Raw genomic sequence first — 54684 nt, 5'->3', positions numbered from 1 at the left:
CGGAGACAGTCAGATGCGGGTATGCCTCTTTCAACTGCTCAATCAACCCCGGCAGCACATCAAACATGGCCGTTGAAATCGCACCGATGGTCAGCATCCCCGACTGCCCTCCCAGCGCTTCCTCCACAGCCAGCTCCAGGCGCTCTAGTTGCTCGGCGAACTTGCGCACCGCAGGCAGGATCGCCGCGCCCACCGGGGTCAGCTTGGCGCCGCGGCGTGAGCGCTCGAACAACTTGACCTTGAGCGCCTGTTCCAGCACCTGGATCTGCTCGCTCAGTGGCGGTTGGGACATGCCGAGGCGCTTGGCGGCACGGCCGAAATTCTGCTCTTCGGCCACGGCCAGAAACAGCCACAGATGCCGGATCAGGCGAAAATTGATCATGCTTCATCCATAGGTTAAACATATGCAAGTCTTACGTTAACAGGAATATACCTATCAAACAGCCTCGCTGACACTGGCTGCCTTAATGACCGGAGGGCAGCGCAATGACTCAACCCAGCAACACCTTGCTCGAACGCCTGGCGGCACTGGATACCAACACGGTATCCGATGCCCTGGATTTCCTCGGCCTGGCAGGTGCCACCGTGGGGCTGCGGCCCCTGTGGAACTGTCCGAAAATTGTCGGCCGCGCCAGCACCGTGTTGCTGGCAGCCCAGTGCGAAAAGGCCTCCAGCGCGCACCTGATCACCCCCGTGGTCGCACAGATCAACAGTGCTGACCGGGTGCTGGTGATCGCAGGCGGTCTCGAAGGCATCTCCTGCTGGGGCGATATCCTCGCCAACGCCGCCACGGCAAAACAACTGCGGGGCACCGTGATCGACGGTTGCAGCCGGGATATCGACGGCAGTGCCGCCATCGGTTACCCGGTGTATGGCCGTGGCGTGACCATGATCAGCGCACGCAACCGCGTGCGGCAGATCGGTGCCGGGGTCACTATCACCGTGGCAGGCGTGGCCGTCAGTGAAGACGACTATGTGATCGCCGACAACTGCGGCACGGTATTTGTGCCTCAGGGCCATATCGAGCAAGTCATCGAGCTTGGCGAGCGTATCGCCCACCGCCAGGAAGGCATGCTGCAGGCTGTGCGCAGCGGTTGCTCGGTGGCTGAGGTCATGCACGACGCACAGTTCGACGCCATTGCCCCGGAGCACGCCTGATGAACCTTGATGACAAAGCACTGGTGGCCCTGTTTGACGGCCTCGACACCCCTGCTGTTTCCGATGCCCTGGACAAGCTCGGCCTGCCCGGCCAATGCCTGGGCATCGCGCCGCTGGGCAACTACAGCCAGGTGGTCGTCGGCCCGGCATTTACCGTGCAGTACGTTGCCGCCAGTGTGCCTGCCGGCACCGTAGGCGACTTTATCGACGCCGTGCTACCAGGTGATGTGGTGGTGATCGACAATGCCGGACGTACCGACTGCACCGTGTGGGGCGACATCATGACCCAGTACGCCGGCAACCGGCATATCGCCGCCACGGTGATCGACGGTGTATGCCGTGACGTCAACAAGGCGCTGGGCGACGGTTATCCGATCTTCAGCCGGGGCCGCTTTATGCGCACCGGCAAAGACCGTGTGCAGGTGCAGTCGCTCAACCAGCCCGTGTCCATTGGCACGGCGCGGGTTTGCGCCCGCGATATCGTGGTTGCCGATGCCAATGGCGTGGTCATCGTGCCCCGTGCCCGGGCCGCTGAAGTGGCAGCCTGTGCGCGCCAGATCGAGCGGGTCGAAGCCGATATCCGTGGCCTTATCGGCCAAGGCCAGACCCTTGAAAGCGCCCGGGCCGCCCTGGGGTATCACAACCTGCAGAGGAAAGCCTGATGAACCCTTACTACCAACGGGCTAAAGCGCTGGGCAGCTCGACGCTCTATGAGGCTTCGCATCTGCCTTGCGCCGTGGACAGTGATATCCGCCCGATCTGGGAAGGCGCCTTTATCGCCGCCCCGGCTTACCCGCTGCAGTGTTCACCGGGTGACAACCTGGCCTTGCATCTGGCCCTGGAGCGCGCCCCGCGTGGCAGCGTGCTGGTGGTGGGCACCGGTCACTTTATGGCCGGCTACTGGGGCGAGGTACTTACCGTTGCGGCACAAGCCGCCGGGGTGGCGGGCCTGGTCATCGATGGCGGGGTTCGTGATATCGCGGCCCTGAAAAAGCATCAATTCCCGGTCTTTGCCCGGGGCATTTCGGTCAGGGGCACGCTCAAGACCAGCGCCCCGTCCGTGGGACAGGCTTTCCATTTCGCCGGTGTCCCTGTTGCGCCGGGGGATTGGGTGGTGGCCGACGACGATGGCGTCATCATCATTCCCCATGCACAAATGGCGCGCACCCTGGCCGAAGGCGAAGCGCGTGCCGACAAGGAAGCCCACATGATGCAGGCATTGAGTGAAGGCCGTACCACCCTTGAACTGATGAACCTGACCGAATGGAGAAGCCGCGTATGACCGACGATATCCAACGGCTCAACCGGCGCCTGGCCAGCGCACAGCCTTCGGCGACCTACCGGATCATCGACCGCGTGGCTGAGCGTCGGGCACAAGGTGCGCAGATCATCTCCCTGTGCGCGGGCGAACCGGACTTCGACACCCCGGAACATGTGCGTGCCGCTGCGTTCCAGGCCATTGAACAGGGGCACACCCGCTACACCCAGGTCGCCGGTGTGCGCTCACTGAGAGAAGCGGTGGCGGCCAAGTTTCGTCGCGAAAATGCCCTGGATGTCAGCTGGCAGGACACCCTGGTCTGCAACGGAGGCAAGCAGGTGATCTATAACGCCCTGGCCGCGACCCTCAATGAGGGTGACCAGGTCATAGTCCCGGCGCCGTATTGGGTCAGCTACCCTGAAATCGTGCAGTTGTGCGGCGGCGAACCGCACATCGTGACCTGTGACGCGGCCAGCGGTTTCAAGCTCACCGCCCAATTGCTCGCCGCTGCAATTACCCCGCAGACCCGCTGGCTGATCCTGAATTCGCCCTCCAACCCCACCGGCGCCGTGTATAGCCGCGACGAACTGCGCGAGCTGGCTGACGTGCTGCTGGCCCACCCCCATGTGCTGATCCTGGCCGACGATATCTATGAACACCTGATCTTCGATGATCAATGGTTCTACACCCTGGCCCAGGTAGAGCCCCGGCTGGCGGCGCGTACCCTGACCATGAACGGTGTGTCCAAGGCCTACGCCATGACCGGCTGGCGCATCGGTTTTGCCACCGGCCCGCGCTGGCTGCTGCAGGCGATGGAAACGCTGCAGGGCCAGCAGACTTCGGGGGCCTGCGCGGTCTCGCAACAGGCCGCGCTGGCGGCACTGGAGGGGCCAAAGGACTTTATCCATGCCAGTCGCGCGGCGTTCCAGCGCCGTCGTGACCTGATGGTCGAACGGCTCAACGCCATCGGCCTGGAGTGCTTTAGCCCGGCCGGCGCTTTCTACGCATTCGCCTCATGTGCCAGCTTGATCGGCCGCACCTCGCCAGCAGGCCGGGTGCTGCACACCGACGAAGATGTTGCCCTGGCCCTGCTCGACGAAGCCAATGTGGCCGTGGTGCAGGGCAGCGCCTTTGGCCTGGGGCCGTATCTGCGCATTGCCTATGCGCTGGATGAAAGGTCCTTGCACAAGGCTTGCGAGGCGATCAGCGGGTTTTGCCAAGCCGTGCGTTAACTCGCCGCCTGTTGTGGGAGTCGGGCCTTTACGCGATGGCGGCTCCCACAGGTTTGGCGGTCACCGTGTGAGGCGCATCGTTAATGGCTCGACACTCGCCAAAGCTGATCCACCCGTGTCGTATAACTCTGGCTCATCATTTCCCGGCGCATACCCCAGTCCGGCTTGCCCGGCACGCTGGCTGCCCGCAGTGTGCCCCTGCCCCAGCGGCCATTGATGGCGTCCAGCACCGCCATCACCCGTGAAGCCTCTGCCGGTTGATTGACGGCAAACAGATCATCGGAAAACTCCCCCGGCTGACGCAGGTCCAGCAGCATGACCTCGGCCTTGCTGTATCTGAAGCCTGGCTGGAACACATGCGCCACAGCATCCACTGCCGCCCGGGTAAGCAGCCGCACATCATCGGTGGGGTATGGCAGGGTCACCACCACGCCCTTGGCATACTTCGCTTCGTCCGGGTTGAACATGCCGGTGCGAATGCTGACGCGCACCTTTTTGCAGTACGATTTCTGTGCCCTGAGCTTTTCCGAGGCGCGCATCATGTAGGTGGCCACGGCTTCCTTGATCGGCGCCAGCTCGGTCAAGCGCTTGCCGAACATGCGGCTGCAGCAGATTTCCTGTTTGGGCGGATCGGGCTCGTCCAGTTCCAGGCAGGCCGTGCCCGATAGCTCACGCGCGGTTTTCTCAATCACCACGCTGAACTTTTTTCGCAATGACCACGGATCAGCTTTGGCCAGGTCCATCGCCGTCTTGATGCCCATGCCTTCCAGGTGCGCGGTCATGCGCCGCCCTACCCCCCAGACTTCCGAGACTGCGGTGTTGCGCAACACCCAGTCGCGTTCATGGTCGCCACACAGGTTGACCACGCCACCGGTGTGCGCCTGCAAGCGCTTGGCCGTGTGGTTGGCCAGTTTGGCCAGGGTCTTGGTATGGGCAATGCCGACCCCCACCGGAATGCCCGTGCATTGCAGAATGCGGCTGCGCAACTGGCGCCCCATCGCGGTGGCGTCAACGATGCCGCTGAGATCGGCAAAGGACTCATCGATGCTGTACACCTCCACGGCAGGCAGCATCGACTCGATCAGGCTCATGACCCGTTCGCTCATGTCGCCATACAGCGCATAGTTGGACGAGAACGCCACGATCCCCAACTGCTCGAGGCGATCCTTGATCTGGAAATACGGCTCGCCCATCTTCACATGGGGCTTGGCGTCATAACTGCGGGCGATCACGCAGCCGTCGTTGTTGCTCAGCACCACAATGGGCACTTTGGCCAGGTCCGGGCGGAACACCCGCTCGCAGCTGGCGTAAAAGCTGTTGCAGTCGATCAGCGCGAAAACCGGCGCAGACTTAGTGGCCATGACTGCGCACGGTGTAGGTAATCACGCCCCAGACTGTCAGCTCATCGCCTTCCAGTACATAACGGTCGGGGTACTTGGGGTTTTCGGATTGCAGCACCACACTCTTGCCGCGCAGGCACAAACGCTTGCAGATCGGATCGTTATTGAGCAGCGCCACCACCACATGACCGTGGCCGGGCTCGATGGCGCGGTCCACCACCGCCAGGTCGCCGGAATAAATCCCCACACCCTGCATGCTGTCGCCATCGATGCGCACCAGGTACACATGGGGCGCACGGATACCGAGCAGCTCATCAAGGGAAATCTCCTTCTCGATATGATCCGCCGCCGGCGACGGAAAACCGGCGGGGACTTTGAAGGAGCAAAGTGGCAGGCGAACGCCATCTGCAGCAATGGGACCGAGGGAAGTGAAGCTCATGACGCACGCCTTACGATAACTGTATGAACGTACAGTTAACTGCGTAGGACTATTCTGGTCAATTTATCTGACAGATATTTCGACGAGAGGCGTTTATGGGCTGGCTCAGGCTGGTTTTTGCAGCGCGGCAGCAAGTGGAACCTGGCCCGCCCCCGCCTCTGTCCCTACAGCACAATTCAGTCGCCCACGTCCCAACGCATCGTCTGCACCCTGATATGGGGGTGGCTGGCCAAGGGCTCCCATTCGTCCATAAAGACAAAACCCTGATTCAGATAGAAGCCGCAAGCTCTGTCATTGTCCGGGGATACGTCCAGATACACACTGTCATGACCACTCTGCCGCGCCCGGGCTTTCACTGCGCTCACCAGTCGGGCAGCTGCACCGGCGCCGCGCCATTGAGGCGCAACCCACATGCCGATCAGGTTATAGCGGGCCGCCTGGCTGATCATCGCGCCTATCATGCCGACCGGCCTGGCGCCCTCGAAGGCCAGCCAGAACTGCGTACCAATCTGCGACGAGGCGCGCTCCTGCCATTGTTCATCGGTGTCGCTGGCCGCCGTCTGATAGCTCACGCCAAATGCCGTCGGCGCATCCTGCAGTGCGGCAAGACGTACACTTTTCAAGAGCATCCAGTCCCTGGTTTGCGTTAAGCGAATCTGCATCTTGCTCCTTTGCGACCCTATATCAGGTTCTTTTCAAAACGCACATCGCCTTCGGGCAAGTGCGCCACCAACTGCCAGCCAAGGCTTCGATAGAAGCCGCTGGCACGGCTGTTTTCTGCGGTTTCCAGCCATATCGTGCGATGCTGTTCAAACAGGAACGCCTCGGCCCTGGCCATCAGGCTACGGCCCAGCCCTTGCCCCTCGTACTCAGGCCGTACAAAAGCGGCAAATACGCAACCATCGTCTGCATCAGCCATGGCAAAACCTGCCGGCACACCCTGGATTTCAGCCACCTAAATGCATGGCGCAGCCAGGAGTGCCTGGCTGATGGCTTGGGGCGTGATGCCCATTTCAGTGAGCTGTTCAAGGGAGAGATGGTTCTCCCTGACGCTGGTGCGGATGGCAAAAATCGCCGGGATATCCGCCTGGTCGGCAAGTCTTGTGGTTATGTTCATAAATTCAGGGCTCCATCCCTTGCAGCTTGCGCTGCAGGCGCTTGAGATAGCTGTTGACGATAAGTTTGTGTGCTGGCCCCACCGGCAGCATATAGAGGCGGCCAAAGGTGTTATGGGTGACCACAGAGGAGGTGATTGTCAGTACGCGATCAGCCAGCGAAACACAGGTCATGACATCCAGATGCCGGTCACGCTCGGTCAGCACCAGTACCTCGGGGGCGCTGTACTCCACCAGGAAGAAATCCAGATAATCGCCTGCCTGGACGGCCTCACGCCGGGTACCGGAGAAACCACCGATGCGCTTGACGCCAAATAACGCAGAAATTGCGTCCCGGGTTCGAAACGCCAGGCGCATCAGCGGCCCCTGCTCGGCCGTCATCAGGTTCCAGGCTTGCAGAGCCGTGATCTGCACAGGCAGCAGGACTGATCTGCTGTCGTGGTAATCCAGCTCGGGCAGCGGGCGCAGGGTATGAATGGATGCACGGGTCACTAACGGTTATCTCCCTGATAAAAGTTAAAGAATGCCACTGAAGCCTTAGCGCCCCGGCTGCCATTGCGGGTATACCGCAAGGTCTTCATGTTCAAGCCATGGGGCATCCTGCTCAGCCCAGATATGGTATTGCGGGCGATCGCCCGGGTCCTCGTCCAGGGTCGCAACACGAACAATCACAGCCGCGGCGCCATCACGTTCAGCCACAAGGTGGCAACCGCACAGCGAGCAAAAGCGCCGCAGCTTGCCGGGGGAGGACTCGAAGTTGCTGAGCTTTTCCTGCCCCCTCGTCCAATGGAAGTGCTCACGCAATACACCGGCCGTGGTGACAAATGCAGCAGCATGGGTTTTGCGGCATGACTGGCAATGACAATGGCTGACAGGCAGGTCGATACGGTCAATTTCATAGCCAACGGCACCGCAGGCGCAACTTCCCTTCATCACCGGCTCCTTGGTTCAGTACGGTATTTATCGTCGCCTTGCGGCTTGCTGGCAATGATATCGAAGCGGTGCCAGGCCATGTCCCCCTGCAAACTGGCACCCGGCTGTTCGAATTCGCGTAACAGATGCAGCTCAAGATTACCGCACAGCAAGCGCGCCTGCGCTTCGGTGTGAAAGGTCATATGGGCAAGTGCCGCCCAGCCGTGCCGCTCGCCAAACAGATGGCCGACAAATACACCACCCGGTTCAAGCGCCGCAGTAAGAAGCCGCCAAAGGGTCTCAAAATATTCTGGCCGACAGAACGGCAAGGCGAGACCAGCATGGATCAATCTGGATGCCGGTAACTGCGTCAGCTGTTCAAAATCGCAGGCCAGGGTCGCCAGCCGGCCACCGCTGACACCCTGTGACAATGCAGATGTTCGCGCAATGGCGCCGGCTTCGCGGTCAATGGCCAGTACGTCCCAGCCTGCGGCCAGCAATTGCCGGGTTTCCATTCCGGCCCCACACCCCAGGTCCACGGCCTGACGTGAACCCTCATTCGCGCTGATCAGGCTCAAGGCCCTGCTCAGCAAGGGCGATTGCCCGCGCTGTTCACTTGCCTGGTAATAGGCTTCCCAGTCACTCAACTCAAGTTCCTTCTTGATCATCACGTCTGTCACAGGCCATCTCAAAAACAGATGACTCCATCTGAAATCAGCACTACGAGTGTGCACCAAAGGCTGCCTAAGATAAGCCAAAACTCCCCATATATGCCGCCTGCCACAGGTGGCGCAGAAAAAACGGAGATTGCCTGATGAGCCTTCCTGCTGCCTGTGAACATCCGCCCCTGGCCGAATCCTTGCGCGAGGAGCTGGGCCAATTGCTCGGCACCCGCTTCTCCACCTCGGCCAGCGTGCGCGAGCACCACGGCAGCGATATTTCCGCGCTGGACCCCATGCCCCCGGATGCCGTGGCCTACGCCAACAGCCTTGAGGATATCGTCAATATCAGCAGCGCCTGTTATCGCCACGATACACCGATGATCGCCTATGGCAGCGGCACCTCGCTGGAAGGCTGGCTGCAGGCCTCCCACGGTGGCGTCAGCATGGATGTGTCGGGGATGAACCAGGTGCTTGCCATTCGCGTTGACGATATGGACGCCACCGTACAACCGGGGGTAACCCGCAAACAGTTGAATGCGGCGTTGCATGGCACCGGGCTGTTTTTCCCCATCGACCCCGGTGCCGATGCGTCCCTGGGCGGCATGGCGGCGACCCGTGCTTCCGGGACCAACGCCGTGCGCTACGGCACCATGCGCGAAAACGTACTGGCCATGACGGCGGTGCTGGCCGATGGCCGGGTGATCAACACCGGCGGGCGGGCGCGCAAGTCTTCCGCCGGCTATGACCTGACCCATTTACTGGTCGGCTCGGGCGGGACGCTGGCGACCATCGCCGAACTGACCGTCAAGCTGCACCCGATTCCTGAAGCCATTTCGGCGGCCGTGTGCCGCTTTCCCAGCGTGGACCTGGCCGTGCGCGCGGTGATCCAGATCATCCAGCTCGGTGTGCCGGTCGCCCGCATTGAACTGCTCGATGCCCTGACCATGCGCGCCCTCAACGCCTACAGCAGCACGCAGTTGCGCGAGGCGCCCTCCCTGCTCTTTGAGCTGCATGGTTCTGAAGCCGGCGTAAAAGAGCAGATCGAGACCGTGCGCATGGTCGCCGATGAACATCAGGGCATGGACTTCGAGTGGGCCGTGCATCCAGAGGATCGCAGCCGCCTGTGGCAGGCCCGGCATGACGGCTACTTCGCCGCCCTCGCCCTGCGCCCCGGTTGCCGCGCCCTGACCACCGATGCCGTGGTGCCGATTTCGCGGTTGGCCGAGTGCATTGAAGCCACGGCGGCGGATCTGGCGCAAAACGGCTTTCTCGCACCGATTTTCGGCCATGTCGGCGATGGTAACTTCCATGCCGTGATCCTGGTCGACCCGCACAACCCCGACGAGATCGAACGCGCCGAAGGCGTGGCCCATCGCCTGGCCGAGCGGGCCATTGCCCTGCAGGGCAGTTGCACCGGCGAACACGGCATCGGCTTGACCAAACAGCACTTTATGGCCGTTGAACACGGGCAAAACGCCGTGGACGTCATGCAGTCGATCAAGGCGGCGCTCGACCCGAAACAGCTGATGAACCCCGGCAAGATTTTCCCTCGCGCACGCTCCGCAGGCTGACCCGCGCTACCATCATCGGCCCGTATAGCCGAGTCCTGCAGGAAGCACCGCAATGGAAATCCGCCAGATCAAATACTTTGTCGCCGTGATCGATTGCGGCAGCCTGTCCAGCGCCGCCCGCCAGGTGCATGTGGCGCAATCAGCATTGAGCAAGCAGATGTCGGCGCTGGAGGACGACCTGGGGGTGCAGCTGTTCCATCGCAGCCACAACGGCGTAGTCGCCAGCGAGGCCGGCAAGGTGTTTTACGAATACGCCCAGGGCATGCTCAAGCATCTGGGTGATGCCCGGGCTGCGGTCAGCAGCAGCCCCGACTCTCTCAGCGGTTCGATTACCGTGGCGCTGCCGCAAAGCGTCGCCACCCTCCTGGCCATGCCGCTGATGCGTGCCGTGGCCGCCCGTTACCCGCAGGTGGCCTTCCATCTCAACGAGGAACTGACCGGCAATGTCATGGACCAGTTGCTGCACGGGCGCATTGATCTGGCCCTGTTCAGCGCCATCGACCTACCCCCGCAAGTGTTGTTCAGCGCATTGATCGAAGAGGATTTTTACCTGATCCACCGCGCCGATGCCGCCGATGCCCCCGCGGCCGGCGAGGTGTGCCTGGAGCAGGCGCTGGCCCGGCCGCTGGTGTTCCCCAGCCAGGCCCACGGCCACTGCACGCGCACGCTGGTTGAACACGCGGTCAAACAGCACGGCCTGGCCGTTGGCGAAATCGTCATGGAGGTCAACTCCGTGCATATCCTTAAAAGTGCGGTCGAGGCCGGTATCGGGCACACCATCATGCCGCTGAACCTGGCCGTGCGCGAAATTGAAGACGGCCGTCTGGTTGCCCACCGCATTGCCGCTGACGGCCTGTCCCGCACCCTGGGCATTTGCAGCTGTGCCTCGATGCCTGCCAGCCACCTGAAAACCCTGATCAGCGAATTGATCCGCGAAGTCGTGCGCGCCATGTGCGCGGGCGGTGACTGGCCGGGAGGCCGTGCGCTGTGATCTGCAAACCGCCCCTAAAACAACAACAATGAGGCTCAACATGAACACCCAAGCGCCGCTCCCCGCCGACATGCCGGACCACGCCCTGCACTCGGCCTACCGCAAGACCGCATGGCGGGTCATTCCGCTGCTGATGGTCTGTTACCTGGTGGCCTATCTGGACCGGGTCAATGTGGGCTTTGCCAAGTTGCAGATGCTCGATGACCTGAAGTTCAGCGAAGCGGTTTACGGGCTGGGGGCCGGGGTGTTTTTTGTCGGCTACCTGATGTTCGAGATCCCCAGCAATATCGCCTTGCACAAGTACGGCGCCAGGCGCTGGATCGCGCGGATCATGATGAGCTGGGGCCTGCTGTCGGCGGCCATGATGTTTGTCGAAACACCCATGAGTTTCTACCTGCTGCGCTTTTTGATCGGCATTGCCGAGGCGGGCTTCTTCCCGGGGATCATTTTCTATCTCACCACCTGGTTTCCGAGCCATCGCCGGGGTGTGATGATTTCCCTGTTTATCGCCGCCCTGCCGATCTCCAGCATGCTGGGTTCACTGATTTCCGGCTTGATCATGCAGACCCTCGATGGCGTGGCGGGTTACGCTGGCTGGCAATGGCTGTTCGTGATCGAAGGCTTGCCGGCCGTGGCCCTGGGCGCCGCTGTGTTCTTCCTGCTGCACGACCGGATTGCCGACGCCCGCTGGCTCAGCCCCGACGAAAAACGCGGCATGCAGGCCGCGCTGGATCGCGAAGCCAGGGCCAAGGCCCATCATTCGGTGCGCGACGGCCTGCTCAACCCGAAAATCTGGCTGTTGGGCGCGGTGTATTTTTGCCTGGTGCTGGGCCAGTACGTGATCAGTTTCTGGATGCCGACCATTATCCGCAACAGCGGTGTCGCAGAACCCTGGGCCATCGGCGTGCTGAGCGCGATTCCCTACTCGGTGGCTACCGTGTGCATGGTGCTGGTGGGGCGCAGCAGCGACCGGGTTCGCGAGTATCGCTGGCACCTGGCGATCTGCGCCTTTATCGGCGCTGGCGGGGTGATTTTCGGCACCCTGTTCGGCGCCAGCCTGTGGTTGTCGATGATCGGCCTGACCATCGGCACTGCGGCGATGATCAGCAGCTTGCCGGTGTTCTGGGGCATGCCCACCGCCGTGGTCGGCGGCGCCGCAGCAGCGGCCGGAATCGCGCTGATCAACTCCCTGGGCAATGTCGCCGGCTTTTTCAGCACCATTGTGGTCGGCTGGCTGACCCAACTGACCGGCAACACCCAGGCGGCCATGTACTTTATGGCCGGCGCGCTGGTGCTCGGCGGGCTGCTGGGCCTGAGCGTGTCACGTACACGCAGCACGCCGGTTGTGGAGATGAAAACGGTAAGCTGATCGTTGTCTTCACCATGCCAGCCCGGCCCCCTCCGGCATCTGATGTGACGGAAAATGCGGCAGTACGTCTTCAGCCAGTTCCTGGATGACGTCTGCCGCAGGCCGGGCCGAAAACTGCAGCCCCAGGGCCGCATGGTTGACACCTGCCGCTTGCCATTCACCCAGCAGGTCAATCAAGCCATTGCGTCCGGTGCGCAACACATAACCGCCCTGTAAAGGCGTGCGGGGATAATCGGGATCATCAACCAGGTCGAGCCATTCATTGGTCATATGCGGCCTGAACCCGCCGTCCGGGATCAACTGGCGCCAGGCCCGGATCTTCTCGGCCAGGCGCTGCGGCCCCTGGCGGTCGTGGGTCGATTCGGGAAAGGTCAGCCAGCCGTCGGCGTGTTCGCCGATCCATGCCAGTGATTGCCGGGACGAACCGGTGACCATCAGCGGGATGGCCCCCGCCACGGGCCGGGGCAGAAATTCGGCACCCGCCATGTGCCCCAGTGCAGAATCGATAACAGGCGCACGGGCCTGCATCAGTTGACGGAAATACGTCACGCTCTGGGCAAACCGCTCACCCCGCCGGGCGTGTTCAAGACCATAGGCGGGAAACTCAATGGCCCGATCTCCCGAGGCAATACCCATGACCAGCCGTCCATTCGACAACTGATCGATGGTGGCACTGGCCTTGGCCAGGTCAATGGGATGGCGTAACGAAAAGATCGCACTGCCGGTGGCCAGCGCAATGCGCTGGGTGTGCGCTGCCAGAAAAGCCAGGTAGGTAAAGGGGTCGAATACTTGCCCCGCATCACCGAACGCCGGATCGAACAGCGGCACGTCGCGCACCCAGACTGCGGCAAAACCATAGCGGTCGATGTCGCGAACCAACTCGGCCTGCCCGGCCAGCACCGCCATGTCACCTTTGTAAAAGCGCAATGGCAAAAAAATCCCTAGGGTCAGCTGATTGGCCGCGAACATGCGCCGATAACCGCGGTGGCTGGCGAATGCGGGCGACGACTGGCCTGTGGCCTGATCGGTAGTGTTCATGTTGACCCCCTGATTCAAGCGCCTGTGGCGCGCGTTGGCAGAGCAATGCCGCGCTGCACGGCGGGCCTGGCGGCAATGCGTTGGTACCAGGTGCTCAGGTGCTTATAGGCGCTGAAATCGAAGTCGATGACCTGGGCGATATGGCTCCAGCCAAACTGGGCAATATCGGCAATCGAATACTCGTCACCGGCCAGATAGGGATGCTCGGCCAAGCGGTTGTCCAGGGTGGCAAAGGCTTCATCCATCAAGGATCGGTAGCGTGCAATGGCCTGGGGATTTTTGTCTGCGGCAAACAGCTCGAAGTGAACGCGCTGGCCCATCACAGGCCCCACGCTGGCAGCATGAAACATCAGCCACTGGATGGCTTCCCAGCGTTTAGCCGGTTCGACGGGCAAGAGCCGGCCAGTGATATCGGCCAGATACAGCAGGATGGCTGCCGATTCAAACAGCGTGATGCCGTTGCTGGCGTCGACCAGCACCGGGATGCGCCCGTGGGGGTTGAGGCGCAAAAACGCCGGGCTGCGGTTCTCGCCCTGGTCAATTTTTATGTGCCGCAGGTGGTAGGTTAAACCGAGTTCCTCCAGGGCAATGGTGATCTTGAAACCATTGGGCGAGCTGTCGGTATACAACGTGATCATGGGGTTCATGCAGGGCGTCCGGCTAGATATAGTTTTACTGAACCTGCTCAGCTTCTCTAAACTCGGAACATCATCGCTTGCGCTGTGCGTCAGCGGAAACGATCCTTTCTGCACACCGGATTCAGGAAAACTAAAGCCCATGGCGACTTCACTGCCCCTTCTCGCCTTGCGAGCGTTTGTCGAAGTAGGCCAGCAAGGCAGCATCAAGGCGGCCGCACAAGCCCTGAATGTCACCTCAGGTGCAGTCAGCCAGCAGATCCGCCTGCTGGAAGACCGGGTCGGCAAGCCGCTGTTTACCCGCGAACGCAGCGGCCTGCGGCTCACAGAGGCCGGCGCCGCTGTGCACCCGGCCCTGTTCGAGGCCTTCGGGCAAATCGAACAGGCCATGCAGACGCTGCAACAAAGCACTGCGCGCCAGACCCTGACGATCAGCACGGTGGCCACTTTTGCCGCCTCATGGCTGGTGCCGCGCCTGGGGCGATTCAACCGCCTGCATCCGGAAATCGAGGTGCGTGTCGAGGCCACTTCCGCGCTGGTGGACATGCACCGCGGGCGTGTCGATATTGCCTTGCGCCACGGGCTTGGGGTGTATCCCGGCCTGCAGGTGACCCGCCTGATGGCGCCCGTGCTGGTGCCCGTTGCCAGCCCGGCTTTGCTGGCCGACTACCCGCCGCTCACGCAGCCGCAGGACTGTCTCGACCTCCCCCTGCTGCACGACGCTGATCGTGCCGACTGGCTTTTGTGGCTCAGCGCCCATGACGTAGGCAAAGACCCGCGCGCAGAACGCGGCACGGCTTTCGAGGACGATTTTTTATTGATCCGCGCAGCCGAAGCCGGCCAGGGGCTGGCCTTGGTGCCCCAGGAATACGCAACCGAAGAAATCGCTGCAGGCCGACTGGTGCAAGTCATGGACAAGCCGTGGCCGGCACGCTTTGCCTACTACGCCGTCACGCGCGCGGAGGCAATGCAACGGGATGAGGTCAGGGCATTTATGCACTGGATCATGCAAGAAGCCGGGGGTAAGTGACAATCACCAAGCCCTCGTCTGCGCCCGGGGCACGGAAGTAGCTGGTGATCAGGTCAAACTCGGCATCCGACGCGGCGAAGTCATGTTCGGCAAGCCGGTTGCGCACATGCAGCCGCGCACGACACTCCTCATCGTCTACATCGAGATAGTGCAGGCAGTGCGGCATTCGTGCCGTTTCTGCCAGGCCCAGCAGCCACTCGCGGCTGGCGATGGTATTGGCCGGAAAATCCAGCACCACACTCACACCGGACTCCAGCATGTCGACCACCAGAGGCCCCAGCACACTGCGAACCCTCAGGCTGTAGCCTGTGTAATCGGTTACCGAATTGATCGCCCCGGGATAAAGGGAGGCGAGCCATTTATCCTCGCTCAGCAAAATCGCGCGGTGTTGCACAGCAAGGGTTTTGGCCAGAGTTGATTTGCCTGATGCAATTTTGCCGCACATCAGATGCAGTGTCGCAGTGACCATGGGAAAGCTTCCTTGAGTGCGGACATAGATAATGCCCAGCGCTGGCAGAGGACGCAATTGCCAATAAAACAGGCCATAGGTGAACGAAAAACAGCCCGATCTGCACCTGAACAACAGGGGTACAGACCGAACCGTACAACACCGTCCGCGCGCGCCGTCAGTTTTTGTTGAGCAGGCCGCCAAGCAGGCCACCAAGACCACCGGAAGCGCTTGCCCCACCCGAGCCAGCGGTGCCGGTCTGGGTACCGGTAGTACCGCCCAGGCTGCCAAGCAAGCCAGTGCTGCCACCCAGTAAACCGCCTGAGCCGCCGGTGTTTGTCTGCGTACCGGTTGCGCCGGTGGCAGCGCCCAGCCCGCCCAGCAAACCGCCCAGCCCGCCGGTAGTGGTGCCGGTGCCGGCGGTTGTCGCCGGGTTCAGGTAACCGCCGGATTTATCCAGTGCCCCACCCACACCGCCCAGTACACCACCCACCACATTGGTGAGCGGGTTTTTGCCGGTATCGACCACCTTGTCACCCAACCCGCCGACCACGCCGCCAACCTTCGTCAACAGCCCGTCCACTGGCTGCCCCAGGCCGGTGGTGGTGCCCACCTTGCCTGTGACGTTTTCCACCAGCGAGATCACGGGGACGACGACCTTGTCATTCAAACCGCCGGTAGCCTTGCCCAACTGCCCGCTGGTCACATTTGTGGTCAGCGTGTTGCCGAGCATGGTCACGGTGGTGCCGACCTTGTTCACCAGCCCGCCTGCGGTGTCGGTGACCTTGCCCACGACACCGCCCACCAGCGGCACCTGGCTGATCGGTGTGTTGTCGACCAGACCGCTGACACCGGTACCGAGTGATGAAACCCCTTTGCCAATATCACTGACCCCGTTGGTAACACCGGCAACGGTGATCCCCAGCGAGTTTTTGTCCGTACCCAGCGAACCCAGGCCGTTGGTGACGCCATCGGTAATGGACGTCACCGCATTGCCGGTATTGACCACCAGCCCGCCCGCCGCGCCGACCACCGGAACGCTGGTCAGGGTGGTGCCCACGCCGCTGACCAGGGTACCAACACCGCCCAAGCCAGTGCCGACCTCACCGGCTACCTGCCCCGTGACCAGAGGCGGGGTAACTGAAGGGTTGGTCGGTGTGGTTGGATCGGTAGGGTCAGTCGGTGTAGTGGGATCCGTGGGTGTGGTCGGGTCGGTCGGGGTCGTTGGCGTGCTTGCGCTGTCACTGCTGTGATGGCCGCCACCGCCACTGTGGCAGCCCGCCAGGCTGGCGCTCATGACCAACAACAGGGCCGTGCTTGTTTTCAACCAGAGTGAGGTGTTCATAATTAGCTCCCTTGAATCTGTCATGCCTGAGTTCGAAAGCTCCCTGAACTCGCATCAGAGGGAGTTTCCATCCTTGAAACATGACAACGCCACTCGCGCGAACCCACAACTCACTCCTTGGTATTAACACTCTCTATAGGGCGACCGTGACTGCACTTAAGGACTAATACTGCAGTGATAAAAACCGCCGCTGACCCACCCGCCCCGGGCTTTTTCAAGCCATTGCGCCACCCCCTCCCTACTTAAGTGTTAAGCACAATTAATCCGACCGAACCCGGCCTCAACACTCCTTGATCCGCGCCCACAGCCGGGCGACCTGCTCGGCGCTGCCGGCCTTGATCCGGGCCAGATCCAGGGGGTAGTCCACCCCCGGGTTCTCGACAAACCGGGTTGCCGTGAACTGGCCATTGCTGGCCCGCAAAATATAGCCGCTGTCCTGGCACTGATCCGAGGCCAGAAAGATCACCCCCGGGGTCACCCACTGGGGCTTGAGATTGTCCGGTTCGCCGTTGACACCCCACATCCGGGTCTTGGCCACCGGCGAAATCGCGTTCACCAGAATGCCATCGACCGCGCCTTCCATGCTCAGGGCATTCATGATGCCCAGTTGTGCCATCTTGCCGGCGGCGTAGGCCGTCAGACCCGGCTGGGCATAGGGCTGGTACATGGCCCGGTCCGAAGACGTCAGCACCACCCGCGCCGCCGATGATTGGCGCAGGTACGGCCAGGCATGCTTGCACAGCCAGATCGGGCTATACACATTGACCCCCAGCGCCCGCTCGATAAACTCGGGTTGTGCCTCTTCAATGGCCTGGTAACCGACCCAGCCGGCGTTGTGGATCACAATATCCAGTTGCCCGAACGCTTCGACGGCTGTTTCGACCAACTGCCGGCACCCCGCCTCGCTGACCAGCTCACCGTGATGGCCGATCACGCTGTAGCCCCGGGCGGCAAGCGCCTGCGCGGCATCAAGGGCAACGCTGGCATCCGCCGCCGCACCCTGGCTGTCTGCACCAATATCACTGATCAGCACATGGGCGCCCAGCCGTGCCAGCTCGCTGGCATAACTCAAGCCCAGGCCCCGGCCAGCGCCCGTGACAATTGCGGTTTTGCCGGTAAAGTCCATAGGGCTGTCCTCTTGATTGAGACGTCACCGTAGCAATCAACAGACGCGTTGTTTAATACCGATCGACAGACCGATTGATACCCGGCGCATATCAGCGCCGCCCCCTGACAGGAGCGCCAGTGCGACGGTTCGGCTGGCGCGCGATAGTATTGACGCCGTTCAACCGAAGCAGCGCGGCGCCTGCATCGTGAGCAAGCCCGCTCCCACCGCGTAGATACCACGGTTCAAAGGAAGGAACACTGCACATGATCGAAACCCGACTGCTCCGCCAGTTTATCGCGGTGGCCGAGGAGCTGCATTTTCACAAGGCAGCCGAGCGCCTGCATATGGCCCAGCCCCCCTGAGCCAGGCGATCAGCCGTCTGGAAGACAAGCTGGGCTTGCGCCTGTTCACCCGCAGCAGGCGCGAGGTGGTGCTGACACCCGCAGGCCAGGCCTTTGTGCAGACGGCCTATCGCACACTCAAGGAGCTGGAACAGGGGGTCGCATACGCACGCCAGGTGGCGCAAGGGGTTGCCGGCGTACTCACGGTCACGGCGGTGTCTATTGCGTACTACGAACCGTTGCTCAACACGCTCAGGCAGTTTCGCCAGGCCTTCCCCTTGGTCCAGCTGGTGATCAAGGAGATGCCCTCCTCCTGCCAGGCCAAGGCGCTGCTGGCCGCCGAAGCCGATATCGCCTTTATGCGCAAACTGCCCTTCAGCGCAGCCGCCCTCGAATCGCGCCTGTTGCTCGACGAAGCCATTGTCATGGCCCTGCCCCTGGATCATCCCAAGGCCCAGTCAGGGCCTGTCGAGCTGCGCGATTTCGCCGACGAAGACTTTGTCTTCACCCCACAAGCCCTGGGCAGCGGCTATCACGGCCAACTGGTCGGCCTGTGCGAAGCCGCCGGGTTCTCCCCCCGGGTGGTCCAGGAGGCTGCACAGCTGCATACCCTGATCGGCCTGGTCAGTTGTGGTTTTGGCGTGGCCCTGGTGCCACAGTCGATTGCCGCCTCGACACTGCGCGACAAGGTTGCGTTCCGCCCGATCCGGCCGCTGACAGGGCCTGCCAACCCGACCATAGGCCTGTACATGAACTGGCATGCCAACAACCCGTCACCGCTGATCCAGCGCTTTATTGCCATGTTCGACAGCAACCTGGAGCCCTGACCAGGCTCAGCGCCCCACTGCCAGCAACACCCCAAACCCCACCAGCAACCCGCCGAATACACGGTCTACCCAGTGCCGCACGGCCAGCAGCAGCTGGCGTACCGTCCCCGTTGAAAAACACAGTGCAACCAGCGCGAACCAGGCCATATGTGCCACAGAAATAAAGCCGCCATAACCGATCTGCACGGCCAGCGGCGTTTCGGGTCGTACCACCTGGATAAACAGGCTGACAATAAACAGGGTGGTCTTGGGGTTCAGGACATTGGCGAAAAAACCTGTGCGCAGCGCCGCCAGATCCGACAGCGGTGCCAGCATGCCAGCCGCTGCCACCCCTCCTGCCCTGGCCCGCAACATCTTCACTCCGAGGTAGATCAGGTAGCAGGCACCCGCCAGCCTGAGGGTATTAAACAGCCACGGTGACTGCTCAATCAGCAGGCCTACACCCACCAGGGTATAGGCCACATGCACCAGCACGCCAAGGCCGATACCCAGGGCCGTGAACACCCCGGCGCGGCGCGACTGCAGCAAGCTGTTGCGCGTGACCATTGCAAAGTCCGGTCCCGGGCTGATGATGGCCAGCAAGGTTATTGTGATTACAGCTATCAGTTCTGTCATGGCGTATCCTGTCGACAATTCACATACACGCCATGTTATGGCCAACAGTCCCTGAGCAATAACGATGCTTTCTGACAACCATTGTGAGCCAGACTCACCATTAAACCAGACACGCCTGCCTTCGCTGCTGGCCCTGCGCTGCTTCGAAGCAGCCGCCCGCCTGGAAAACTTCAGCCACGCTGGCGTCGAGTTGCACCTCACCCCCGGGGCCGTCAGCCGTGCCGTGCGCCTGCTCGAAAATGAGCTGGGCGTGGCGCTGTTCGAACGCCGCAGCCGCCGCGTGTTTCTCACCGATGCCGGGCGCGTGTTGGCCAGGGCCACAGGCGACGGGTTCGGCCTGATATCCCGGGCCATCAATGAGCTGCGCGCCAACGCCGCCCGAAAGCGCAGCTGGGTGCTGTCGTGTGAGCCGACATTACTGATGCGCTGGCTGATCCCGCGCTGGCCGGACTTTCAGGCCCGGCACCCGCAGATCGACGTGCAGCTGGTCGCGGGCGGCGGACCATTCACGTTCAATGGCACCATCGACCTGGCCATCCGCCGGGACGATTTTCCCTGGCCTGACAGCTACCACGCCGAGCCCTTGTTTGCGGAAAAGATCGGCCTGGTGTGTCGCCCGGACAAAGTGGCGCAGTGGTTCGCCGGGCAGCCTGCCGGCGCCGTGCTGCGCCCCGACGCGCCACCCCTGCACTCGCGTACACGGCCCCAGGCCTGGCAGGAATGGGCCGGCGCGACGGGCATGGCGTTGCCCGAGGCGGCGGGGCAGTATTTCGAGCACTTTTATTTCAGCCTGCAGGCGGCCGTCGCCGGGCTAGGCGTGGCCATCGGCCCCTGGCATCTGGTGCGTGACGATCTGCACAGCGGCGTGCTGAGCGCACCCCTGGGTTTTGTCGAGGACGGTTCAGGTTACTGCCTGCTGTCACCCGTCGCGTTGCCCGCCGCCAGCCCTCAGGCACACTTGCTGGCATGGCTGCGCAGCATGAGTTGAAGGTCAGGCCAGCAGTTCGCTGATCCACCTGGCCTGCTGGGCAATTTCCTCCATCCGGGCCTCGGGCACGGCCTGGCGCGCTTGGGCCAGATTGCTCAACACTTTGCGCTTCTCAACCAGCATGCGTTGCCACTTGCCCAGAAACAACGGGCTGCGCGCCTGCATCTGCAAGGGGCCAAAGTAGAGTTGCTCAGCGCTGTAACTGACCGGCCCGATACGTTCGGCGACGATGATTTCGTAGTAGAAGCGGTTTTCCTGCAGCAACTCTTCGCAGAGGATGTGGTAGTGGTTTTCCATCAACCATTGGCGCAAGGGCTGCTCGCCGCCATTGGGTTGCAGGACCAGGCGCTCCCGTCCGCTGAGGTGGGCACTGCCGCTTGCAAGAATGTCACGGATGGTCTCGCCGCCCATGCCGCAGATGCTGATCACGTTAATCTCGTCCTGCGCAGCAATCGCCGCCAGACCATTGGCATGGCGCACGCTGATGTGTTGCTCAAGGCCATTTTCGCGCACGGTACGCCGGGCCGCGTGAAACGGGGTCAAGGCCACCTCGCCCGCCACTGCGGCGGCAATGGCACCACGGCGCAGCAACGCCACCGGCAAATAAGCATGATCCGAGCCGATATCGGCCAGCCGCGCACCGGCCGGCATATGTGCCGCCACGCGTTCCAGGCGCATGGACAATGTGTGTTCGTTCAACTGCTGTTCCTTTTCACCACGGATGCCCGCCAGTGTGGGGGCGGAACATGATGCGCGGTGAGCAGGCCCGGGTAAAGCACCGGCACACGCCGACCCTGTGGGAGCGGGCTTGCTCGCGATTCGGGCGATGCGGTCAGCCAGGCACACCGCGGCGCGGCGATCGCGGGCAAGCCCGGCTCCCACAAGCATTGCGCCGACCTCGTGGGAGCGGGCTTGCTCGCGATTCGGGCGATATGGTCAGTCAGGCACACCGCGGCGTAGCCATCGCGGGCAAGCCCGGCTCCCACAAGCATTGCGCCGACCTTGTGGGAGCGGGCTTGCTCGCGATTCGGGCGATATGGTCAGTCAGGCACACCGCGGCGTAGCCATCGCGGGCAAGCCCGGCTCCTACCTTTATCGAGCACGCCTTACGGGAGATCAGGATTGCCATTACATATGGATATCCGTATATTCGTATTTCCATATATATATACAGCGAGTCACCATGCTCAGTCCCGCCGCCCTTTTCAAATGCCTGTCCGATGAAACCCGTGCCAGGGCCACCTTGCTGATCGCCCGCGAGGGTGAGCTCTGTGTATGTGAACTGGTCTGCGCCCTTGACGACAGCCAGCCAAAAGTTTCGCGCCATCTGGCCCAGCTTCGTGGCTGCGGGCTGCTGCTCGACCGCCGCCAGGGGCAGTGGGTGTACTACCGGCTTAACCCGCAACTGCCGGACTGGGTACGCACTGTCATCGACACAACCCTGAGCGCCAATACCGACTGGCTGGCCCATGACAGCGCACGACTTGCTGCCATGGGCGACCGCCCGCTCAGTACGCCGGCCTGCTGCTGACCCTGTAACCAGCCGAGATTTATCATGCTCAGCGCTTTCGCTATTTTTTTAGTCACTCTGGTTCTGGTCATCTGGCAACCCAAAGGCCTGGGCGTAGGCTGGAGCGCATCTCTGGGTGCGGGTCTGGCATTGCTGGCAGGTGTGGTCTCGCTCAGCGATGTTGCCCTGGTGTGGGCCATTGTCTGGAATGCCACTGCCACCTTCATCGCCGTGATCATCATCAGCCTGCTGCTCGACGAGGCCGGTTTCTTCCAGTGGGCAGCCTTGCATGTTGCACGCTGGGCCAAGGGTGACGGCCGGCGCCTGTTTGTATTTAGCGTGCTGTTGGGGGCCGGGGTATCAGCACTGTTTGCCAATGACGGCGCTGCGCTGATCCTCACCCCGATTGTTATCTCGATACTGCTCGCCCTGCGATTCAGCGCCGCATCGACCCTGGCATTCGTCATGGCTGCGGGGTTTATTGCCGATACGGCCAGCCTGCCGCTGGTGGTTTCCAACCTCGTCAATATCGTATCGGCAGACTACTTCCATCTGGGCTTTAGCGAATATGCCGCCGTCATGGTGCCGGTCAATCTGGTTGCCATCGCCAGCACCCTGCTGGTGCTGTACGTTTTTTTCCGTCGGGACATTCCGCGCCACTACTCGCTGGAGCAACTGCCCGAGCCACGCAGCGCCATACGCGATCCACTGACCTTCAAGGTGGGCTGGGCAGTGTTGGTCTTGCTGCTTGCGGGGCTGTTTGCGCTGGAGCCGCTGGGTATCCCCGTGAGTGCGATTGCCGCCGTGTGCGCCGCCCTGCTGTTCGCTGTGGCTGCCCGCGGCCATGTCATTTCAACACGGCGGGTGTTGCGCGAAGCACCCTGGCAGGTGGTGACATTCTCGCTGGGCATGTACCTGGTGGTGTACGGGTTGAAAAATGCCGGGCTGACCCATCACTTAACACTGGCCCTCAACCAGCTGGGCGAATCCGGCCTCTGGGCCGCCACCCTGGGCACCGGCGTGCTCGCCGCACTGTTGTCTTCGGTGATGAACAACATGCCCGGGGTCTTGCTCGGCGCCCTGTCGATCCAGGCCAGTGAGGCCAGCGGGGTGATCCGCGAAGCCATGATCTACGCCAATGTCATCGGCTCCGACCTGGGCCCGAAAATCACCCCCATCGGCAGCCTCGCCACGTTGCTGTGGTTGCATGTGCTGGCACGCAAGGGAATTCGTATCACCTGGGGTTACTACTTCAAGGTAGGGCTGATCCTGACCCTGCCGATTCTGCTGGTCACCCTGTCTGCCCTGGCTTTGCGCCTGAGCCTTTAACTACCCCCGCAAAGAGCAAATACCATGCGCGTTCTGTTTATGTGTACCGCCAATAGCTGTCGCAGCATCCTGTCCGAAGCCATGTTCAACCACCTGGCGCCGCAAGGGTTCCAGGCCATCAGTGCTGGCAGCTTTCCCAGGGGCCAGGTGTTGCCCCGCAGCCTGATGACCCTGCAAGAAGCCGGCATCGGCATTGACGGCCTGAGCAGCAAGGGCAATGACGCCTTTGAAGACAACCCGCCGGATATTGTCATTACCGTCTGCGACAAGGCCGCCGCCGAGGCGTGCCCGGTGTATTTCGGCCCGGCCATCAAAGCCCACTGGGGGCTGGCAGACCCCTCAGAGGTCAAGGGTGACGAGGCCAGCGTAACCGCCGCGTTCCACGCCACCCTGGCACATATCGAAACGCGCTGCCGGGCCTTTCTTGCCCTGCCCTTTGCCCGGCTTGAGCCCGCGGCACTCAAACGCGAACTCGACCGCATCAGTACCCTGTAACCGGAGCCACCATGAACGACACACTGCCCAATCTCGACAGCACATTGATTCCTGCCAAAACCGCTCAACCCGACAACCCGCACAAGCCACGCATCCTGTTGTTGTATGGCTCGACCCGCGAACGCTCGTTCAGCCGCCTGCTGGTCGAGGAAGCGGCCAGATTGCTCGAACACTTCGGCGCCCAGACACGGATCTTCAACCCCTCTGGCCTGCCGCTGCCCGATGATGCGCCGAATGATCACCCCAAAGTCCAGGAGCTGCTGGAACTGATGCAATGGTCTGAAGGCCAGGTATGGTGTTCACCGGAGCGTCACGGTGCCATGTCGGCGGTGTTCAAGGCGCAAATCGACTGGGTGCCACTGGCCCTGGGTGCCGTGCGCCCGACGCAGGGCAAAACTCTTGCCGTGATGCAGGTGTGCGGCGGCTCCCAGTCCTTTAACGTGGTCAATCAATTGCGTGTGCTGGGGCGCTGGATGCGCATGTTCACCATCCCCAACCAGTCTTCGGTACCCAAGGCCTATCTGGAGTTTGACTCGCAAAACCGCATGAAACCGTCTGCGCTGTATGACCGCGTGGTCGATGTCATGGAAGAACTGGTGAAGTTCACCCTGTTGCTGCGCGATCGTCCGGATCTGGTAGACCGCTATTCCGAGCGCAAGGAGTCGGCCCAGGAGCTGAGCCAGCGAGTCAATCAGCCGTCAATTTGAACAGTGCTGTTGTTGAATAGGTTCGACTTCAGCAACCACAGCCCTTTACAGATGCCTGAACAGCGCAGCCGCGATCACCCCGGCGGCAATCGCCGGCAGCGGTTTCTTGAGCAGCAGCATCACTGCCGCCGTGGTCAGCAACGCCAGTCGTGCGCCGTTATCGCCGTTGAGGGCCAGGGGCGCGAGCAAGGCAACCAGCACCGAGCCCGACATGGCACTGATAAATTGCTGCACCCGGTAGTTGATGGGCACAAAGGACATCACGAAAACCCCGCCCAAACGGGTGATCAGCGTGACCACAGCCATGATCAAAACAATGATGAAGGTGCCGTAACCGGCGGTATCGATGCTCATTTTTTCTTCTCCATCCACACCGCGCCCAACACACCGCCCGCCAATGCGCCGACCACCACATGGCTGTTTTCAGGCAAAAAGCGGTACGCCAGCAGCGACGAAGCAGCTGCCACGCACCAGATAATCAGCATGCGCAGGTTTTTTTGCCCGCCAATCACCATCGCCAGCAAAAAGCAGCCCATGACCATGTCCAGCCCCAGGCTGACCGGGTCCTGGATTTCACTGCCAAAATACACCCCCAGCCAACTGCCCAGCACCCAGGCTGCCCACAGAGCAATGCCACCGCCCAGGATCAGGCCGATACCCGACTTGCCACTGTTGAACGCCTGCATCGACATCGCCCAGTTGGCGTCCGAGATCACCATCATCACGCCATAGCGCTTGGCCGCAGGCAGCTCGCGCAGCCAGGGATACAAGGTCGCGCCCATCAACAGATGGCGGGCATTGATGGCAAACACCGTGACGATCAGGGGCACGACCGGCACCTGTGCGCCCCACAAATCAAGGGCGCCAAACTGCGAAGCGCCGGCAAATACCAACGCGCTCATCAACAAACTGGCGCTGTTGTCCAGACCGGTCTGCGCGGCAGCCAGGCCGAAGGCCACACCGAAGATCACGACAAACATGGAAATGGGCAACAGTTGCTTGAAACCATCCCCTACCTCGGCCCAGTTCAGCTCGACCACGCTGTTATCACTGTTCGACAACCCATCACCCCTTCTGCGCTACGCCATACTGTTTTTGTGCCAGCATTATGCGGGGGTGAATCCAATCCACACCAGTGTGCAAATGTCCGAGATGTCGCAATAACAAGGTTTGCGGGGCGTTTTCAGCGATACCCGGCAGATGGTGCCGGGGTGCGGGCAAACCCCTCGACCACGATATACAGCAGCGGGCCGATGGAAACGAACACCGCCGTCAGCAGCAGGTATGGCAGCACACTGGCCAGCGAGCGGCCTTTGCCGCGTGCATCGCGGTACATCCACACGCATGCCAGCGCCGCCAGCAGGTACAGGTCGATCACCACCTGGGCGGTGTCCGGGCTGGCCATCAACTCCAGTGCGAAAGCCACCAGGGACTGTTGGGCCGTCAACATCGTGAAGGCCGTATAAGCAGAGAAACCGAGCAAGGCGGCAAGGGCGAGATAGGGCTTTTTCATTGGATTTACCGAATTGACGAAGTGGATAAGGGCCCAGTTAGTGATACTTTTGCCCCACCGGCAATGACCTCACGGGTCATGGACCCGGCCGTTTACCCCTGTCAGAGTTTATGGATGAACAACCCGACCTTTCCCCGCATCAACGCCCCGACAACTGCTGGCCCGCAACTGCGCTTGCTGCGCCGTCAGGCCCGCATGAGCCAGCTGGAGCTGGCCTTGATAACGGGAATTTCCCAACGCCATCTGAGCTGTATCGAGACCGGGCGCGCCAAACCCGGGCCCGGCACCTTGCATAACCTGCTGATGGCCCTTGAGGTTCCGCTGGAGCAATGCAACAGCCTGTTTCTGGCCTCGGGTTATGCGCCACGTTACGAAACCACTCCGCTGTCTTCACCGGCAATGGACGCCGTGCGTGAAGCCATCAGCCATGTGTTGCACGCCAACAATCCGGCTCCGGCGATCGTGCTGGGCAGTCATTGGGAGGTGCTGGCAGCCAACGCCAGTACTGCAGCCCTGTTCAATCTGGTCGGGTTGCCCGCAGAGGCGGCCCAAGGTTTGAACCTGCTGACCACCCTGGTGCAACCCGGTGGCCTGGGCGATCACCTGATAAACCACGAAGAAATAAGAAACCTGGCCTGGCAACGGGCGAGCCGCGAGGCCCTGGCCAACCCCGAACTGGCAAGCCTTATGCAAACCCTCAAAGCCCCGGACACCCCCGCAGCCCCACCACGGGAAATGCCGCCACTGGTCTTGACCCGTATTGCCTGCCCTCATGGCGAGCTGAACTTCATGTCCACCTTCACCACCTTCGGCATGCCGCTGGACATCACCGTCACGTCACTGCGCATCGAGCACCTGATACCGGCCGATGCCGGCACCTGGCAGGTCATGACCCGCGCCTACGAACAGTCACTGTTGCTCCCGCAAGAGGCTTGACGGTTGCAGGGCAAGGTACTGGCGCAGCCAGCCCGTGGCGTCAGCCCATCAGCCCGACCACCCGGTGCCGCGACACATTGGCCTGGCACTGCACCAGTTGTGCCACCTGCAGGTAGTCACGGCCCTGCCCCGTGTCATGCGCAAAGGCCCGCGTGGCGAAATCATGGGCCCAGCGTTTTTCATCCCGGCTTTCGTGGCGGCCGATCTGCTCCCGGGCGTGCCCCTGGCGCTGGTTGAGCTGCTCGATCACCCCGTTGACCCTGACCAGCCCTTTGTCCACCGTGTCCAGCAACTGGCGCAGTTCGGCGCGGCTGGTGCCTTGGGGAGCAACCAGCGGCGCGCCCAGCAGGTTCTCTTCCCGGCTTTGCACCGGGCTGAAACTGGCCCGGGGGAAGAGTTTGTCTTCACCCTGGATCGACATCTGGTCCTTGAGCTTGCCCCACTGCGACTCCGCGGCCGAAAAGCGCAACTGCGACTGCGCGGTGACTTCGGCATGCAGGCCGGCCTGGGCCAGGCTGGTGTTGAAGCGACGCAGGATCTGGCTGTCGCTCAGGTCATCGTCCAGCACCACGGCAATCGGCCCCGGCATGTGGCGCCCGGCACTGAACAACAGGGTCTCGCTGCCCGAGGCCTGCACACCCTGCAGTGATTCCAGGCCCTTGATGGTAAAACGGCTGCGCAAGGGCTGATCCAGATTCAGGCCCAGCTGCGCATCGACGCTGGCGGCGGACAACCGGCTGCGGTTCTCCAGCAGGTGGTTGAGGCGCTTGACCGAGCGCCCCAGGGTTTCAACGTCCGGGCCAGCCTTGGTGGCGCCGCTGAGGCCACGGCCCAGATCGCGTTTGAAATTGCTCAGTTGCTCGGTCACCTGAGTCAGGTAACGGTGCGCGGCCTGGATAGAGGACGACTGCTGGTTCAATTGCAGGCTCAGCCCCGCCATTTTACCCGGCTGACGCGGCGCAGGGGCAGCCTCGGGCGACCTGGCATTGCCGACGCGCTGCTGGGGGGTGGTATCGCGCAACTGGGCCCGGGTACGCATGCCCAGGTCATAGGAGGCGATGGCCGAACGTTCGTTTACAACTTTCATGTCTGGTGTTCCGGCTCGGTTTACATCAGGTCAAACAGGGAGATAGCCGCCACGCGGGTATAGACCTTCTGGCTGGCCTGCATCGACAGCTCGTAGCCACTGACCTGCAAGAAGGCAGCGCCCACATCCAGCTGCGACAGGTCACCCTGGATCTTCTGGTTGACCAGCGACACATCGGCATTGCCGTTGCCCAGCAGGCTCAGGGTATTCTGCCGCCCGCCCAGCTCGGTCAACTGGCCCAGCACCCGGCCGTGGGTCTGGTCCAGGGACTCCAGCGTGTCCTTGAGCTCCTGGCGGGTGGCCGGGTCATTGGGCGCGCTCTTCAGGCTGTCGATCAGACCGTGCAGATCGTTGAGCAGGTCGGCACCGCTGCCCAGAATGGAGTGGGCAGTCACGTTGTCATCAATCATTACCCCGTTGCCGACCACCGCCTGGCGGTACTGGTCATTGCCAGTGACGGTATAGCTGCCAGTGGTCGCATCGAAGGTGACCGCCGGGGTGTTGCTCAGCGTGCCGGAGAACAGGTAATTGCCCGCCTCGTCCTTGGCATTGAAGTAGCTGACAATGCTCTGCTCCAGGCTCGACATTTCCCCCGCGATGGCTGATAGATCCTCGCCGCTGTTGCTGTCGTTGCTGGCCCACAACAGCAGGTCGCGCACGCTGAGCATGGCGTCGGAGGTGGACTTCAAATAGGTCTCCTGCACCATCAGGTTGTCCGATACGCGGCCAATATTGAGGTTGTATTGCCCCAGGCTGGCCTGCTCGCGTTCGATGCGCATCAACCGCGCGCTGGCAATCGGGTCGTCCGAAGGTTTCTGGATGCGCAGGCCGCTGCCGATTTGCGCCTGCAACTTGCCAATGGCTTCGGCGTTGCGGTTCATGTTGGCGTGCATCAGGGCAGAGGTTTGGGCGTTGCTGATTCGCATGGTCGTAAGCCTTTAATCAAGTCGGGGCCGGGTGTCAAACAGCCGCCAGAATGGTGTCGAAAATGCTGTTGGCCGTCTGGATGACCTTCATGTTGGCTTGCAGGGCCTTGTTGTATTCCATAACGGCCTGGGCTTCTTCGCTGTCACTCACCGCACTCACGCTGTCGCGCTGGTTCTGCGCTTGTTCAACGACGGTCGAGGCGGACTTGAGATCGGCCTGGTTCTGCCGGCTGGCACTGGCCACGTCACCCAGCATGCCGCTGTAGGCTTCATTGAGAGTGACTGAATTGCCGCCCACCGTGACCCGGGTGTTTTTCAGTTCGATCAGCGCCAACAACACCTTGTTGTTACCGCTTTCCCCGGCTGTGTCAGAAAACGCCAGTTCCTCAGGCTTGAGGTCATTGATCTGGAGCAGGCCGTTGCTGCTGTTGGGGTTGAACGCAAGCAGCGGCTGCCCCGGGTTGCCATTGAGGTCGTAGCCGCCGGCCAGGGTATCGTTGACCAGGGTGGCCAGGGCCTGCGCCATCTCCTTGAGGCTTTCACGCGCTGGCAGCAGGCTGTTCTGCTCAACACTGTAGAGCCCGCCGAAGGCACCACCCAGGCTGTCCTGGCGCAAGGGGAAGCTGGTACCTGCAAAGGTCAGGGCCACTTCCTGTTCGCCCGCTGCGTTGAGGCTGATAGACAATTGCCCGGCAGTCTTGCCACTGACTAGCGGCTGGCCGTTGGCCAGAGACACGGTCAGCGAACCGTCACGGCTTTCGTTGACGCGCAGGTCGGCGTATTTGCTCAGCTCGCCCACCAGCGACTCGCGATGGTCGCGCAGCGCCGAGCTGTCGGCACCGGCGGACTCGGCCTGGATGATCTTCTGGTTGAGCAGCGCCAGGTTTTGGGTCAGGCCGTTGATTTCGTTGCCCATGGCCGAACGCTGCTCATGCAGGGCCTTGAGCTGGTTGTCGATATTGTTGTTGAGCCCGTTGAAGCGCTGGCTGAGGTTCTTCATCTCGGACAGGATCTGCTGGCGTAACGGGATATCACCGGGGCTGCTGCTGGCCGCACTCAGGGCCGCATAAAAGTTGTTGAGCCCGGTGCCCAGGCTGGAGCCTTCGCCCGCCATTACCCCTTCGAGCGAGCTGAGGTAGTCCTGGCCGGCCTGGTAGTAATGCATGTCGGTGGTAGCGCGCCACAGCTGTTGGGTCTTGAAGTTGTCGCTCATGCGCTTGACGCCGATGACATGGACCCCGCCGCCCACCTGTTGCTGGCCTTGCCCGCCGACCGAGCCAAACTGGGTAGTCAGCCGGCTGTAGCCTGGTGTGTTGACGTTGGCAATGTTCTGCGCAGCGCTGTTCAGGGCGATTTGTGCCGCTGATACACCGGAATAACCGATCTGGCTCATAAGGCTCATGTTTCAATCTCCTTGCGTGCAACCCGCACATTCTGGGCAAAGGCCGGTGAGCTGCGTTCGGTTGCACGGTTGACGGTGGAAGTGGGGGCCTGAGTGTTTAAGGCGACCCTATCGGCCGCGGACTTAAATGCCGCCTCCTCAACACGCACCGTGCGCGGCAGCGCGGGCTTGCCCAGGTCAGCCAGGATCGACCGGGTATAGTTGCGGGTTTCCTTGAAGGGAATGCGCTCAACCCACTGGCTGACGCTAATCGCACCCTTGCGCGGGTCACCATTGCTCTTGAGCCATTCGTCTACCCGCCCGGGGCCGGCGTTGTAGGCGGCCACCGCCAGCGCCGTGGCACCGTCATAGCGCTTGAGCAACTTGTCCAGGTAGGCCGTGCCCAACTGCTTGTTGTACTCGCCATCACGGACCAGACGCTGCTCGCTGTAGTGCAGGTTCAGCTCCTGGGCCATTTCCCGGGCGGTCCCCGGCATCAGTTGCATCAGGCCACGGGCGCCCTTGGGCGATACCACCGCCACGCGGCCACCGGACTCGTGCTGGATGACTTTTTCAACCAACGCCATCAACCCGGCGGCACCTTTGCCCAGGCTGTCGATACCGCGCTGCCAGGTGTTGACAATGGGCGCCAGCAGGCTGTCCACCATGTGCGGTTTCGGGGCGGCAGGCGGCATGTCGTAATGGGTTGCCCGCACCGCGGTCAACGCCTTGTTTGCCCCAAGTAACCCCACAGGAGCCACTGGCGTGGCGCACTGCCCGTTCTGCAGCGGCGCAACCGCCGGTGTGACAGGTGCCTGGCCATGGGACAACTGCTTGACCAGCATGTTGGCAATGCCGCTCTTGCGCTGGCCGGCCAGGTTCTGGGCCAAGGCTTCATCATGGAACTCGCGCAAGGTATCGCCCTGGCGGCTGCGCATAGGGCTGTCTTCGGACAGTACGTCACCTGCCTTGCGCATTTGCTTGAGGATCTGCTGCAGGAACATCGCTTCGAACTGCTCCGCGACATTTTCCAGTTTGGCCTGACGCACCGCAGCTGCATCGCCGGGGGTGAGCTGCAGCGGTTTACGGTGTTGCGAAATAGGGGTAATGCTCATGGCGATGGACCTTAAATCACGATCAATTCAGCGTTCAGGGCACCTGCCTGTTCCAGTGCCTGCAAGATGCTCATCACATCATCCGGTGTTGCCCCGAGGCTGTTCACCGTCTTGATGATGTTGTCCAGGTCGGCGCCATCGGGCCAGGCGAACATGGGGTTGCGCTGCTGGCTGACGTCGATGCCGGTGCGCGGTACAACGGCGGTCTGCCCGCCGGAGAACGGCCCCGGCTGGCTGACCTGCGGGGTTTCACTGATGGTCACGGTCAAGCTGCCGTGGGATACGGCCGCAGCCTTGACCCGCACCCCCTGCCCCACCACCACGGTGCCGGTGCGGCTGTTGAACACCACCTTGGGTCGCACCCGGCCTTCCTGCACGTCCAGCGACTCCAGCACCGCCATGTAGCTGACCCGCTGGTTGCTGGAAATCGGCGCGGTTACCGCCACCTTGGTGCCGCTCAGGGCCGTGGCGCTGCCGGCGCCAAAGCGCGCATTGACCGCTTCGGCAACCCGGCTGGCGGTCTGGAAGCTGGGCTTGCGCAAGTTGAGCATGACGTCGGCGCGCTCATTGAAATCGCTGGGGATCATCCGCTCGACCGTCGCCCCGTTGGGGATCAGCCCCGAGTTGGAGCTGTTGACCGCCACACTCGAACCGCTGCGCCCCGAGGCCTTGACCCCGCCCACTACCACCGCCCCCTGGGCCAGGGCATAGACCTCACCGTCCACGCCCATCATCTGGGTCAGCAACAGTTGCCCGCCGCGCAGGCTTTTCGCATCGCCCAGTGACGAGACGGTCACGTCCAGGGTCTGCCCGGCACTGTACGAAGCAGGAATGGTTGCCGTCACCGTCACCGCCGCCACGTTTTTCAACTTGGGGTCGACATTGGGCGGCAGGTTGATGCCAAACTGCTTGACCAGGTTGACCACTGACTGATTGGTAAACTTGACCTGATTCTTGTCGCCACTGCCATCAAGCCCCACCACCAGGCCATAACCGATGACCTGATTGGCGCGGATACCTTCGATATCCACCAGATCCATCAGCGGGGCAGCCCGCACGGGCAAGGCCAGCAACAGGACCAGTGCCATCAGCCCACTATTGAGAACGCTACGCATAAAAAACTGTCCACTCACATCGGAAACAAGGGGCTGGCGAAAAAGCGTGTCAGCCAGCCTGGCGAGTTGCTGTCATTGAGCACCCCTCGCCCGGCATAGGAAATACGGGCGTTGGCCACGCTCTGGGAAGACACCTGGTTGTAGCGGTTGATGTCGTCAATGCGCACCAGCCCCGCCAGGCGAATAAACTCGTCTCCCTGGTTCAGACGCAGCGCCTTCTCACCCTTGACCAGCAAGGTGCCATTGGGCAGGACCTGATGCACCGTCACCGCAATCGAGCCGCGCAGGGTGTTCTGCTGCGAGCTGTTGGATGAACCGGAAAAGTCCCGACCTGCGCCCAGCTTGGTTTCCAGATTGGGATAGGCCTTGCCCATGATGGTCGGGATATCGATGCCTACACCGGACTTCTTGCCGAAGCTGGTGCCGGCACTTTTGCTCGACTGGGTCGACTCATCGAGCACGATGGTCAGAATGTCGCCCACCCGAACTGCCCGCTTGTCCTGGTACAGCGAACCGCCGTACCCCTGACGGTACAGCCCGCCACTGCTGGTGGCCGGCACGCTGTAATCCAGCGGCGGCGGTTCGAAGACACTGGAGTCCTCATCAGGCAGCATTTCGTTGAAGCTCTGGCAACCACCGAGCAGTAACGCCAGAGACAACAGGATGAAAATACGCATAGGCCTGCTCAGACAGTCTGGTTAAGGAATTTCAACATACCGGACGAGGCGTCCAGTACCTTGGCATTGGCTTCATACGCGCGCTGGATGGCCATCATCGAGACCATTGCTTCCACCACTTCCACGTTGGAGCCTTCCAGTTGGCCCTGCTTGATCTGCCCCAGGCCATCCTGGCCGGCGACGCCTTCGACCGGCGCACCACTGGCAACCGATTCCTGGTACAAATTGCCGCCCAGGGCCTGCAGGCCGGCCGGGTTGGCAAAGTTGACCAGGGTGATCTGCCCCAGTTGAACCGGCTCGGTACCCCCGGGCAAAATCGCAGTGACAATCCCGTCAGTGCCCACCATGAAATTCTTGTGCCCTACCGGCAGCTGGATTGCCGGGGTCAGCGGCAGGCCCTGGGTGTTGACCAGCATGCCTTCGGCATTGAGTTGCAATTGGCCGTTTTCGGTGTAGAAGGTTTCACCGTTGGGGCCTTCAATCTGGAAGAACCCCGGACCACTGATGGCCAGATCCATCGGCTGGCCGGTGGTCTGCACGTTGCCTTCGGTAAACACCTTTTGCGTGCCCACCACTCGCACGCCGCTGCCAAGCTGAATGCCCGTAGGCACGGTGTTGACCTCGTCAGCCTGGGCGCCGGGCGGGACTTCAATGCTGTAGAACAAATCTTCGAACACCACGCGGTCGTTTTTGAAACCCACGGTGTTGACGTTGGCCAGGTTGTTGGCCACGGCGGCCATCGCCTTGTCTTGCGCGGCCAGGCCGGTCTTGCTGATCCAGAGTGCAGAACTCATGTGTCAATTCCTGGCGGGCATCAATTGCCGCGCATCAAACTGTTACCCGACGTGGACAAGTCCTCGGCGGCTTTCATCATCTTTACCTGGGTCTCGAACAACCGGCTCAGGCTCATGGTCCCGACCAACTGATCGATGGCCGAGACATTGCTGGCTTCCAGAAACCCGGACACCAGTTGCACGTTGTCGTCGGTTGCCGCTGGCACGCCATTGCGGGTCACCAGCAACCCGGCGCTGTCCTTGCTCAATTGCCCGGCTGGCACGTCCACCAGTTTGATCTGATCGATTTCGACCATTTGTGGCTCGCCGCGGGGCAGCACCGAAATGCGTCCGTCACCGGCAATGCGGATAGAGTCGAACTGAGGCAGTACGATCGGCCCGCCCTCGCCCAGCACGGCACGGCCGTTGAGGGTCAGTTGCATGTCGGCATCCACCTGCAGGCTGCCGTGACGGGTATAGGCTTCACCTTCCGGCCCTTGCACCGCAATCAGGCCCGGGCCCTTGATGGCAAAATCCATGTCCCGACCGGTGGCCATCAGCGCGCCGGGCGCCAGGCTGACACCATTGCCCTGTGAGTGGGCCAGGTGCCGGCTGTCATAGCCGTAGCCCTGCACGGCAACACTGGCCGATTGCTCAAGATCGCTGCGAAAGCCCGGGGTATTGACGTTGGCCAGGTTGTTGGCGCGCACGTCCAGCGCCGTCATGGTGCGGCTGGCGGCGGTCATTGCGGTGTATCCCAAACGATCCATCGGTCATCCTCAAATGGAGTTGAAGAGCACTTGGGTGAGCTCTTTGTTGGTCGACAGCACCTTGCTGTTGGCCTGGTAGTTGCGCTGGCCTTCCATCAGGCCGACCAGTTGCTGGGTCATGTCGACGTTGGAGCTTTCCAGCGCGCCTGCCGTCAGGTCGCCAAACAGGCCGGTGCCCGGGGCGCCGATCAGCGGGTTACCCGATTCGCCCGTGGCGCTCCAGCGAGTGTTGTTTTCGTTTTTCAGACCATTGGGGTTGGCGAAGTTGGCCAGCACCACCTGGCCTTGCAGCATCCGCTCACCGTTGCTGTAAGTGGCGTAGACCTTGCCATCTTTTTCGACCGTGACACCGGTGTTTTCACCAGCGGCATAGCCGTTGGGGTTGTTGGTCGTGACTGAGAAATCCGAGGCGCTCTGGGTGCTGCGGGTGTAGTCGATATCGATGCTCATGGCATTCACCCCCGGCAGGGTGAAGCTGATATTGACCGGCGCCAGCGGCGTGCTGAGCTGGCCCGAGGTATCGAACGTCATGCTTTCGGGGCCACCCACTGCGGTGTTGCCAGCGTAGTAATGGGTCTCCCAGGTGTTGTCCGCGGTCTTGACGAAATACTGGGTCAGGGAATGCTGCTTGCCCTGGGAGTCGTACACCGGCGTGGTCTGGCTGCTGGTGTAGCTGTTGACGTTGGCCGGATCGAATGGCGTGACGCTGACCACTGCCTTGTTGGCATCCAGGTTGGCCACGAAATCGACCCGGTCGGTGGCTTTGGCCGGCAGGTTGCCGTTCTGCAGGCGCAGATCGCTGACGATACCCACCTGCAGATTACCCGCTGCATCCACGGGGTAGCCCTGCAGGTATTGGCCGCTGGCATCCACCAGGAAGTTGTCGCGGTCCTTGCCGAAGGCGCCGGCGCGGGTGTAGTTGATATCGCCGCTGGGGCTGCGGGTTACGAAAAAGCCGCTTTCGGAGATTGCCAGGTTGAGGTTGTTGCCCGTGGCAAAGTGCGAGCCACCCAGGCTCATGCTCTGGGTATGCCCCAACACTCCGACCCCCATCGCCTGGGTGCCGGAGTACAGGCTGCCAAACTCAGTACGCGACGACTTGAAGCCCACGGTGCCGGAGTTGGCAATGTTGTTGCTGATGGTATTGAGCTGCTGGGACACGGCGTTGAGCCCGGTCAGGGCGATATTGAAACTCATGAACGTTGACCTTGTGCAAATTGACTGAGGGAGCGCTGGAAAGGATTGAGCCCGGTGGGCGCCATGACACCGGCAAACACCGAGTCTTCACTGAATTCGGTGATTTTGTAGAAAGGCACCTCACCGACACCTTCGATGGACAACACCGGGCCATCACTGCCCAGGCGCACGCTGCTGACCTTGCCCTTGACTTCAACCTTCAGGCTTTCACCGCTGGCAGACTTGACTTCAATAGCGTACTTGCCCGGCTTCAAGCCCAATGCCTGGGGGTCGATATCAAAGCCGACACGGCCCGACTCACTGGGTGGCAGCGGGATTTCGGTATTCACGCCGTTGGCGTCGGTCAGTACCGCAACCAGGTCCGAAGCGCTGTGTTGCAACTCCACTTCGGCCTGTACTTTCTTGTCGCTCAGGTCCAGTTGATCGGTGCTGACCTTGACGGTCTGGCCCACCAGGGTGGACGCGCTCAGGTACTGCAAATTTTCCAGCAGCACCATGTTGTTTTCGGTCAGGAATGACATTTTTTCCAGGCTTTGCACCTGGGACATGGTGGCGAACTGGCTAAGGAACTCGCTGCTGTCCACCGGCTTGGTGGGGTCCTGGTTCTTGATTTGCGCAACCATCAATTGAATGAAGGTGTCCTGCATTTCAGCGCCGTTGGTTTTTGGCCCCTGCTGCCCGGTATTACCCGTGTTGCGGGTGTCGTTATTGACGGTGCTCATCAGGCTTCTCCCAGTTTGAGCAGGCCTTGCTGCATACTCTTGATACGATTGAGGACTTCCACCCCGGTTTCAAAACTGCGGGTCGCGGACATCATGTCGGTCATTTCTTCGATTTCACTGATGTCCGGGTAGAACACCGAGCCGCTGCTGTCGGCCAGAGGATGGTCGGGCTCATAACGTTTTTTCGCTTCGCGCCCCGAGGTCACCACATCCATGACTTGCACATGGGCTCCGCCCATGCCAACGCCACGGGTCAACTGGTTGTTTTCATAGACGGCGGCAAACACCGGCTTGCGGGCCTGGTATACATCCTTGGCGGTACCTGCGGCCGAGTCGATGTTGGCCAGGTTGCTGGCTACAGTGTTCAGGCGCACGGTCTGGGCATTCATGGCAGAGCCGGCGATCTGGTAGATAGAGTCAAAAGCCATAAGGGTCAGCGTCCTTCAATGGCCTGTTTGAGGCCGCGAAATTTCATGTTGAGAAAAGTCAGGCTGGTCTGGTAATCCGAGGTGCTCTTGGCGAAGGCCGCCTGTTCAACGCTCAACTCCACGGTGTTGCCGTCCTGCGAAGCCTGGCCCGGCACACGGTATTGCAGGAGAGCCTGAGCACGGTTGCCGGACGCGGCGCTGTTGCGGTTCATTTCTGCAGCGAAATCCAGATCCCGGGCCTTGAACCCCGGGGTGTCTTCGTTGGCCAGATTGGCCGCCAGTATTTCGGTACGTTTCATATGCAACCCAAGCGCACGCGTATGCACACCGAGGGCCTCATCTATCCTTATACTCATTGCAGGTACCATTGATTGAAGGTGAGGCCGTGCCTCTTGCCCGCAGGTAATAGCAGGAACCGTGCCCACTTCTAAAAACAACAGTAACATCATGATTTATAAGACTATTTATGAAGCTCACAGAACAATCGGTGACCGTCCGGCTTCCGCTTCCAGGCCCTGACGGGCAATCGGGAGGAAGCGCTGTTTCCCCCGCCGGGGTGCTGTGTGCCCTGCTGCTGGCACTGGCTTGCAGCAACGCGACAGCCGATGAAGCGCTGGACCGGCAAGTCGACCAGGCCGTACACCAGTACTTCACGCAACAGCTGGCCGACAAGGCCGCCGAGGAAGGCTGGCAAAACCCGCGTTTTACCCAGAAGGTCTTTGCCCTGCCCGACGGCGCCCCCACCGGCCCCTGCGAGCAGCGGCTGCAGGCCAGAGGCATAGAACAGCACTGGAGTGGCTACGGGCGCCTGCGCCTGACCCTTGCCTGCCCGGCACCGGCATGGTCGGTTGACGTGACCGTCCAGGCCACGGTCTATATCCAGGCCGTGATGGCAACCCGGGTGATCGAGCGCGAACAGCTCATCACCAGCGCCATGCTCGGCTATCAGGAAGTGGCGGTGAGCCGCCAGAGCAGCGGCTATTTCAACCGGATTGACCAGGTCGCCGGTCTCAGCGCCAAGCGTCGCACCCGCAGCCAGCAAGTGCTTAGCCGCGACATGCTGGTCGAGCCCTGGCAGGTGCGCCGCGGCGAGCGCGTCACGGTGGTGGCCAATCACGGCGACATACACGCCAGCACTGAAGGCGAAGCCCTGCAGGACGGGCACATGGGCATGCTGATCCGGGTCAGGAACACCGCCAGCGGCAAGGTTATCGAGGCCCGGGTGATCGGCCGCGCCAGAGTCACCAGCACCCTGGAACGCCCCGGAAAATAATTCTCAGCGGGATTTAAGCGGGCGCCGATACCTGTCGCCCTTGAGTGTCAGCGGCAATAAAAGATGCGCCGCCCTTAACTCCGACACTCATTGTAAAACAGGAATTTCGATCATGGCCTTGACCATCCACACCAACTACTCGTCGCTGCTGACCCAGACCAACCTGAACAAGACCAACAACGCCCTGGCCACCAACCAACAGCGCCTGGGTACCGGTCTGCGCATCAACTCGGCAGCCGACGACGCCGCCGGCCTGCAGATCGCCACCCGCATGAACGCGCAGACCAAAGGCATGGCCGTGGCCCTGCGCAACGTCAGCGACGCCTCCTCGCTGCTGCAGACCGCCGATGGTGCGCTCAATGAAATGACCGATATCATGCAGCGCATGAAAGACCTCGCCACCCAGTCTGCCAACGGCACCAACAGCGATGCCGACCGCAATTCGATGCAGACCGAATACGACGAGCTGGGCAAAGAACTGGGCAATATCATGGCAAACACCAGCTTTGCTGGTGAAAAACTGTTCAGCAAAGACGGTACCAGCGGCAAGTTCGGCGCCGAAGTATCCTTCCAGATCGGTGCTACCAAGGATGAAACCCTGGCGCTGAATGTTTCCGGAAGTGTCTCAGCACTGGCAAGTGGTATAGGCGATATCTCCGAGTCGTATACCAGCTCCACCCTGGGCACCGAGATCACCAGCGTCAGCGGCGCTCAGGACATGATCGATAAACTGACCGGCGCACTGGACAAAGTCGGTGAGCTGCGTGGCCAGTTCGGCGCCAATATCAACCGCCTTAACCACACCGCCAACAACCTGGCCAATATCAAGGACAACACCGAAATGGCCCGTGGCCGCATCATGGATGCCGACTTCGCCAGCGAAAGCGCGATGATGAGCAAGAACTCCATGCTGATGCAGTCGGGTATTTCCATGCTCAAGCAAACCGGGCAAATGCCAAGTATGGTCATGTCGTTGCTGGGCTAACTCCTGCTGGCAAACCCGCTACCAACAAAGCGCCCCCGAAGTGATTCGGGGGCGCTTTTTCAGCTGCCTTATATTTGCTCCCGGCAAGGCACAGCAGCACCTGCAAAGGCTGGAAAATAATGGCCCATACGGTTTAAGTGCAACGAACAATCCGTCGCCTTTAAGTGTCAGCGAGCAACAAAAACTGCGCCGCCCTTTACTCCGACACTCAATGCACAACAGGAATTTCGATCATGGCCCTGACCATCCACACCAACTACTCGTCGCTGCTGACCCAGACCAACCTGAACAAGACCAACAACGCCCTGGCCACCAACCAGCAGCGCCTGGGTACCGGCCTGCGCATCAACTCGGCAGCCGACGACGCCGCCGGCCTGCAGATCGCCACCCGCATGAACGCGCAGACCAAAGGCATGGCCGTGGCCCTGCGCAACGTCAGCGACGCCTCCTCGCTACTGCAGACCGCCGATGGCGCGCTCAATGAAATGACCGATATCATGCAGCGCATGAAAGACCTCGCCACCCAGTCTGCCAACGGCACCAACAGCGATGCCGACCGCAATGCAATGCAGGCCGAATACAACGAGCTGGGCAAAGAGCTGGGCAATATCATGGACAACACCAGCTTTGCCGGTGAAAAGCTGTTCAGCAGTGACCCAACCAACAGCTCCGCCAAATTCAATAGCGCGGTCAACTTCCAGATCGGCGCCACAACGGCCGAGACCCTGGAGCTGAACGTTTCTAGCGGTGCCACGGACCTGGCCACCTCCTTGTCGGGGGTTTCCGTTCCGTTCAGCGACAGCACATTGTCGGGCAGCGAAATCACCAGCGTCAGCGGCGCTCAGGACATGATCGATAAACTGACCGGCGCACTGGACAAAGTCGGTGAGCTTCGTGGCCAGTTCGGCGCCAATATCAACCGCCTTAACCACACCGCCAACAACCTGGCCAATATCAAGGACAACACCGAAATGGCCCGTGGCCGCATCATGGATGCCGACTTCGCCAGCGAAAGCGCGATGATGAGCAAGAACTCCATGCTGATGCAGTCGGGTATTTCCATGCTCAAGCAAACCGGGCAAATGCCAAGCATGGTCATGTCGTTGCTGGGCTAACCCCTACAGGCAAACCCGGTATCAACAAAACGCCCCCTAAGTGATTCGGGGGCGTTTTTTTTTAACGGCAGCTTTACGTTGGGCAAAAAAATGGCCCGCCAGGCGGGCCGTGTCTACCTGGCGGTCAATCCGCCAGCCAGGCCTTGCGCCACTGTTGCAGGCCGACCTCGTCCAGCATCCAGTCCCGATGTATGCAGTCGCGCAGCGTATCCCCCGCCACAGCCGCCGCATCCAGGTCGTTGACATGCATGCGGATTGCCTCCACCCAGTCACGAAAACGGTTATTGACCCGGGTCACCGGCAGGTCACCGCGATAGCTCGGACCGTCGCTGCACACTACCGGGACGGCACAGGCACCGTACTCCAGCAGGCGCAGATTGCTTTTGCAGGCGTTGAACAGGTTATCTTCAAGTGGTGCCACGGCCAGATCCAGATCCAGCCGGGCCAGTGCCGCGGGGTACAGGTCAATGCGGATGCCCGGGTGGAATTCTTTGACAAAGGGCCGCAAGCGCTGCGGGCACATGCCAAAAAACACCCAGTCGACTTCGTCGCACAAGGCCTTGACCACATCAGCGATCAGCTCCAGGTCACCGGTATGGCCAGAGCCTCCGGCCCAGCCGACCCGGGGCTTGCGCGAAGTCCTGCGTGCGCTTGGCGGCAGGCCTGCCCACCACTGCGGGTCAAGGCGGTTCTTGACCACATGGATCTTCGAGTGAAAGTTGCCCAGGGCCTCTGCCAGCGGTTCAGTGGACACCACAAAACGATCGGCGCAAGCCAGGCCCCGGCGCAGCGACCGCATGATGTCCTTGGGTACACTGCCACGGTGGACGCTTTTCAGCGGAACGTTGGGGTAGTAGTCGTCCAGCTCATAGACCTTGAACACCTGGCTGAAGGCCTTGATTTTTTCGATCGCCTCCAGGCTCTGCTCCTGCAGGGGCCGTTGCATGACCAGGGTATCCGGGGCATAGCGTTGCAGCTGCATCAGCCCGGGCAAACCGTGGATTAATGCGCCCTCGGCGTGCCCGGCGTTTTTCAGCGCCCGCAGTGGCTGGATGATGCGGTAATGCCCGCACCCATACACATCCGCAGCCCGCGCCAGAATGACCGGCAGGGGTTTCCAGCTTAGCGGCTGCCAGGCCAGTTGGGCATCGGCGAGTTTGAAGCCGCCGGCATCGCTCAGGGACAGGCTGGTGTTGTAGGCCGGGTCGCGGGGCAACTCGGCTGCCCAGCGGCGCTGGAATGACTGGCGTACAGCCAGGGGCACGGCGGTTTGCGGGTGGTCATGAATGATCGCGGCGTGGGGTGTCCATACAGTCAGACAGCCCGTGCGGGCCACGCGCAGGCACAGGTCGATATCCGCAGCACCCTGCTCGAAAACCTCGGCATCCAGGCCATTTACCGCCTCGAACACCTCTCGGCGAATCATCAGGCACACGTCAGACACCGCACTGTAGTTCTGGTCGACAAACAGGCGATTCATATAGCCCGAAGCACTCATCGCCTGCCCGGCAAAACCGTGGCCGGCGCTCTCTTCAAGGCCGAGGATGATCCCGGCATGGGTGATCGTGCGTGCAGTAGACACCGCCTTGGCCCCGACAATCGCCACCTCCGGACGCTGGGCGTGGTTGAGCAACTCATCCAGCCATTGCTCCTGCATCAGGACCGTGTCGCTGCGCAGCAACAGCAGGTATTCGCACCGGGCTTGTGCCGCGCCCAGGTTAATGGCCGATGCCCGCCCCCGGGCGAGCGGCAGATCAACCACCTGCAGGCGCTCGCCCAGCAGCTGTCGGCTGCCGGCAAGCCAGGCGGCGGCCTGCGGATCGGCGCAGGCATTGTTGACGATCAACAGTTCGTAATTCGGGTAGCGGGTGTGCTCCAGCAGGCTGATAACGCAGCGCTGCAGGGCCGGCAGGTCCGTATCGAGCACTAGCACGATGGACACCGACGGTCGCTGTGGGTGACCGTAGCGGATCCTGAACTGACCGCTGCGCAGGCTCAGCACCTGCGCCTGGGCATAGCCCCGCTCCTGCAGGTGCAAGCCCAGCACTTCGGCAAACTCGGGGCTGTCGGCCAGCGCAGCGCGCTGGTTGATGACCAGCGGCTCGCACAGATGGCCAAAGCCGACCATGCCCTGGCGGTTGATCATGCGCAGGATCAGCTCCAGCTCCAGCGCCGCTGGATACTGCTCATTGAAACCACCCGCCTCGGCCACCGCGCTGGCGCGAAACAGCCAGTTGCGGGCCATCACACCCGGCATGCTGAGCAGATAGTCGAGGTTAAAATCCGGGCGCAGGGCCGGGCTTATGACATCGCCGTGTTCATGCACCATTGCATCGCCGTAGATGGCTCGGCATTGGGGGTCGTCCAGCAACTCCAGGGACGAGATCAGCATCCCGCTGTCGGTCAGGCGGTCCCCCGCCTCCACCAGCATCAACCAGCGATGATCGCCACTGCAGGCAATCCGGTTGATCTGTGCGACAAAACCGTCGCGCTGGCAGCTGCAGTACTGCATGTCATCGCCCGGTGACTGGCGGCGGAACTGCGGCGTGAGCACAATCCCCTGCAACATGGCCCCTGTGCTGCGTGCATGGGCAATGCTGTCGAGGGTCGCCTGCAGCGCCTGGCTGTCGCCTGCGGGGTCAAGCACCACCACGGCAATCGTCGGCCCCCCAGCCATTTGTGCCAGGCGCTGGCCAATCAGTCGCGACTGCGGCTCGCTAGGCACCCGCGCTGCCAGCCACTGGCGTTGCTGCTCCTGTTGTACAAGGGTGTTACGCACGTCATTGAGGTGGGCAATGATATCAACCTGCTGTACCACCTCGGGGTTGTCCAGTCGCGCCACGGCCACCTGCCGTGGCCCCTCCACTGGCTGGTGCCAACCCAGTTCACGAAGCTGGTGACGAAAGTTGTCATGCCCCTGCTGGCCAATACCGGGTGTGTCGCGCCCCTGCTGGCTGAACTGCTCGCTCGACACCCGCACCCACGTCAGGGTCTGCGGCAAGTACGCCAGGTGCCCGCACTGCAGGAGCTTGACGTAAATGCTCAAGTCGCCGACCCAGTCAATGGGCTGGCCATTAAGCGACATCAATTGATCGCCGTAGGCCAACACATCTGCCCGTCGGCACAGCACGCAACTGGGCTCGCCGATAAAGTTCAGGGTGTGCTCGGCCAGCAGCGAGACCAGGCCCGGGCCATCGACCCGCACCGGCTGGGGAAAGGCTGTCACGGTGGCCAGAATATCCGCCAGGGGCTGCCCGGCACTGTCGATGCGCTCGCGCCTGGAAGTTGCCAGGGCAATGTGCGGATCGGCCTCCATCGTCGCAACCAGGCGGGCCACACAGTCCGGGGCCAGCACATCGTCGTCGTGCAGGAACTTGATGTAAAAACCGCGGGCAAGCCGTATGCACTCGACGGTGTTGCGCATTTCATGCAAGGGCTGCTGATTGCGTTGATAGTGGATGGGCACCTGCTGGCTGCCCGCATAGCGCTCGACGATGGCGCCGATCACGGCCCCGTCACTGTCATCGCAAACGATGATTTCCAGGTTGGCATAGGTCTGCGCGCAAGCGCTGGCAAGCGCCGTTTCAAACCAGGAGGTTTTGTAGGCCGGTATGATCACACTGACCAGAGGCAAATCTTTCATGGCGTTACACTTCTGTTAGCAAAGGGGGCTGCGGGGAGAAATCGGGGAAAAAACATGAGAACCTCGACACAAACAGGCCTGGCCTGCCTCCATGCGCCAGGGAGGGATAAAGGGATTTTCAATAGCGGTAAATCCTTGAGCCTTCGGGCAATACCGCGTCATAAAAGCTGTAGTCCGCCAATTGCGAAGGCAGCGTCGCCCCCAGCAGCCACTCGCAGCGCTTGCCCACTTCGCTGCCGGCCCGGGCCAGGCTGCCCGTAACCAGGGTTGCGCCACCCGGCGGTATTCGATGCCGATATTGCGTACCAGACGCTCAAGTTCGCCGCGCATGGGCTGCGGGCAATCGGTGATGTTGGAAACCCGGCCCTTGGGCACACAACTGGCCCCGCCGGCAAAGCGGACATGTTGAAGGACACATTGCGGCATTGACTCAACCCACCCAGCGGTACAGGTCGCCCACTGTCACGACCTGGTACAGGTCATCGCCGGACACGGTTTTTGATACTCCATGTCAAACATCACGATCACGCCCAGCGCAACCAGCGAGTCCCATTCGGGCAAGGTACGAAATTCGCTGTCCAGGCTTATATCCACCGGGGTGACAAACCCGTGGCGTTAATAAAATTGGCAATAAAGTTTTCAGCAGTCATGGTTGCGTCTCAGGTTGCCGCGCCGCTATGGCGCCTGGTGATAGTCGGGCGAGGCGACAGCGCAGTGGCGAACAGCAGCCACCACACGCTCGACATCACTCGGGCTCAGGTCTGGATGAATCGGTAGGCACAGGATCTTGCGGGCGATTTGCGTGGCCACCGGCAAGGGCTGTTGCACATGTCCGGTACGATCGGCGTAGGCCTGCATGTCGCTGACCAACGGGTAGAAATAGCGCCGCACATACACCTGTCGCGTCTTGAAAAACTCGTACAGGGCATCGCGGCTGACCGGGAACGTGTCCTCGACCAGAATTGGGAAATAACCGTGGTTCTGCGCCTCACGGCACAGGGTGATACCGGGGATATCAGCCAGCCGCGCGCGGTACAGGCCGTCGATCGCGGCACGCCGCTCCAGGGCCCGGTCGATATGCTCAAGCTGCAACAGGCCGAAAGCCGCGTTGAACTCGCTCATCTTGCCGTTGATACCGCAGCTCACCACCGAGGTTTCATTGACGAAGCCGAAGTTGCGCAATTGGTCCACCCGCAGCTTGGTCGCCGCGTCGGGGCAGACAATGGCGCCCCCCTCAAAGGTGTTGAACACCTTGGTGGCATGCAGGCTCAAAACGCTCATGTGGCCGTGGCGCAATACACTGCTGCCGCCCTCCTCGACTGCAAACCCGTGGGCAGCGTCATACAGCACGCGTAACCCGTAACGGTCGGCCAATTGCTCAATGGCGCGCACATCGCACGGTACTCCGTAGCAATGAACGGCGAGGATGGCGCGGGTTTGCTCGGTGATGGCCGCCTCAATGGCAACGGGGTCAAGGTTGAAGGTGTGCGGGTCTATATCGACAAACACCGGTGTCAGGTGATTCCACTCCAGCGCATGGGCCGTGGCGGCAAAGGTATAAGGTGTGGTGATGACCTCGCCTTCGATTTGCAGGGCCTGCAGTGCGGTCAACAGGGCGGTCGTACCATTGTTGAACAATGACAGATGTTCCACCCCCAGATACTCGGCCAGTCGACGTTCGAAGGTTTGATGAAAGGGGCCGTTATTGGTCAGGCACTTGCTGTCCCAGATCTGCTGCAGGTACGGCATGAATGCCTGCAATTCCGGCAGCAAGGGGCTGGTTACATAAATATCGTGGTCCATGAACAGCATCTTCAAAGGGTTCTGCGATCCGAAGGGAGCGCGAGACCGGGCCTGGCGCAGTATCGGCCCGATTGGCATGGCCGCCGTCTTGTAACCGGGATGAATAACCCGGCTGAAACAGGCAGCCTGCCACTCAAAAGCAGAAGCCGTGCCAACCCCAAAAAGATGACTTATCTACTTGATCTATATTTATTTTTTCAAAAGACAGCAGGGTTATATAAAACGCCTTGGCTTCCCTTTTCTGCGCAAGCGCTTCCCCCTGCAGGAAGCGCCACTTCCGCCTCTGCGCCCTGGCGGGAGCCCATGGGAAATGGAGATAAGATATATCTTGCAAATCAACTTCAGAATTACCCTACAGAAGGCAAAATACCCCTAATAGTAAAGTGGTATTCCCTACATGGTGAATGCTCTTGATGAACACTCTTTTTGCACATGCCACTGCCATGCACAGCCAGCAACATGCTGTCTTTTGCCCGGTGCTATACACGCTGACCTTGTTCAGGGACGAAGAAAAACGCACAGTCGAACTGGGCTATTCTGCTGGCAGGCTGCTTGAACGCCTGTTACAGCAACCGGGTGAAGTGATTGAGCGGGACACCCTGGTGGCCTATGCCTGGGCGGACCGTGTCGTAGGTCCCGGCAGCCTCAACCAGCAGGTGTACACCCTGCGCAAGATCCTGGGTGACGAAAAAAACCTGCAGATCATTCAGACCGTTCCGCGTCGCGGCTACCGACTTAACCCAACCTTCGTCATTGAACTGAGTACACTGGCCAACAAGCCCCAGGCCACCACACCCGCAACGGTACCCGCCCCGGAACCGGTATCGGCATCACCGGCCTCGGCACCTGCTGGTTTTTTTGCCGGCCTGCGCCGTCAGCTTGTGGCAATCGGCACCATCACCATTGCCGTGGCCGGGTATGTCTTTACCCAACCTGCCCCGGAACTTTATGCCAGCGTGCAAAAAGTGGGTGCCAGTACCGTGATGTACGTTGATCAACAAGAGCCCCAGGTCCAACAACTGATCGATACCACCCGCACGCTCAGTGATCGGTTGCTGCGCCTGAGCGAGCACCCGGTCGAGCTGGCAATCGTCGGCAACGCCAATGGTAATTACCAGGTCTATTGCTCGCTCAACTCAGGCCAGCACCATGTGCTCAACCTTCATCGCAACGAAATCCAAAGTGTCAGCGACGCACGCCTGCGCAGTTGCGTGGAGTGACCTTCCGGTTTGCAGCCTGCGCGGCCTTGCGGCCGCGCAAAATATTTACCCAGCACCTAGTTCACGGCTCGTTTACCACCCGCCTCGATGTACTCGACGCGGCTCGGCGCGTAGCTCACATGCCCTTGGGCAAACAACTGGCGGTACAGCGCCTCGGCCTGATGAGTCAGTAGCAGCAACTCGATACGCCGGTTAAGTCCACTCAGCGGCTCGTCCGGGCGCAGCGGCATCACATCGGCCTGAGCCGAAACCTGCAACACCCCCTTGGCCGGCAAGCCCGCTGCCACCATCACACCCCGCGCCTGCAAGGCACGCTCGCCCGACAGGTTCCAGTTGTCGTATTCGCGCTTGCCACGATACGGCGTGGCATCAGTATGGCCGCTGATAATCAGCTTGTTGTCAATCTTGCCCAGCTCTTGGGCCAGCGCCACCAGCAGGGTACGAAAATGCGGGTTGATGGTGGCGCTGCCACGCTCGAACATAAAGCGGCGGGCATCATCCTTGATCAGGATCCGCAGCCCCTGGGGGACGACTTGCACCTCGATATTGGCCATTGCGTCCGTGCGCGCGGCCAGCTGGTTCATCAACCGGGCCAGGGCCTGCAAATCGGCCTCGGTGTCATAGTGCGCAGTTTCCCGCGGTGCGCTGTTTTCCGGTTGCGCCGGTTCAATCCGGGACAGGACCGGCTCTTGCCACGGCGCATCCGCTTCCTGGTCCTGAGCGGCTTGCCCGGCTACGGGGTTTTCCAGCGGCACGGCGCTCAGACCATCAAAAATACCGGCCCCGCCGTCGAACAAGGTTTCATAACCATCGCCCTTGAGGGCCATACGCTCTTCGTCAGCCTGGGGCTGAATGATCCACAACACCATGAACAAGGCCATCATGGCCAGGGTGAAGTCGGCAAACGCAACCTTCCACGCACCGCTGTGCAGTACCTCATGGCCGCGCTTGGTGCGGCGTTTGACGATGATCTGCTCGCCCAGTTCGTTACCCCTTCTCATTGAACCTGTCCTCGTAGTTGTTAACCCAGGTTTCCAGGCGTTTGAAGGTCGGTTTGACGTCCTGTTCGATCAGCTTGCGGCCTGCATCCACGGCCAGCAGTGTCGGCTTGCCCGCCAGATGAGCCACCAGGGTGGTGCGCACGCATTCCAGGGCCGACATTTCCGTGCGGATACGCTGGGCCATCGAGTTGCTCAGTGGCTCCATCAGGCAGTAGCAAAAGAAGATCCCGAGGAAGGTCCCCACCAGTGCTGCCGCCACATGGGCACCAATCTCGGCCACCGAACCACCGATGCTGTCCATCGTGATAATGATCCCGAGGATCGCGGCCAGGATCCCGAACCCCGGCATTGCCTCCCCCACCTTGAACAGCGAGCGCGAGGGCAGCAACAAGGCTTCGTGCATGGCATCCAGTTCCTGCTCCAGGAAGCCTTCCAGTTCATGGGCACTGATCTTGCCCATTGCCATCAACCGGAAGTTGTCGGCAATAAAGGCCATCAGGTTTCTTTCCTGGAGGATCAACGGGTATTTGCTGAACAGGTCACTTTGCTCAGGCTCCTCGATATGCGCATCCAGCGCCTTGAGCCCCCCGTCCTCGACGGTTTCCAGCAATTCGTAGAGCAACATCAGCAGCTCACGCTGAAACTGTTCTCCGCGACGGCGGAAAGAAAAAATCCCCTTGATTTGATGCCACATTTCAATCAGCACTTCCTTGGGGTTGCCGATAATCAGGCTACCCAGTGCTGCGCCCAGCACAATCAGCAGTTCGGAGGGCTGCCACAACACCTGCAATGAACCACCCGCAACGGCAAACCCGCCAAGTACGCAGCCGAGGATGATGATTGCACCTATTATTTTCTGCACGTCAAATTACTCTTGGTTAAAAAATGGTGAGCCTTTTCGATCGCCTGTTTGCTCAGTTGGCAAACCCTGGCATCGCTGATATCCAGTACCAGGCCAATTTCCTTGAGGCTCAGTTCATGCTGGTAGTAGAGCGTCAGCACCAGCCGCTCACGCTCGTCGAGCTGGGCCAGCGCCTGGGCCAACAGACGTTCGCCGAGGACATATTCCTCGACGCCGCTGCCTGATTGCTGAAACTCCCGCGCCCCCTCGAGCAGCAAGGCATCCAGGCTCTCGATGGCCTCTGCGGCTTCTGCCCGCAGATAGCTCTGGTACTGGGCTTCGCTCAGCCCCGTGGCCCTGAGCACCTCTTCATCACGCGGGGCACGCCCCAGTTGGCGGGTGAGGCTGCGCAAGGTATCGCGCACTTTGTGGGCCTGCTGGCGCACTTGTCGCGGGCGCCAGTCGAGGCGGCGCAATTCGTCCAGGATCGCTCCGCGTACCCGCAGTGCGGCAAAGCGCGCGAACTGTTCATCCGGCGTGCCGTAGCGCCGTAATCCCTGCAACAGGCCCATCAGGCCAATCTGTTCCATGTCCTCACGGTCCAGCACCTGGCTGGCCTGCAACGACAGCTGGTTGACGATGCGCTTGACCAGCGGCAAATAATTGAGGATCCAGTGCTGTTCAACATCCGGCGGTAGGGTCTGTGCGCAGCCCGAGCCGTAATCGGCCAAAAGATGACTAGTCATGGCGCGTTTACTGCACCAGCAACTTGCTGACCAGCACCGCCTCGAACGGAACGGTCATACTTTTGCCAGCAAAGTCCTGGCGCAAGCGGCTCTCGATCCGGCCCTGCACGTCACTGACAGGCAACTGGCGCAACTCGTCGAACGGCAGTTGCGACAGCGAACTGATCACCGAGTGACGCACCAGCGGTTCGATCTGCTTGAAGGTGGCCGTATTGAGCTTGCTGTCAGCCTGCAGGGCCAAGTCGAGCACCATATAGCGCTCACGCTTTGGCCCCGGCAGATTCACGATAACTTTCTCGATCGGGTAAAACGTAAAGTCGCTGATCGGTCGCACTGCAGCGGCGCCAACCACCGCACCCTTGCCGGTGATGACCGGAGCCAGGTACAGATACCCCCCTGCCATTGCCCCCACGGTCAGCACCGTGTTCAACCCCACTAAAGATAAAATGACACGCGACATCAACATGAAAAGATTCATCCACTTGTAATTCAGTTTCGGGTAAGCCGTACAACGGCGCTTGGGTTAAACAGTCACCAGCACACCGTTGTCGCGCTGCGTGGATGATTCGGCCGATGCCTGCGCTTGCGGCGCGGCCTCGGCAATGGCATGTTCACGCGGTGCCCTGCCCTGATCGCGTGGTGAGTGGCCCTGGGAGTCACTGGACACTTGCACCTGCACTTGCAGGCTGTTGTGTTCCACCAGCTCCTGGCGCAGCCGTTCACTGGTGGCCGCCAGCAATCGGGCTACATCGACCTGGGCCGCCGAGATATGCACACTCAGGCGCCCGGATTCATGGCTGACATAGATCTCCAGGCTGCCCAGTTCGGGCGGGTCCAGGCGAATCGTGGCCTGCTGGAAACGCTGCTGGACCTGCACCTCTACGGTCTCGCGCAGGGCGTGTAGCATCTGCTCGCCCCAACGGGCCTGCGGCGTGTCCAGCTTGAGCCCGCGTTCAAGCACCGGCCCGTGAGCGGGCGCCCCCTGGGCCAGGGGCGCTGGCGCGGTTGCCAGTTCCGGGCCAGGCAGCGCCTCGACGAGGGCGGCCAACGGTGCGCTATCGCGGGGGATGGTCAGCGCCAGCACGCTGGCCGGCAGCTCACGTCGTTGGAGCTGCATCGCCAGGCCTTCAGCAGCCGGGCCGCGGTCCGTTCTGGCCGGCCCGGCCAGCGGTGCCAGCACATCGGTATCCTGCGCGTCGGCATCATGGTCGCCTGCCGGCTGCTGGCCGTTGGGCGCTGCCATGCGTGGCGGCACGGGGGCTGTGTTGCGTTCAGCGATCAGACCCAGGCTGGCGGGGACAGCCAAGTCACGGGCCTGCACCTGCACGGCCTGCTGGCTGAGCATCATGTCGAGCCATTGCTGCGGGTCCACCGCGGGATCCTGTTGCACATCGGCTGGCTCCCCGGGCTGCTCCTCGTGCGTCAGCTCGCTGGCCACCAACGGCGGCATGTCAACAGACGGCGGCAAAGGCGCTTCGAACTCGGCCAGGGGGGCCAAGTACGCCAACACCACCTGATCATCCGCCACCGGGGCGGCTTCCACCGGTAGTTCACGCAGATCCAGAGCTGCCGCAAACCCGGTGGGCGGAGTAAGGCTCACGTTCATGCCTGACCCTCCTCCTGCACACTATCGAGCAAGGAGTAGGCAAGACGACCTTCCCCATGCTGAGCAAGACTGCCAAGCAAATCGCCCAGGCGCTGGTGTTCACGCATGCACGCCTGCCGTGCCCGGGCATGGAAAGCCTTGAGCGGCGCCAGACGGGCCTGCAGATCAGCTCCCGGTTGCCCGTTGGCACTCAGGCGTTGCAGGCCCTGGCGAATCAGCAGATCGATTTCACTGACACGCGCCCAATCCTTTTGCTCCAGCGCCCCGGCCAGCAACTGCCCCAGGTGATCCAGGCGACGCAGATCAATGGCGTGCGGCATTGACACCTTCCCAGCCGTCACGAATCTGCCCTAACAGATGCGCGACTTCATCAATACCGGCCACCGACAGCGACACACTGACATCCACCAGACGGTGCATGCAGTAGTCATACAGCCGTGACAGGTCATGGACCAGTTCGCCGCCCTGTTCATAATCGAGCGTGCTGTTGAGTGCATTGAGAATGTTCATGCACTTTTCCAGCGACACGCCCTTAAGTTCGTAATGGCTGGTTTCGATATGCCCGCGTGCCCTGTTCAATTCGTCGAGCAGACCATCGAACAACACCAGTACCAGTTCATACGGCGAGGAGGCACACACGCGGACCTCAAGGTCGACCGCGCGGTACTCGTCATAGCTATCATTCATTATTCATAATCATCCAAACATGCTGAAGGTTTGCTCCATCGACGCCATGACCTGCGCCAATTGGGTGTACTGCTTGAGGTAACGCTGATAGTGGTTCTGGTATTTGTTCTCCAGCTCGTCGTACTTGACTTCGATCCGCTGCAACATGCTGTTGAGGTTGTCCTTGCGGGCCTTCATAGCCCCGGTGGGGCCACTGGTGTAAGTCGCCAGGCTCTTGTCCAGGCTGTCGATCAGGTTGCCCTTGCCGGAAAAGAGCGCTTCGAACGCATCCGGGTTGGCATCGAGCATCTTTTCAAACGACTTGGTGTCGACTTTCAAATTGCCCTTGGAGTCCGCGAGGATGCCGAACTCCATCAGCGTGATACCGTTGAACGGGGTGCGCAGCACCTTATTGATCATTGACTCGACTGCGCGGATCCCCGAGTCACCGGCCAGCGGGCCGCGCTTGTCACCCTCGACACCCGCGGCAGTCAGGGTGTCGAAAGTGCCGAACAGGGCATTGATGGCGGAGATAAACTCATTGAGCTTGGCGTTGGTTGCGCTCTGGTCGCGGCTGATATTCACGGTCAGCGGCTCGTCACCGCTCTGGTGGACCTTGCTGAACGTCAGGCTGACGCCGTCGATCATGTCCTTGAAGGTGTTGGAGCTTTGCTGCAGCTTCATGCCGCTGGCGTCAGCGCCCAGGTAAACGATGGCATCCTGGCCTTTGGCCAATTCCTGCTGGCTGCCCAGGCTGGTCTCCAGCGTGCTGCCGGTGGCGTCAGTGCGCAATTCGATGCGGTTCTTTTCCCCGCTGTTTTCAGCGGTCAAAACCAGCGTCACCTCGCCACCGCTGCGCACCAGCGTGGCCTTGACGCCCTTGTTGTCAGGGTGGGCATTGATTGCGGCGGACAGTTCTTCCTGGGACAGCTTGCCATCGCCATTGCTGTCGCCGGTGCTCAAGTCAATGGCAAATTCGACACCGTCCTGCTTGATATAAAAATTCCCGGAACTGGCGGCATCGTCGCCCAGACCGCTGAGCGCAACCTGATGCCGACTGGCCAGTTGCTGAACAAAAAACTGATAACTGCCTTCCTTCGCGCTGGGGCCAAGGGTGGCGCTGGCCATACCTTCCTTGCTGAAAGCCGCAGCGTTGATCAGCATGCTCTTGTCAGTGCCCTTGAGGCCTTTGACAGCCGAACCCAGCGCCTTGAGCGCGGTGTCCAACGTCGACACAGCCGCCAACTGAGCCTTGTACTTGGACTCATTGCGCTGGGCCTGCTTCAGTTCGCGCTGAACTTCATATTCAGCAAGAATCTTGGCCTGGTTCTGGATGTAAGTGGTATCGATAGCCATGTCTAATCTCTCCTTGCGGGGGTAGTTAGCAAAACCGGTGCCAACTTTTAAGCAATTGATTTATAAGGATTTATTTCAACCTGATGAGAAATTTAGTTTCCGCTTTGAGGGGGGAAACCTGCCCGGGGTGGAAGGCGTATTTCCGCTTTTTCGCCCACCGCGAAGGCTCAGCGCCTGTTCGTTACAGGCGACCTCGAGGCGGGTGGGTCAACCCCTCAGGAACAGTGGCAACACACAATGGAAGGCCGGTGCCCGGCGCAGGCGGGCACCGCATCGGGTCAGAAAGTAGGGGAATACACCTGGGCACAATCGGGCTTGGCCAACTGCTGGAAAATCTCGCTGTGCATCGCCAGCAACTTGCCGTTGCGCTCATTCAGGTCACGGCAGCGTTCGACACTGCTGATCAGGGTCTGCCAGGCCTGGGCCAGGCGCGCCTGGCGCTGCGGGGGGTAGAGACCGATCAGGCTTTCCATCGCGCGGCTGTCGGTCCCCAGATGAAAGACTTCCAGCACCCGACTGCGACGGCGGGCACGCGCCCCGGCAGTATCCATCAGCGCCGAGATCTGTTCATTGGCCGCAGCAATGGCGTCACAGTCGCGCGCCATCAGGCTTGCTTGCAGGCGGCTCATGCAACCCAGCAAGTGGGCAAACCCGGCCAGGTCGTCATATACATCCTGCTCGACCACCTTGAGCAGCTGCGCGCGCTGGCTCACCGCTCGCCCCGGTGGTAGGTGAGCATGGCCGCGCTCAGCGTGGCACTGTCAGTGCTCAGTTCGCCTGCGGCCAGGGCGGCCTTGAGGTTCGCTACCTTGCCCAGGTCCACTTGCGGCAATTGCCCAAGCGCTGCCTGGATACGCTCCAGGCCCGGCTTGACCGGCGCAGTTACGCTGATCGCGGCCACGGGGCCGCCAGGGCTGCGCTCGCTGCTGCCGGAGGCGGCAATCCCGGCGAGCGGGCTGATAGTGATGGCAGGCTGTCGTGTGATTTCCATGATTAAGGTCCTGAGCGGGGGAATACTGAGTAAAGGCGACCCGTTGTGGGAGGCACTTAAATGCGCAAGGCAAAAATCAGCCAAATACATCCCGGGCCTTGTTGCGCCACCAGGTCTGACTCGCCAGGCCGTCCTGGATTTTCTGCTCCTGCTGGGCCAGCGTAGCCAGCCACTGGCACATTCGGTCTTCGATCACTTGCGCCAGCACCTTCTCCTGGCGCACCACCTGCTGCAATTCATCCTGGATCCGCTTGAGGGTTTGCTCGGCCAGCTTGAGCTCACGCACCTGCAGATTAGTCATGGCATGCAGGGTGGCCTTGTACTGCTGCTGGTTA

60 protein-coding genes and 2 pseudogenes (2 of these 62 only partly in view) are annotated in these 54684 nt (G+C 61.3%); 19 read left to right on the top strand and 43 right to left on the bottom strand.

What is annotated here, in order from left to right; genetic code table 11:
- On the bottom strand, positions 1-382 hold the beginning of the coding sequence (locus AB3G35_RS14270) for a LysR family transcriptional regulator (RefSeq protein ID WP_106115947.1). Its footprint begins 512 nt before the window's first position; only the first 382 of its 894 coding nucleotides appear in the window; its start codon is at positions 380-382; the stop codon falls past the left edge of the window.
- Positions 383-486: 104 nt separating this feature from the next.
- Here AB3G35_RS14270 and AB3G35_RS14265 point away from each other — a divergent pair, with 104 nt between their 5' ends.
- From AB3G35_RS14265 to AB3G35_RS14250, 4 genes are read left to right on the top strand one after another with little or no spacing between them, the layout of a single operon-like run.
- On the top strand, positions 487-1158 hold the full coding sequence (locus AB3G35_RS14265) for an RraA family protein (RefSeq protein WP_095041006.1): 672 nt from the start codon (positions 487-489) through the stop codon (positions 1156-1158).
- Entirely contained in the window at positions 1158-1820 is a 663-nt protein-coding gene (locus tag AB3G35_RS14260; protein ID WP_016780802.1) for an RraA family protein, read from the top strand. Before AB3G35_RS14265 ends, AB3G35_RS14260 begins: the two co-directional genes overlap by 1 nt.
- A complete protein-coding gene (locus tag AB3G35_RS14255; RefSeq protein WP_369781658.1) occupies positions 1820-2440 on the top strand; it encodes an RraA family protein in 621 nt (206 codons plus the stop codon). Before AB3G35_RS14260 ends, AB3G35_RS14255 begins: the two co-directional genes overlap by 1 nt.
- Positions 2437-3648 carry a pyridoxal phosphate-dependent aminotransferase gene (locus AB3G35_RS14250; RefSeq protein WP_106115949.1) on the top strand — a complete coding sequence of 404 codons (1212 nt, stop codon included), beginning with the start codon at positions 2437-2439 and terminating at the stop codon, positions 3646-3648. Before AB3G35_RS14255 ends, AB3G35_RS14250 begins: the two co-directional genes overlap by 4 nt.
- A gap of 80 nt (positions 3649-3728) precedes the next feature.
- Here the strand turns inward: AB3G35_RS14250 and umuC are convergent, their stop codons facing one another.
- The 7 genes and pseudogenes from umuC to AB3G35_RS14215 all read right to left on the bottom strand — a co-directional run bounded on the left by umuC (position 3729) and on the right by AB3G35_RS14215 (position 8146).
- Complete coding sequence (gene umuC / locus AB3G35_RS14245; protein ID WP_095004833.1) at positions 3729-5009, bottom strand: translesion error-prone DNA polymerase V subunit UmuC; 1281 nt, start codon at positions 5007-5009, stop codon at positions 3729-3731.
- Complete coding sequence (locus AB3G35_RS14240) at positions 4999-5427, bottom strand: LexA family transcriptional regulator (RefSeq protein WP_016780798.1); 429 nt, start codon at positions 5425-5427, stop codon at positions 4999-5001. The genes umuC and AB3G35_RS14240 overlap by 11 nt, the downstream gene beginning before the upstream one ends.
- Positions 5428-5603: 176 nt before the next feature.
- A complete protein-coding gene (locus tag AB3G35_RS14235; RefSeq protein ID WP_369781657.1) occupies positions 5604-6089 on the bottom strand; it encodes a GNAT family N-acetyltransferase in 486 nt (161 codons plus the stop codon).
- A 17-nt stretch (positions 6090-6106) separates the two neighbouring features.
- A pseudogene (locus AB3G35_RS14230) lies at positions 6107-6544 on the bottom strand (N-acetyltransferase family protein).
- 4 nt (positions 6545-6548) lie between these two features.
- A complete protein-coding gene (locus tag AB3G35_RS14225) occupies positions 6549-7034 on the bottom strand; it encodes a DUF2867 domain-containing protein (protein ID WP_169846060.1) in 486 nt (161 codons plus the stop codon).
- 45 nt (positions 7035-7079) lie between these two features.
- Positions 7080-7475, bottom strand: coding sequence for a GFA family protein (locus AB3G35_RS14220; protein ID WP_369781656.1), 396 nt, complete (start codon positions 7473-7475; stop codon positions 7080-7082).
- On the bottom strand, positions 7475-8146 hold the full coding sequence (locus tag AB3G35_RS14215) for a class I SAM-dependent methyltransferase (RefSeq protein WP_369781655.1): 672 nt from the start codon (positions 8144-8146) through the stop codon (positions 7475-7477). The genes AB3G35_RS14220 and AB3G35_RS14215 overlap by 1 nt, the downstream gene beginning before the upstream one ends.
- Before the next feature lie 122 nt (positions 8147-8268).
- Here AB3G35_RS14215 and AB3G35_RS14210 point away from each other — a divergent pair, with 122 nt between their 5' ends.
- The 3 genes from AB3G35_RS14210 to AB3G35_RS14200 are packed head-to-tail and all read left to right on the top strand — an operon-like array spanning position 8269 to position 12047.
- Entirely contained in the window at positions 8269-9687 is a 1419-nt protein-coding gene (locus tag AB3G35_RS14210; RefSeq protein ID WP_369781654.1) for an FAD-binding oxidoreductase, read from the top strand.
- Positions 9688-9739: 52 nt separating this feature from the next.
- Positions 9740-10678 carry a LysR family transcriptional regulator gene (locus AB3G35_RS14205; protein ID WP_016780791.1) on the top strand — a complete coding sequence of 313 codons (939 nt, stop codon included), beginning with the start codon at positions 9740-9742 and terminating at the stop codon, positions 10676-10678.
- Between the two features lie 40 nt (positions 10679-10718).
- Positions 10719-12047: an MFS transporter gene (locus AB3G35_RS14200; protein WP_016780790.1), complete on the top strand. Its 1329-nt coding sequence runs from the start codon at positions 10719-10721 to the stop codon at positions 12045-12047.
- Positions 12048-12056: 9 nt separating this feature from the next.
- On the opposite strand, the gene AB3G35_RS14195 is transcribed toward AB3G35_RS14200, so the two are convergent.
- Both AB3G35_RS14195 and AB3G35_RS14190 read right to left on the bottom strand, forming a co-directional pair.
- The gene (locus AB3G35_RS14195; RefSeq protein ID WP_369781653.1) at positions 12057-13085 is read right to left on the bottom strand and encodes an LLM class oxidoreductase; all 1029 of its coding nucleotides are present in this window, start codon (positions 13083-13085) and stop codon (positions 12057-12059) included.
- 14 nt (positions 13086-13099) lie between these two features.
- Positions 13100-13723 (bottom strand): glutathione S-transferase family protein, encoded by a 624-nt coding sequence (locus AB3G35_RS14190; protein ID WP_095040999.1) that lies wholly within the window; start codon positions 13721-13723, stop codon positions 13100-13102.
- Between the two features lie 139 nt (positions 13724-13862).
- Between AB3G35_RS14190 and AB3G35_RS14185 the strand changes: the two genes are divergently transcribed.
- The gene (locus AB3G35_RS14185; protein ID WP_369781652.1) at positions 13863-14750 is read left to right on the top strand and encodes a LysR substrate-binding domain-containing protein; all 888 of its coding nucleotides are present in this window, start codon (positions 13863-13865) and stop codon (positions 14748-14750) included.
- Here AB3G35_RS14185 and AB3G35_RS14180 read toward each other — a convergent pair.
- The 3 genes from AB3G35_RS14180 to AB3G35_RS14170 all read right to left on the bottom strand — a co-directional run bounded on the left by AB3G35_RS14180 (position 14725) and on the right by AB3G35_RS14170 (position 17669).
- Positions 14725-15219, bottom strand: coding sequence for an ATP-binding protein (locus AB3G35_RS14180; RefSeq protein ID WP_134048360.1), 495 nt, complete (start codon positions 15217-15219; stop codon positions 14725-14727). The two genes, AB3G35_RS14185 and AB3G35_RS14180, sit on opposite strands and share 26 nt — an antisense overlap.
- Before the next feature lie 157 nt (positions 15220-15376).
- Complete coding sequence (locus tag AB3G35_RS14175; protein ID WP_324707955.1) at positions 15377-16543, bottom strand: collagen-like triple helix repeat-containing protein; 1167 nt, start codon at positions 16541-16543, stop codon at positions 15377-15379.
- A gap of 280 nt (positions 16544-16823) precedes the next feature.
- Positions 16824-17669: an SDR family NAD(P)-dependent oxidoreductase gene (locus AB3G35_RS14170; RefSeq protein ID WP_106115957.1), complete on the bottom strand. Its 846-nt coding sequence runs from the start codon at positions 17667-17669 to the stop codon at positions 16824-16826.
- A 245-nt stretch (positions 17670-17914) separates the two neighbouring features.
- Between AB3G35_RS14170 and AB3G35_RS14165 the strand changes: the two are divergent.
- Positions 17915-18819: pseudogene (locus AB3G35_RS14165) on the top strand (LysR substrate-binding domain-containing protein).
- A 6-nt stretch (positions 18820-18825) separates the two neighbouring features.
- On the opposite strand, the gene AB3G35_RS14160 reads toward AB3G35_RS14165, so the two are convergent.
- Complete coding sequence (locus AB3G35_RS14160) at positions 18826-19434, bottom strand: LysE family translocator (protein WP_106115958.1); 609 nt, start codon at positions 19432-19434, stop codon at positions 18826-18828.
- Between the two features lie 64 nt (positions 19435-19498).
- Here AB3G35_RS14160 and AB3G35_RS14155 point away from each other — a divergent pair, with 64 nt between their 5' ends.
- Positions 19499-20422 carry a LysR family transcriptional regulator gene (locus AB3G35_RS14155; RefSeq protein WP_315244691.1) on the top strand — a complete coding sequence of 308 codons (924 nt, stop codon included), beginning with the start codon at positions 19499-19501 and terminating at the stop codon, positions 20420-20422.
- Positions 20423-20425: 3 nt separating this feature from the next.
- Here the strand turns inward: AB3G35_RS14155 and AB3G35_RS14150 are convergent, their stop codons facing one another.
- Positions 20426-21121 (bottom strand): tRNA (adenine(22)-N(1))-methyltransferase TrmK, encoded by a 696-nt coding sequence (locus AB3G35_RS14150; RefSeq protein WP_315244915.1) that lies wholly within the window; start codon positions 21119-21121, stop codon positions 20426-20428.
- Between the two features lie 484 nt (positions 21122-21605).
- On the opposite strand from AB3G35_RS14150, the gene AB3G35_RS14145 reads away from it, so the two are divergent.
- Genes AB3G35_RS14145 through arsH form a run of 4 tightly spaced genes read left to right on the top strand, consistent with a single transcriptional unit; the run spans position 21606 to position 24463 of the window.
- The gene (locus AB3G35_RS14145; RefSeq protein WP_016780779.1) at positions 21606-21953 is read left to right on the top strand and encodes a metalloregulator ArsR/SmtB family transcription factor; all 348 of its coding nucleotides are present in this window, start codon (positions 21606-21608) and stop codon (positions 21951-21953) included.
- Positions 21954-21977: 24 nt separating this feature from the next.
- Complete coding sequence (locus tag AB3G35_RS14140) at positions 21978-23261, top strand: arsenic transporter (RefSeq protein ID WP_315244688.1); 1284 nt, start codon at positions 21978-21980, stop codon at positions 23259-23261.
- 24 nt (positions 23262-23285) lie between these two features.
- Positions 23286-23756 (top strand): arsenate reductase ArsC, encoded by a 471-nt coding sequence (locus AB3G35_RS14135; RefSeq protein ID WP_106115962.1) that lies wholly within the window; start codon positions 23286-23288, stop codon positions 23754-23756.
- An 11-nt stretch (positions 23757-23767) separates the two neighbouring features.
- Positions 23768-24463: an arsenical resistance protein ArsH gene (arsH, locus tag AB3G35_RS14130; protein ID WP_106115963.1), complete on the top strand. Its 696-nt coding sequence runs from the start codon at positions 23768-23770 to the stop codon at positions 24461-24463.
- A gap of 45 nt (positions 24464-24508) precedes the next feature.
- Here the strand turns inward: arsH and AB3G35_RS14125 are convergent, their stop codons facing one another.
- From AB3G35_RS14125 to AB3G35_RS14115, 3 genes are all read right to left on the bottom strand, one after another.
- Positions 24509-24817, bottom strand: coding sequence for an AzlD family protein (locus AB3G35_RS14125; RefSeq protein WP_016780775.1), 309 nt, complete (start codon positions 24815-24817; stop codon positions 24509-24511).
- Positions 24814-25524 (bottom strand): AzlC family ABC transporter permease, encoded by a 711-nt coding sequence (locus AB3G35_RS14120; RefSeq protein ID WP_369781651.1) that lies wholly within the window; start codon positions 25522-25524, stop codon positions 24814-24816. Before AB3G35_RS14120 ends, AB3G35_RS14125 begins: the two co-directional genes overlap by 4 nt.
- Before the next feature lie 122 nt (positions 25525-25646).
- Positions 25647-25976, bottom strand: a complete 330-nt coding sequence (locus tag AB3G35_RS14115) for a DUF2834 domain-containing protein (protein WP_016780773.1) — start codon at positions 25974-25976, stop codon at positions 25647-25649.
- Between the two features lie 114 nt (positions 25977-26090).
- On the opposite strand from AB3G35_RS14115, the gene AB3G35_RS14110 reads away from it, so the two are divergent.
- Positions 26091-26912, top strand: a complete 822-nt coding sequence (locus tag AB3G35_RS14110) for a helix-turn-helix domain-containing protein (protein ID WP_134048342.1) — start codon at positions 26091-26093, stop codon at positions 26910-26912.
- Between the two features lie 40 nt (positions 26913-26952).
- On the opposite strand, the gene AB3G35_RS14105 is transcribed toward AB3G35_RS14110, so the two are convergent.
- From AB3G35_RS14105 to flgB, 12 genes are read right to left on the bottom strand one after another with little or no spacing between them, the layout of a single operon-like run.
- Positions 26953-27999, bottom strand: coding sequence for a hypothetical protein (locus AB3G35_RS14105; RefSeq protein WP_369781650.1), 1047 nt, complete (start codon positions 27997-27999; stop codon positions 26953-26955).
- A 20-nt stretch (positions 28000-28019) separates the two neighbouring features.
- Positions 28020-28925: a flagellar hook-associated protein FlgL gene (gene flgL, locus AB3G35_RS14100; protein WP_106115967.1), complete on the bottom strand. Its 906-nt coding sequence runs from the start codon at positions 28923-28925 to the stop codon at positions 28020-28022.
- A gap of 34 nt (positions 28926-28959) precedes the next feature.
- Entirely contained in the window at positions 28960-30327 is a 1368-nt protein-coding gene (gene flgK / locus AB3G35_RS14095; protein ID WP_369781649.1) for a flagellar hook-associated protein FlgK, read from the bottom strand.
- Positions 30324-31421 carry a transglycosylase SLT domain-containing protein gene (locus tag AB3G35_RS14090; RefSeq protein WP_369781648.1) on the bottom strand — a complete coding sequence of 366 codons (1098 nt, stop codon included), beginning with the start codon at positions 31419-31421 and terminating at the stop codon, positions 30324-30326. The genes flgK and AB3G35_RS14090 overlap by 4 nt, the downstream gene beginning before the upstream one ends.
- 11 nt (positions 31422-31432) lie before the next feature.
- Entirely contained in the window at positions 31433-32536 is a 1104-nt protein-coding gene (locus AB3G35_RS14085; protein WP_369781647.1) for a flagellar basal body P-ring protein FlgI, read from the bottom strand.
- Between the two features lie 14 nt (positions 32537-32550).
- On the bottom strand, positions 32551-33213 hold the full coding sequence (flgH, locus tag AB3G35_RS14080; protein WP_016780767.1) for a flagellar basal body L-ring protein FlgH: 663 nt from the start codon (positions 33211-33213) through the stop codon (positions 32551-32553).
- 8 nt (positions 33214-33221) lie between these two features.
- The gene (flgG, locus tag AB3G35_RS14075) at positions 33222-34007 is read right to left on the bottom strand and encodes a flagellar basal-body rod protein FlgG (RefSeq protein WP_134048334.1); all 786 of its coding nucleotides are present in this window, start codon (positions 34005-34007) and stop codon (positions 33222-33224) included.
- A gap of 20 nt (positions 34008-34027) precedes the next feature.
- Positions 34028-34756, bottom strand: coding sequence for a flagellar basal body rod protein FlgF (locus tag AB3G35_RS14070; protein WP_095041257.1), 729 nt, complete (start codon positions 34754-34756; stop codon positions 34028-34030).
- A 9-nt stretch (positions 34757-34765) separates the two neighbouring features.
- Complete coding sequence (flgE, locus tag AB3G35_RS14065) at positions 34766-35953, bottom strand: flagellar hook protein FlgE (RefSeq protein WP_095041258.1); 1188 nt, start codon at positions 35951-35953, stop codon at positions 34766-34768.
- On the bottom strand, positions 35950-36675 hold the full coding sequence (locus tag AB3G35_RS14060; RefSeq protein WP_369781646.1) for a flagellar hook capping FlgD N-terminal domain-containing protein: 726 nt from the start codon (positions 36673-36675) through the stop codon (positions 35950-35952). Before AB3G35_RS14060 ends, flgE begins: the two co-directional genes overlap by 4 nt.
- Positions 36675-37103 carry a flagellar basal body rod protein FlgC gene (gene flgC, locus AB3G35_RS14055; RefSeq protein WP_016780762.1) on the bottom strand — a complete coding sequence of 143 codons (429 nt, stop codon included), beginning with the start codon at positions 37101-37103 and terminating at the stop codon, positions 36675-36677. The genes AB3G35_RS14060 and flgC overlap by 1 nt, the downstream gene beginning before the upstream one ends.
- 5 nt (positions 37104-37108) lie before the next feature.
- Complete coding sequence (gene flgB, locus AB3G35_RS14050) at positions 37109-37459, bottom strand: flagellar basal body rod protein FlgB (protein WP_106115974.1); 351 nt, start codon at positions 37457-37459, stop codon at positions 37109-37111.
- 110 nt (positions 37460-37569) lie between these two features.
- Between flgB and flgA the strand changes: the two genes are divergently transcribed.
- The 3 genes from flgA (at position 37570) to lafA (AB3G35_RS14035) (ending at position 40476) form a co-directional block, all read left to right on the top strand.
- Positions 37570-38376, top strand: coding sequence for a flagellar basal body P-ring formation chaperone FlgA (gene flgA, locus AB3G35_RS14045; RefSeq protein ID WP_106115975.1), 807 nt, complete (start codon positions 37570-37572; stop codon positions 38374-38376).
- Positions 38377-38488: 112 nt separating this feature from the next.
- Positions 38489-39361: a lateral flagellin LafA gene (lafA, locus tag AB3G35_RS14040; RefSeq protein ID WP_016780758.1), complete on the top strand. Its 873-nt coding sequence runs from the start codon at positions 38489-38491 to the stop codon at positions 39359-39361.
- Positions 39362-39594: 233 nt separating this feature from the next.
- A complete protein-coding gene (lafA, locus tag AB3G35_RS14035) occupies positions 39595-40476 on the top strand; it encodes a lateral flagellin LafA (protein ID WP_106115976.1) in 882 nt (293 codons plus the stop codon).
- 124 nt (positions 40477-40600) lie between these two features.
- Here the strand turns inward: lafA (AB3G35_RS14035) and AB3G35_RS14030 are convergent, their stop codons facing one another.
- Entirely contained in the window at positions 40601-44119 is a 3519-nt protein-coding gene (locus tag AB3G35_RS14030; protein ID WP_369781645.1) for a glycosyltransferase, read from the bottom strand.
- Between the two features lie 675 nt (positions 44120-44794).
- Positions 44795-45922, bottom strand: a complete 1128-nt coding sequence (locus AB3G35_RS14025; RefSeq protein WP_369781644.1) for a DegT/DnrJ/EryC1/StrS family aminotransferase — start codon at positions 45920-45922, stop codon at positions 44795-44797.
- Between the two features lie 413 nt (positions 45923-46335).
- Between AB3G35_RS14025 and AB3G35_RS14020 the strand changes: the two genes are divergently transcribed.
- Positions 46336-47142, top strand: coding sequence for a transcriptional regulator (locus AB3G35_RS14020; protein ID WP_369781643.1), 807 nt, complete (start codon positions 46336-46338; stop codon positions 47140-47142).
- A gap of 56 nt (positions 47143-47198) precedes the next feature.
- Here AB3G35_RS14020 and AB3G35_RS14015 read toward each other — a convergent pair whose 3' ends face one another.
- From AB3G35_RS14015 to AB3G35_RS13965, 11 genes are all read right to left on the bottom strand, one after another.
- Positions 47199-48143 (bottom strand): OmpA family protein, encoded by a 945-nt coding sequence (locus AB3G35_RS14015; protein WP_106115978.1) that lies wholly within the window; start codon positions 48141-48143, stop codon positions 47199-47201.
- The gene (gene motA, locus AB3G35_RS14010; RefSeq protein WP_095041271.1) at positions 48130-49005 is read right to left on the bottom strand and encodes a flagellar motor stator protein MotA; all 876 of its coding nucleotides are present in this window, start codon (positions 49003-49005) and stop codon (positions 48130-48132) included. The genes AB3G35_RS14015 and motA overlap by 14 nt, the downstream gene beginning before the upstream one ends.
- Positions 48993-49730, bottom strand: a complete 738-nt coding sequence (locus AB3G35_RS14005; RefSeq protein WP_369781642.1) for a FliA/WhiG family RNA polymerase sigma factor — start codon at positions 49728-49730, stop codon at positions 48993-48995. Before AB3G35_RS14005 ends, motA begins: the two co-directional genes overlap by 13 nt.
- 7 nt (positions 49731-49737) lie before the next feature.
- Positions 49738-50196, bottom strand: a complete 459-nt coding sequence (gene fliL / locus AB3G35_RS14000; RefSeq protein WP_106115981.1) for a flagellar basal body-associated protein FliL — start codon at positions 50194-50196, stop codon at positions 49738-49740.
- Between the two features lie 57 nt (positions 50197-50253).
- Positions 50254-51336 (bottom strand): flagellar hook-length control protein FliK, encoded by a 1083-nt coding sequence (locus AB3G35_RS13995; protein WP_369781641.1) that lies wholly within the window; start codon positions 51334-51336, stop codon positions 50254-50256.
- On the bottom strand, positions 51333-51656 hold the full coding sequence (locus AB3G35_RS13990) for a hypothetical protein (RefSeq protein ID WP_106115983.1): 324 nt from the start codon (positions 51654-51656) through the stop codon (positions 51333-51335). The genes AB3G35_RS13995 and AB3G35_RS13990 overlap by 4 nt, the downstream gene beginning before the upstream one ends.
- Positions 51640-52023 (bottom strand): flagellar export chaperone FliS, encoded by a 384-nt coding sequence (gene fliS, locus AB3G35_RS13985; RefSeq protein ID WP_086796944.1) that lies wholly within the window; start codon positions 52021-52023, stop codon positions 51640-51642. Before fliS ends, AB3G35_RS13990 begins: the two co-directional genes overlap by 17 nt.
- A gap of 9 nt (positions 52024-52032) precedes the next feature.
- Complete coding sequence (gene fliD, locus AB3G35_RS13980) at positions 52033-53358, bottom strand: flagellar filament capping protein FliD (protein WP_106115985.1); 1326 nt, start codon at positions 53356-53358, stop codon at positions 52033-52035.
- Between the two features lie 278 nt (positions 53359-53636).
- Entirely contained in the window at positions 53637-54071 is a 435-nt protein-coding gene (gene flgN / locus AB3G35_RS13975; protein ID WP_106115986.1) for a flagellar export chaperone FlgN, read from the bottom strand.
- Positions 54068-54349, bottom strand: a complete 282-nt coding sequence (locus AB3G35_RS13970; RefSeq protein ID WP_369781640.1) for a flagellar biosynthesis anti-sigma factor FlgM — start codon at positions 54347-54349, stop codon at positions 54068-54070. Before AB3G35_RS13970 ends, flgN begins: the two co-directional genes overlap by 4 nt.
- 76 nt (positions 54350-54425) lie before the next feature.
- Positions 54426-54684, bottom strand: partial view of a flagellar export protein FliJ gene (locus AB3G35_RS13965; RefSeq protein ID WP_106115987.1) — the 3' portion only. The gene runs 179 nt beyond the window's last position; 259 of the gene's 438 nt are visible here — the last part of the coding sequence; its start codon lies beyond the right edge, outside the window; the stop codon is at positions 54426-54428.

The organism is Pseudomonas sp. WC2401, assembly GCF_041200115.1.
GTDB classification, from domain to species: domain Bacteria; phylum Pseudomonadota; class Gammaproteobacteria; order Pseudomonadales; family Pseudomonadaceae; genus Aquipseudomonas; species Aquipseudomonas fragi.
The sequence above is the reverse complement of the archived record's forward strand: the minus strand, read 5'-3'. Positions and strand labels throughout refer to the sequence as shown.

Coding starts and splice junctions, on each gene's coding strand:
- AB3G35_RS14265 (WP_095041006.1), top strand. CDS start 487: ATGACTCAACCCAGCAACACCTTGCTCGAACGCCTGGCGGCACTGGAT.
- AB3G35_RS14260 (WP_016780802.1), top strand. CDS start 1,158: ATGAACCTTGATGACAAAGCACTGGTGGCCCTGTTTGACGGCCTCGAC.
- AB3G35_RS14255 (WP_369781658.1), top strand. CDS start 1,820: ATGAACCCTTACTACCAACGGGCTAAAGCGCTGGGCAGCTCGACGCTC.
- AB3G35_RS14250 (WP_106115949.1), top strand. CDS start 2,437: ATGACCGACGATATCCAACGGCTCAACCGGCGCCTGGCCAGCGCACAG.
- umuC (WP_095004833.1), bottom strand. CDS start 5,009: ATGGCCACTAAGTCTGCGCCGGTTTTCGCGCTGATCGACTGCAACAGC.
- AB3G35_RS14240 (WP_016780798.1), bottom strand. CDS start 5,427: ATGAGCTTCACTTCCCTCGGTCCCATTGCTGCAGATGGCGTTCGCCTG.
- AB3G35_RS14235 (WP_369781657.1), bottom strand. CDS start 6,089: ATGCAGATTCGCTTAACGCAAACCAGGGACTGGATGCTCTTGAAAAGT.
- AB3G35_RS14220 (WP_369781656.1), bottom strand. CDS start 7,475: ATGAAGGGAAGTTGCGCCTGCGGTGCCGTTGGCTATGAAATTGACCGT.
- AB3G35_RS14210 (WP_369781654.1), top strand. CDS start 8,269: ATGAGCCTTCCTGCTGCCTGTGAACATCCGCCCCTGGCCGAATCCTTG.
- AB3G35_RS14205 (WP_016780791.1), top strand. CDS start 9,740: ATGGAAATCCGCCAGATCAAATACTTTGTCGCCGTGATCGATTGCGGC.
- AB3G35_RS14200 (WP_016780790.1), top strand. CDS start 10,719: ATGAACACCCAAGCGCCGCTCCCCGCCGACATGCCGGACCACGCCCTG.
- AB3G35_RS14195 (WP_369781653.1), bottom strand. CDS start 13,085: ATGAACACTACCGATCAGGCCACAGGCCAGTCGTCGCCCGCATTCGCC.
- AB3G35_RS14190 (WP_095040999.1), bottom strand. CDS start 13,723: ATGATCACGTTGTATACCGACAGCTCGCCCAATGGTTTCAAGATCACC.
- AB3G35_RS14185 (WP_369781652.1), top strand. CDS start 13,863: ATGGCGACTTCACTGCCCCTTCTCGCCTTGCGAGCGTTTGTCGAAGTA.
- AB3G35_RS14180 (WP_134048360.1), bottom strand. CDS start 15,219: ATGGTCACTGCGACACTGCATCTGATGTGCGGCAAAATTGCATCAGGC.
- AB3G35_RS14175 (WP_324707955.1), bottom strand. CDS start 16,543: ATGAACACCTCACTCTGGTTGAAAACAAGCACGGCCCTGTTGTTGGTC.
- AB3G35_RS14170 (WP_106115957.1), bottom strand. CDS start 17,669: ATGGACTTTACCGGCAAAACCGCAATTGTCACGGGCGCTGGCCGGGGC.
- AB3G35_RS14160 (WP_106115958.1), bottom strand. CDS start 19,434: ATGACAGAACTGATAGCTGTAATCACAATAACCTTGCTGGCCATCATC.
- AB3G35_RS14155 (WP_315244691.1), top strand. CDS start 19,499: ATGCTTTCTGACAACCATTGTGAGCCAGACTCACCATTAAACCAGACA.
- AB3G35_RS14145 (WP_016780779.1), top strand. CDS start 21,606: ATGCTCAGTCCCGCCGCCCTTTTCAAATGCCTGTCCGATGAAACCCGT.
- AB3G35_RS14140 (WP_315244688.1), top strand. CDS start 21,978: ATGCTCAGCGCTTTCGCTATTTTTTTAGTCACTCTGGTTCTGGTCATC.
- AB3G35_RS14135 (WP_106115962.1), top strand. CDS start 23,286: ATGCGCGTTCTGTTTATGTGTACCGCCAATAGCTGTCGCAGCATCCTG.
- arsH (WP_106115963.1), top strand. CDS start 23,768: ATGAACGACACACTGCCCAATCTCGACAGCACATTGATTCCTGCCAAA.
- AB3G35_RS14125 (WP_016780775.1), bottom strand. CDS start 24,817: ATGAGCATCGATACCGCCGGTTACGGCACCTTCATCATTGTTTTGATC.
- AB3G35_RS14115 (WP_016780773.1), bottom strand. CDS start 25,976: ATGAAAAAGCCCTATCTCGCCCTTGCCGCCTTGCTCGGTTTCTCTGCT.
- AB3G35_RS14110 (WP_134048342.1), top strand. CDS start 26,091: ATGAACAACCCGACCTTTCCCCGCATCAACGCCCCGACAACTGCTGGC.
- AB3G35_RS14105 (WP_369781650.1), bottom strand. CDS start 27,999: ATGAAAGTTGTAAACGAACGTTCGGCCATCGCCTCCTATGACCTGGGC.
- flgL (WP_106115967.1), bottom strand. CDS start 28,925: ATGCGAATCAGCAACGCCCAAACCTCTGCCCTGATGCACGCCAACATG.
- flgK (WP_369781649.1), bottom strand. CDS start 30,327: ATGAGCCTTATGAGCCAGATCGGTTATTCCGGTGTATCAGCGGCACAA.
- AB3G35_RS14090 (WP_369781648.1), bottom strand. CDS start 31,421: ATGAGCATTACCCCTATTTCGCAACACCGTAAACCGCTGCAGCTCACC.
- AB3G35_RS14085 (WP_369781647.1), bottom strand. CDS start 32,536: ATGCGTAGCGTTCTCAATAGTGGGCTGATGGCACTGGTCCTGTTGCTG.
- flgH (WP_016780767.1), bottom strand. CDS start 33,213: ATGCGTATTTTCATCCTGTTGTCTCTGGCGTTACTGCTCGGTGGTTGC.
- flgG (WP_134048334.1), bottom strand. CDS start 34,007: ATGAGTTCTGCACTCTGGATCAGCAAGACCGGCCTGGCCGCGCAAGAC.
- AB3G35_RS14070 (WP_095041257.1), bottom strand. CDS start 34,756: ATGGATCGTTTGGGATACACCGCAATGACCGCCGCCAGCCGCACCATG.
- flgE (WP_095041258.1), bottom strand. CDS start 35,953: ATGAGTTTCAATATCGCCCTGACCGGGCTCAACGCCGTGTCCCAGCAG.
- AB3G35_RS14060 (WP_369781646.1), bottom strand. CDS start 36,675: ATGAGCACCGTCAATAACGACACCCGCAACACGGGTAATACCGGGCAG.
- flgC (WP_016780762.1), bottom strand. CDS start 37,103: ATGGCTTTTGACTCTATCTACCAGATCGCCGGCTCTGCCATGAATGCC.
- flgB (WP_106115974.1), bottom strand. CDS start 37,459: ATGAGTATAAGGATAGATGAGGCCCTCGGTGTGCATACGCGTGCGCTT.
- flgA (WP_106115975.1), top strand. CDS start 37,570: ATGAAGCTCACAGAACAATCGGTGACCGTCCGGCTTCCGCTTCCAGGC.
- lafA (WP_016780758.1), top strand. CDS start 38,489: ATGGCCTTGACCATCCACACCAACTACTCGTCGCTGCTGACCCAGACC.
- lafA (WP_106115976.1), top strand. CDS start 39,595: ATGGCCCTGACCATCCACACCAACTACTCGTCGCTGCTGACCCAGACC.
- AB3G35_RS14030 (WP_369781645.1), bottom strand. CDS start 44,119: ATGAAAGATTTGCCTCTGGTCAGTGTGATCATACCGGCCTACAAAACC.
- AB3G35_RS14025 (WP_369781644.1), bottom strand. CDS start 45,922: ATGGACCACGATATTTATGTAACCAGCCCCTTGCTGCCGGAATTGCAG.
- AB3G35_RS14020 (WP_369781643.1), top strand. CDS start 46,336: ATGAACACTCTTTTTGCACATGCCACTGCCATGCACAGCCAGCAACAT.
- AB3G35_RS14015 (WP_106115978.1), bottom strand. CDS start 48,143: ATGAGAAGGGGTAACGAACTGGGCGAGCAGATCATCGTCAAACGCCGC.
- AB3G35_RS14005 (WP_369781642.1), bottom strand. CDS start 49,730: ATGACTAGTCATCTTTTGGCCGATTACGGCTCGGGCTGCGCACAGACC.
- fliL (WP_106115981.1), bottom strand. CDS start 50,196: ATGTTGATGTCGCGTGTCATTTTATCTTTAGTGGGGTTGAACACGGTG.
- AB3G35_RS13995 (WP_369781641.1), bottom strand. CDS start 51,336: ATGAACGTGAGCCTTACTCCGCCCACCGGGTTTGCGGCAGCTCTGGAT.
- AB3G35_RS13990 (WP_106115983.1), bottom strand. CDS start 51,656: ATGCCGCACGCCATTGATCTGCGTCGCCTGGATCACCTGGGGCAGTTG.
- fliS (WP_086796944.1), bottom strand. CDS start 52,023: ATGAATGATAGCTATGACGAGTACCGCGCGGTCGACCTTGAGGTCCGC.
- fliD (WP_106115985.1), bottom strand. CDS start 53,358: ATGGCTATCGATACCACTTACATCCAGAACCAGGCCAAGATTCTTGCT.
- AB3G35_RS13970 (WP_369781640.1), bottom strand. CDS start 54,349: ATGGAAATCACACGACAGCCTGCCATCACTATCAGCCCGCTCGCCGGG.